Origin of the sequence: Methylococcus sp. S1M (assembly GCF_051295855.1) — a bacterium.
GTDB lineage: Bacteria > Pseudomonadota > Gammaproteobacteria > Methylococcales > Methylococcaceae > Methylococcus > Methylococcus capsulatus.
The window spans coordinates 511184-568854 of the sequence record NZ_JBPDXO010000001.1 but is presented as its reverse complement, the minus strand read 5'-3'; the positions used below and the strand labels follow the sequence as shown (position 1 = coordinate 568854).

General features: G+C 64.6%; 51 protein-coding genes (2 of these 51 running past the window's edge). 29 read left to right on the top strand and 22 right to left on the bottom strand.

Translation table 11 applies throughout. The features are described from left to right. The 6 genes in view from ACSHWJ_RS02555 to ACSHWJ_RS02530 are tightly spaced (at most 14 nt apart) and all read left to right on the top strand, a layout consistent with a single transcriptional unit that may run on beyond the window. A protein-coding gene (locus ACSHWJ_RS02555) for an ABC transporter substrate-binding protein (protein WP_010960547.1) crosses the window boundary here: on the top strand, positions 1-188 show its 3' end. Its footprint begins 1978 nt before the window's first position; the window shows 188 of its 2166 coding nt (coding positions 1979-2166); its start codon lies off the left edge, out of view; it ends in the stop codon at positions 186-188. Then, entirely contained in the window at positions 185-1162 is a 978-nt protein-coding gene (locus tag ACSHWJ_RS02550; protein WP_017365842.1) for an ABC transporter permease, read from the top strand. Before ACSHWJ_RS02555 ends, ACSHWJ_RS02550 begins: the two co-directional genes overlap by 4 nt. Continuing rightward, entirely contained in the window at positions 1162-2550 is a 1389-nt protein-coding gene (locus ACSHWJ_RS02545) for an ABC transporter permease (RefSeq protein WP_432539245.1), read from the top strand. Before ACSHWJ_RS02550 ends, ACSHWJ_RS02545 begins: the two co-directional genes overlap by 1 nt. Before the next feature lie 12 nt (positions 2551-2562). Continuing rightward, the gene (gene serB / locus ACSHWJ_RS02540; RefSeq protein ID WP_432539244.1) at positions 2563-3405 is read left to right on the top strand and encodes a phosphoserine phosphatase SerB; all 843 of its coding nucleotides are present in this window, start codon (positions 2563-2565) and stop codon (positions 3403-3405) included. After that, complete coding sequence (locus ACSHWJ_RS02535; RefSeq protein WP_432539243.1) at positions 3402-5024, top strand: ABC transporter ATP-binding protein; 1623 nt, start codon at positions 3402-3404, stop codon at positions 5022-5024. The genes serB and ACSHWJ_RS02535 overlap by 4 nt, the downstream gene beginning before the upstream one ends. A 14-nt stretch (positions 5025-5038) precedes the next feature. Next, on the top strand, positions 5039-5437 hold the full coding sequence (locus ACSHWJ_RS02530; RefSeq protein WP_010960552.1) for a YkvA family protein: 399 nt from the start codon (positions 5039-5041) through the stop codon (positions 5435-5437). Between the two features lie 199 nt (positions 5438-5636). Here ACSHWJ_RS02530 and sufT read toward each other — a convergent pair whose 3' ends face one another. Genes sufT through ACSHWJ_RS02510 form a run of 4 tightly spaced genes read right to left on the bottom strand, consistent with a single transcriptional unit; the run spans position 5637 to position 8979 of the window. Then, positions 5637-6185, bottom strand: coding sequence for a putative Fe-S cluster assembly protein SufT (gene sufT / locus ACSHWJ_RS02525; protein ID WP_017365847.1), 549 nt, complete (start codon positions 6183-6185; stop codon positions 5637-5639). Further along, a complete protein-coding gene (locus ACSHWJ_RS02520; protein WP_010960554.1) occupies positions 6172-6939 on the bottom strand; it encodes an SDR family NAD(P)-dependent oxidoreductase in 768 nt (255 codons plus the stop codon). The genes sufT and ACSHWJ_RS02520 overlap by 14 nt, the downstream gene beginning before the upstream one ends. Continuing rightward, entirely contained in the window at positions 6936-7649 is a 714-nt protein-coding gene (gene ubiG / locus ACSHWJ_RS02515; protein WP_010960555.1) for a bifunctional 2-polyprenyl-6-hydroxyphenol methylase/3-demethylubiquinol 3-O-methyltransferase UbiG, read from the bottom strand. The genes ACSHWJ_RS02520 and ubiG overlap by 4 nt, the downstream gene beginning before the upstream one ends. Before the next feature lie 13 nt (positions 7650-7662). After that, the gene (locus ACSHWJ_RS02510) at positions 7663-8979 is read right to left on the bottom strand and encodes a TRZ/ATZ family hydrolase (protein ID WP_010960556.1); all 1317 of its coding nucleotides are present in this window, start codon (positions 8977-8979) and stop codon (positions 7663-7665) included. A 159-nt stretch (positions 8980-9138) separates the two neighbouring features. Here ACSHWJ_RS02510 and ACSHWJ_RS02505 point away from each other — a divergent pair, with 159 nt between their 5' ends. The 4 genes from ACSHWJ_RS02505 to murI all read left to right on the top strand — a co-directional run bounded on the left by ACSHWJ_RS02505 (position 9139) and on the right by murI (position 11859). Beyond that, positions 9139-9360, top strand: a complete 222-nt coding sequence (locus ACSHWJ_RS02505; protein WP_143708486.1) for a hypothetical protein — start codon at positions 9139-9141, stop codon at positions 9358-9360. A 334-nt stretch (positions 9361-9694) separates the two neighbouring features. Next, a complete protein-coding gene (locus ACSHWJ_RS02500; protein ID WP_143708487.1) occupies positions 9695-9934 on the top strand; it encodes a hypothetical protein in 240 nt (79 codons plus the stop codon). Between the two features lie 24 nt (positions 9935-9958). Beyond that, entirely contained in the window at positions 9959-11023 is a 1065-nt protein-coding gene (locus ACSHWJ_RS02495) for an AI-2E family transporter (protein ID WP_017365850.1), read from the top strand. Between the two features lie 2 nt (positions 11024-11025). After that, complete coding sequence (gene murI, locus ACSHWJ_RS02490) at positions 11026-11859, top strand: glutamate racemase (protein WP_256993200.1); 834 nt, start codon at positions 11026-11028, stop codon at positions 11857-11859. 41 nt (positions 11860-11900) lie between these two features. Here the strand turns inward: murI and ACSHWJ_RS02485 are convergent, their stop codons facing one another. Then, positions 11901-13340 (bottom strand): TolC family outer membrane protein, encoded by a 1440-nt coding sequence (locus ACSHWJ_RS02485; RefSeq protein ID WP_432539242.1) that lies wholly within the window; start codon positions 13338-13340, stop codon positions 11901-11903. 192 nt (positions 13341-13532) lie between these two features. Between ACSHWJ_RS02485 and ACSHWJ_RS02480 the strand changes: the two genes are divergently transcribed. From ACSHWJ_RS02480 to dnaE, 9 genes are all read left to right on the top strand, one after another. Beyond that, positions 13533-14795 (top strand): ABC transporter substrate-binding protein, encoded by a 1263-nt coding sequence (locus ACSHWJ_RS02480; RefSeq protein WP_432539241.1) that lies wholly within the window; start codon positions 13533-13535, stop codon positions 14793-14795. Then, positions 14761-15750, top strand: a complete 990-nt coding sequence (locus tag ACSHWJ_RS02475; protein ID WP_432539240.1) for a YVTN family beta-propeller repeat protein — start codon at positions 14761-14763, stop codon at positions 15748-15750. The genes ACSHWJ_RS02480 and ACSHWJ_RS02475 overlap by 35 nt, the downstream gene beginning before the upstream one ends. Further along, complete coding sequence (locus tag ACSHWJ_RS02470; protein ID WP_010960562.1) at positions 15747-16490, top strand: ABC transporter ATP-binding protein; 744 nt, start codon at positions 15747-15749, stop codon at positions 16488-16490. The genes ACSHWJ_RS02475 and ACSHWJ_RS02470 overlap by 4 nt, the downstream gene beginning before the upstream one ends. Continuing rightward, complete coding sequence (locus ACSHWJ_RS02465) at positions 16487-17290, top strand: ABC transporter permease (protein WP_010960563.1); 804 nt, start codon at positions 16487-16489, stop codon at positions 17288-17290. The genes ACSHWJ_RS02470 and ACSHWJ_RS02465 overlap by 4 nt, the downstream gene beginning before the upstream one ends. Before the next feature lie 5 nt (positions 17291-17295). Next, complete coding sequence (rfbB, locus tag ACSHWJ_RS02460; RefSeq protein ID WP_010960564.1) at positions 17296-18369, top strand: dTDP-glucose 4,6-dehydratase; 1074 nt, start codon at positions 17296-17298, stop codon at positions 18367-18369. Beyond that, positions 18366-19253 carry a glucose-1-phosphate thymidylyltransferase RfbA gene (gene rfbA, locus ACSHWJ_RS02455; RefSeq protein WP_010960565.1) on the top strand — a complete coding sequence of 296 codons (888 nt, stop codon included), beginning with the start codon at positions 18366-18368 and terminating at the stop codon, positions 19251-19253. Before rfbB ends, rfbA begins: the two co-directional genes overlap by 4 nt. Beyond that, complete coding sequence (gene rfbC, locus ACSHWJ_RS02450; protein WP_010960566.1) at positions 19250-19807, top strand: dTDP-4-dehydrorhamnose 3,5-epimerase; 558 nt, start codon at positions 19250-19252, stop codon at positions 19805-19807. Before rfbA ends, rfbC begins: the two co-directional genes overlap by 4 nt. Further along, on the top strand, positions 19804-20709 hold the full coding sequence (gene rfbD / locus ACSHWJ_RS02445) for a dTDP-4-dehydrorhamnose reductase (protein WP_432539239.1): 906 nt from the start codon (positions 19804-19806) through the stop codon (positions 20707-20709). Before rfbC ends, rfbD begins: the two co-directional genes overlap by 4 nt. A 414-nt stretch (positions 20710-21123) precedes the next feature. Beyond that, the gene (dnaE, locus tag ACSHWJ_RS02440; protein WP_017365861.1) at positions 21124-24621 is read left to right on the top strand and encodes a DNA polymerase III subunit alpha; all 3498 of its coding nucleotides are present in this window, start codon (positions 21124-21126) and stop codon (positions 24619-24621) included. 627 nt (positions 24622-25248) lie between these two features. Here the strand turns inward: dnaE and ACSHWJ_RS02435 are convergent. From ACSHWJ_RS02435 to ACSHWJ_RS02405, 7 genes are all read right to left on the bottom strand, one after another. After that, a complete protein-coding gene (locus ACSHWJ_RS02435; protein ID WP_432539238.1) occupies positions 25249-27102 on the bottom strand; it encodes a peptidoglycan recognition protein family protein in 1854 nt (617 codons plus the stop codon). A gap of 11 nt (positions 27103-27113) precedes the next feature. After that, positions 27114-28361: a hypothetical protein gene (locus ACSHWJ_RS02430; protein ID WP_218801289.1), complete on the bottom strand. Its 1248-nt coding sequence runs from the start codon at positions 28359-28361 to the stop codon at positions 27114-27116. 172 nt (positions 28362-28533) lie between these two features. Continuing rightward, positions 28534-29010 (bottom strand): hypothetical protein, encoded by a 477-nt coding sequence (locus ACSHWJ_RS02425; protein WP_017365864.1) that lies wholly within the window; start codon positions 29008-29010, stop codon positions 28534-28536. A 68-nt stretch (positions 29011-29078) separates the two neighbouring features. Beyond that, complete coding sequence (locus ACSHWJ_RS02420; RefSeq protein ID WP_010960573.1) at positions 29079-29588, bottom strand: DUF1269 domain-containing protein; 510 nt, start codon at positions 29586-29588, stop codon at positions 29079-29081. 65 nt (positions 29589-29653) lie between these two features. Beyond that, positions 29654-30049 (bottom strand): hypothetical protein, encoded by a 396-nt coding sequence (locus tag ACSHWJ_RS02415; RefSeq protein WP_432539237.1) that lies wholly within the window; start codon positions 30047-30049, stop codon positions 29654-29656. Position 30050: 1 nt separating this feature from the next. Further along, a complete protein-coding gene (locus ACSHWJ_RS02410; RefSeq protein ID WP_432539236.1) occupies positions 30051-31064 on the bottom strand; it encodes a ribonuclease T2 family protein in 1014 nt (337 codons plus the stop codon). After that, positions 31061-32410 carry a UDP-N-acetylmuramoyl-tripeptide--D-alanyl-D-alanine ligase gene (locus tag ACSHWJ_RS02405; protein ID WP_432539235.1) on the bottom strand — a complete coding sequence of 450 codons (1350 nt, stop codon included), beginning with the start codon at positions 32408-32410 and terminating at the stop codon, positions 31061-31063. The genes ACSHWJ_RS02410 and ACSHWJ_RS02405 overlap by 4 nt, the downstream gene beginning before the upstream one ends. Before the next feature lie 186 nt (positions 32411-32596). Between ACSHWJ_RS02405 and ACSHWJ_RS02400 the strand changes: the two genes are divergently transcribed. Continuing rightward, positions 32597-32872 carry a hypothetical protein gene (locus ACSHWJ_RS02400; RefSeq protein ID WP_218801291.1) on the top strand — a complete coding sequence of 92 codons (276 nt, stop codon included), beginning with the start codon at positions 32597-32599 and terminating at the stop codon, positions 32870-32872. Between the two features lie 7 nt (positions 32873-32879). On the opposite strand, the gene ACSHWJ_RS02395 is transcribed toward ACSHWJ_RS02400, so the two are convergent. Next, complete coding sequence (locus ACSHWJ_RS02395) at positions 32880-33938, bottom strand: N-acetylmuramoyl-L-alanine amidase (protein WP_228370296.1); 1059 nt, start codon at positions 33936-33938, stop codon at positions 32880-32882. 356 nt (positions 33939-34294) lie between these two features. Between ACSHWJ_RS02395 and ACSHWJ_RS02390 the strand changes: the two genes are divergently transcribed. From ACSHWJ_RS02390 to ACSHWJ_RS02380, 3 genes are read left to right on the top strand one after another with little or no spacing between them, the layout of a single operon-like run. Beyond that, positions 34295-35506 (top strand): efflux RND transporter periplasmic adaptor subunit, encoded by a 1212-nt coding sequence (locus tag ACSHWJ_RS02390; protein ID WP_218797647.1) that lies wholly within the window; start codon positions 34295-34297, stop codon positions 35504-35506. A 3-nt stretch (positions 35507-35509) separates the two neighbouring features. After that, positions 35510-38611 (top strand): efflux RND transporter permease subunit, encoded by a 3102-nt coding sequence (locus tag ACSHWJ_RS02385; RefSeq protein ID WP_432539234.1) that lies wholly within the window; start codon positions 35510-35512, stop codon positions 38609-38611. A 37-nt stretch (positions 38612-38648) separates the two neighbouring features. Next, positions 38649-38966: a P-II family nitrogen regulator gene (locus ACSHWJ_RS02380; protein ID WP_017365872.1), complete on the top strand. Its 318-nt coding sequence runs from the start codon at positions 38649-38651 to the stop codon at positions 38964-38966. Positions 38967-38972: 6 nt separating this feature from the next. On the opposite strand, the gene tsaE is transcribed toward ACSHWJ_RS02380, so the two are convergent. Together tsaE and ACSHWJ_RS02370 are read right to left on the bottom strand one after the other, a co-directional pair. Further along, a complete protein-coding gene (tsaE, locus tag ACSHWJ_RS02375; protein ID WP_010960582.1) occupies positions 38973-39407 on the bottom strand; it encodes a tRNA (adenosine(37)-N6)-threonylcarbamoyltransferase complex ATPase subunit type 1 TsaE in 435 nt (144 codons plus the stop codon). Then, positions 39407-40891, bottom strand: a complete 1485-nt coding sequence (locus tag ACSHWJ_RS02370) for an NAD(P)H-hydrate dehydratase (protein WP_432539233.1) — start codon at positions 40889-40891, stop codon at positions 39407-39409. Before ACSHWJ_RS02370 ends, tsaE begins: the two co-directional genes overlap by 1 nt. 83 nt (positions 40892-40974) lie before the next feature. Here ACSHWJ_RS02370 and queG point away from each other — a divergent pair, with 83 nt between their 5' ends. Beyond that, on the top strand, positions 40975-42096 hold the full coding sequence (gene queG / locus ACSHWJ_RS02365) for a tRNA epoxyqueuosine(34) reductase QueG (RefSeq protein WP_432539232.1): 1122 nt from the start codon (positions 40975-40977) through the stop codon (positions 42094-42096). Here queG and ACSHWJ_RS02360 read toward each other — a convergent pair. Further along, positions 42087-42701 (bottom strand): glutathione S-transferase family protein, encoded by a 615-nt coding sequence (locus tag ACSHWJ_RS02360; RefSeq protein ID WP_432539231.1) that lies wholly within the window; start codon positions 42699-42701, stop codon positions 42087-42089. The genes queG and ACSHWJ_RS02360 overlap by 10 nt on opposite strands. Before the next feature lie 258 nt (positions 42702-42959). Here ACSHWJ_RS02360 and ACSHWJ_RS02355 point away from each other — a divergent pair, with 258 nt between their 5' ends. From ACSHWJ_RS02355 to ACSHWJ_RS02335, 5 genes are all read left to right on the top strand, one after another. After that, positions 42960-44006: a DUF2760 domain-containing protein gene (locus ACSHWJ_RS02355; RefSeq protein WP_306440580.1), complete on the top strand. Its 1047-nt coding sequence runs from the start codon at positions 42960-42962 to the stop codon at positions 44004-44006. Beyond that, on the top strand, positions 44003-45979 hold the full coding sequence (locus ACSHWJ_RS02350) for an Hsp70 family protein (RefSeq protein WP_282213387.1): 1977 nt from the start codon (positions 44003-44005) through the stop codon (positions 45977-45979). The genes ACSHWJ_RS02355 and ACSHWJ_RS02350 overlap by 4 nt, the downstream gene beginning before the upstream one ends. A gap of 58 nt (positions 45980-46037) precedes the next feature. Beyond that, entirely contained in the window at positions 46038-48791 is a 2754-nt protein-coding gene (locus ACSHWJ_RS02345; RefSeq protein ID WP_282213386.1) for an Hsp70 family protein, read from the top strand. Positions 48792-48826: 35 nt separating this feature from the next. Further along, complete coding sequence (locus ACSHWJ_RS02340) at positions 48827-49264, top strand: nucleoside deaminase (RefSeq protein WP_282213385.1); 438 nt, start codon at positions 48827-48829, stop codon at positions 49262-49264. Positions 49265-49345: 81 nt separating this feature from the next. After that, complete coding sequence (locus ACSHWJ_RS02335) at positions 49346-50023, top strand: Bax inhibitor-1/YccA family protein (protein ID WP_282213384.1); 678 nt, start codon at positions 49346-49348, stop codon at positions 50021-50023. 79 nt (positions 50024-50102) lie between these two features. Here ACSHWJ_RS02335 and pnp read toward each other — a convergent pair whose 3' ends face one another. The 6 genes from pnp to nusA form a co-directional block, all read right to left on the bottom strand. After that, positions 50103-52178 (bottom strand): polyribonucleotide nucleotidyltransferase, encoded by a 2076-nt coding sequence (gene pnp / locus ACSHWJ_RS02330; protein WP_282213383.1) that lies wholly within the window; start codon positions 52176-52178, stop codon positions 50103-50105. 31 nt (positions 52179-52209) lie between these two features. Next, complete coding sequence (gene rpsO, locus ACSHWJ_RS02325) at positions 52210-52479, bottom strand: 30S ribosomal protein S15 (protein WP_010960592.1); 270 nt, start codon at positions 52477-52479, stop codon at positions 52210-52212. 115 nt (positions 52480-52594) lie between these two features. Further along, positions 52595-53509 carry a tRNA pseudouridine(55) synthase TruB gene (gene truB / locus ACSHWJ_RS02320; RefSeq protein ID WP_282213382.1) on the bottom strand — a complete coding sequence of 305 codons (915 nt, stop codon included), beginning with the start codon at positions 53507-53509 and terminating at the stop codon, positions 52595-52597. 5 nt (positions 53510-53514) lie between these two features. Further along, on the bottom strand, positions 53515-53874 hold the full coding sequence (gene rbfA / locus ACSHWJ_RS02315) for a 30S ribosome-binding factor RbfA (RefSeq protein ID WP_432539230.1): 360 nt from the start codon (positions 53872-53874) through the stop codon (positions 53515-53517). A gap of 12 nt (positions 53875-53886) precedes the next feature. After that, a complete protein-coding gene (infB, locus tag ACSHWJ_RS02310; protein WP_432539229.1) occupies positions 53887-56493 on the bottom strand; it encodes a translation initiation factor IF-2 in 2607 nt (868 codons plus the stop codon). Between the two features lie 34 nt (positions 56494-56527). Beyond that, a protein-coding gene (gene nusA / locus ACSHWJ_RS02305) for a transcription termination factor NusA (protein ID WP_017365885.1) crosses the window boundary here: on the bottom strand, positions 56528-57671 show its 3' portion. The gene runs 356 nt beyond the window's last position; only the last 1144 of its 1500 coding nucleotides appear in the window; the start codon falls outside the window, past its right edge; it ends in the stop codon at positions 56528-56530.

Below are 57671 nucleotides of genomic sequence, written 5' to 3'. Positions count from 1 at the left end.
AGCCCAACCTGATGGCCAACAACAAACTCAAGTACCTGAAGATCGACGCGCGGCAGCGCGCGGCTCGTCGCGCCGAGTGGAACCGGCCGGTCTGGTGGCCACTGCTGGCGGGGTTGGCGCTGCTGCTCGCGGCCGTCGTTCCGGCCTATCGCAGCTACCGTCACAGGCTGAGGGCCGCGGCTTTATGACGGCCTATCTCATCCGCCGCGCGTTGTACGCACTGCCGCTCCTGCTCGGTGTCAACGTTCTCACCTTCGTGCTGTTCTTTGTGGTCAACAGTCCCGATGACATGGCGCGCATGCACCTGGGTCAGAAGCACGTGACTCAGGAGGCGATCGATCTGTGGAAGCACGAACGCGGCTATGACCTGCCCAAGCTCTGGAACGCCGGGGCCGAAGGTACCGCCAAACTGACCGAAACCATTTTTTTTCAGAAATCGGTGGGACTGTTCCTGTTCCGCTTCGGACGCTCAGACAGCGGGCGCGACATCGGGGCGGACATCGCCCAGCGGGCCTGGCCTTCGCTGGCTTTCGCCGTGCCTGCTCTGATCTTCGGGCTGCTGGTCCACATCACCCTGGCGGTGGGACTGGTGTTCTTCCGCCTGACTTACCTGGAATTCTGGGGCGTCGCGTTATGCGTGGCACTGCTGTCGATTTCCTCGCTGTTCTACATCATTGGCGGCCAGTACCTCATGGGAAAGCTTCTGTTGCTGGTGCCGATTTCCGGCTATGACGGCGGCTGGAACGCCGTGAAGTTCCTGATCCTGCCGGTGATCATCAGCGTCGTGGCGGGCACCGGTTCCGGCGTGCGCTGGTACCGGACGCTGTTCCTGGAAGAGGTCGAGCGCGACTACGTCCGGACTGCCCGCGCCAAGGGGCTCTCGGAAACCCGGGCGCTGTTCACTCACGTGTTGCGCAACGCGCTGATACCTATCCTCACCGGTGTGGTGGTCATCCTGCCTTCGCTGTTCATCGGCAGCCTCATCACCGAATCGTTCTTCGCCATTCCGGGCTTGGGCAGCTACACCATCGACGCCATCGCCCAGCAGGATTTCGCCATCGTGCGCGCCATGGTGTTCCTGGGGTCGGCGCTCTATATCCTGGGATTGGTGCTGACCGATATCTCCTATACCCTTGCCGATCCGCGCGTGCGTCTGAACTGATGCTGACTCTGTTCTGGACCGACGCCCTGTTTCTGCTGCTGCTCGCCATGCTGGGCGGACTGATCTGGCACAGCCGCCGGCATGAACACCTGCGCCGGCCCTGGCGCAAAGTCGCCCGCAGCCGCAGCGCGATGGTTTCGGCGGTGATCCTGCTGGCCTATCTCTTCATCGCCGTGCTCGATTCGATCCATTTCCTGCCGCCGGACGGCGAGGGCGGCGTCCGGTACAAGACCGAGCCGGTCAGCGTACTGGACTGGTTTTTGACGCCATTGCGGACGCGGGTGGAGAAGACCTATTCGGCACCGCTGGCGGTACAGGGCTATGCCAGGGAAACCCTGCGTCTGGCTGACGGCAGTAGCCGCTGGGATTATCCCCGCCTCGAGTTCGGCGGCGCTCATTTGAAGGACCCGGCGCGGGGCTGGCTGCGGGACGTGCTGCGGACCGGTTTCAAGGGGGCGGCCGGAGGTCTGGGCCTGGGCGTGATTCTCTGCTTCGGGACGGTGTTCTTGATCGCCAGAGTGCGGGAACTGCCGGTGTCCCTCGTGGGTGGCGAGGTGCTGTCGGGCCAGAGCGAGGTTCCCTGGCGCGCCATCCTGGGCACCGTCGTCGTGCTGTGCATCGTCGGTGGGGTCTTGGGGGAGCTGGCACTCAAATACCACGTGTTCGGTACCGACAAGGTGGGTGAGGACGTGCTCTACCAGGCGCTCAAGAGTATTCGCACCGGCATCCTGATCGGTACTCTCACCACCTTCGTGACCCTGCCGCTGTCGCTGCTCCTCGGCATTCTCGCCGGTTATTTCCGCGGCTGGGTCGACGACCTGATCCAGTACCTCTATACCACTCTGAACTCGATTCCTGGCGTCTTGCTGATCGCGGCGGTGATCCTGCTTACCCAGGTTTACATGGCCAAGCACGAGGAGGAATTCGCCAGCTTGGCCCTGCGCGCCGACCTGCGTCTGCTGTTTCTATGCCTGATCCTTGGCATCACGAGCTGGACCGGGCTGTGCCGGCTGTTGCGCGCAGAGACCCTGAAGCTGCGCGAGATGGAATACGTCCAGGCCGCGCGCGCGCTGGGGGTGCGGCAGGGGACGATCCTCCTGCGTCACATCCTGCCCAATGTGTTCCACATCGTGTTGATCTCGGTGGCGCTCGATTTCAGCTCGCTGGTGCTGGCCGAGGCCGTCCTGTCCTACGTCAATATCGGCGTCGATCCGACCACCGATTCCTGGGGCAACATGATCAACAGCGCCCGCCTGGAAATGGCCCGCGAGCCGCCGGTGTGGTGGTCTCTCACGGCGGCCTTCGTTTTCATGTTCGCCCTGGTGCTGGCGGCCAATCTGTTCGCCGACGCGGTGCGCGACGCCTTCGATCCGCGCCGTGCCGACTGAAGGAGCCTCTCGGTGTACCGAACCCTGATCCATACTGCGCGCCTTGCCGATGCCGACGCGGCAAGCATCCTGGCAGCGATTCCCGGCCGTCTCGAGCCGCGGGGTGGCCACTGGCTGCTCCGGCATGAGCGGCCGGCCGAACGCGAAACCGTCGAGGTGCTGCGGCGCTCGCTGCGCCTGGACATCAATCCGCTGCCGCCAGGCTTCGTCGGCGCTGCCGTGGGCTTGCTGGTCACCGACATGGATTCCACCCTGATCGCCATCGAGTGCATCGACGAGCTCGCCGACCGCGCCGGCCAGCGCCAGGCTGTGATGGCGATCACCGAGGCGGCGATGAACGGCAAACTGGATTTCGTCCAGGCCCTGCAGCGCCGGGTTGCCCTGCTGAGGGGGCTGCCCGTCTCGGTGCTCCAAGCGGTCTACGCCGAAAAGGTCGTGCTCAACCCCGGAGCGGAGTCGCTGGTCGCCGCCTGCCGCCGGCATGGAGTCCGCATCGGCCTGGTATCGGGCGGCTTCGATTTCTTCGTCGACCGGCTGAAGGACAGGCTCGGGCTGGACTTCGCCCTCGCCAACCGGCTGGAATCGCGCGGCGGCTTCTTGACCGGGCGCATCGAAGGGCCGATCTGCGGCGGGGCGGAGAAGGCCGGCTTTCTGCTCGCTCTGTGCGGGCAGCTGGGGCTCGTTCCGCAAAACTCCATTGGCCTGGGCGATGGCGCCAACGACGCCAAACTCCTCGGTGTCGCGGGATTGGGTGTCGGTTACCGCCCAAAGCCGGCCCTGCGGGCCGTCGCCGACGCGGTGATCGAATACGCCGATCTGGCCGCCATCGCCGACTTTCTGGAAGAAGCGCGATGAGCGGTCCCTTGCTGCAGGTCGAGAATCTCAAGGCGGGCTTCGTCCAGGGCGGGCAGATGACCAAGGCCGTCGGCGGTGTGTCCTTCACCATCGATCGGGGTGAAACCTTTGCCCTGGTCGGCGAATCCGGTTCCGGCAAGTCGGTAACGGCGCTCTCGGTGCTGCGCCTGCTGCCGCAGAACGGCAGGATCATCGACGGCAAGGTGATCCTCAGGGGTCGTAATCTGTTCGCCCTGCCCGAGGTGTCGATGAGCTCGATCCGGGGCCGGCGCATCGGCATCGTCTTCCAGGACCCGCAGAGCTCGCTCAATCCGGTCATGAGCATAGGCCAGCAGGTCGGCGAAGTGTTGCGGCTGCACAAACGGCTCAACGGTGGTGCGCTCGAGGCACGGGTGATCGAATTGCTGGGGCTGGTCGGTCTGCCCCGGCCCGAACGGCATTTCACCGAATATCCGCACCAGCTTTCCGGCGGCATGCGCCAGCGCGTGATGATCGCCATCGCCCTGGCGGGCGAGCCGGACCTTCTGATCGCCGACGAACCGACCACGGCGCTGGACGTCACGGTACAGGCGCAGATCCTCGGGCTGCTCAAGCGCCTGCAGCGGGAGACCGGCATGGCGCTGTGGCTGATCACCCACGATCTCGGCATCGTCCACGACCTGGCAGACCGCATCGCAGTGATGCGCAACGGCCTGATCGTCGAAGAGGCCCGCCGGGACGAATTCTTCAGACAGCCCAGTCATCCTTACAGCCGCCAGTTGCTCGATGCCCTGCCCAGGCTGAGCGATTGCATCGGGCGCGAGCCGGTGGCGCAAGCGGGACGTCCCTTGCTGGAGGTCAGCGATTTCAAGGTGCACTACCCGGTCCGGAAGGGTCTGTTCCGGCGTGTGGTCGATCATGTGCGGGCGGTGGACGGCGTGTCCTTCAGCCTGTGGGCGGGGGAAACTCTGGCCCTGGTGGGCGAATCCGGTTGCGGCAAGACCACGCTGGGCAAGGGCATCCTCAACCTGATCGAGTCCTCCGGCGGCCGGGTGACATTCGACGGCGCCGACGTCACCGCCGCCCGCGGCGGGCAGCGCCGGGCGCTGTGTCGGGCCATGCAGATCGTGTTCCAGGATCCGCATGCCGCGATGAATCCGCGCATGATCGTGGGCGACATCATCGAAGAAGGAATGAAGGCAGTGATGCCGGAAATGAGTGCCGTTCAGCGCCGCAAGCGGATGGAGTTCCTGCTGGAATCGGTCGGTTTGAGCCCGGAAAGCCGGCTGCGCTATCCCCACGAATTTTCCGGCGGCCAGCGCCAGCGCATCTGCATTGCCAGAGCGCTGGCGGTCGAGCCGCGCCTCATCGTTTGCGATGAGCCGACCAGCGCGCTGGACGTTTCGGTCCAGGTGCAGATCCTGGGCTTGCTCAAGGATCTGCAGAAGAGGGAGAAGCTCGGTTTTCTGTTCATCACTCACGACCTCGGCGTCGTTGCCGATATCGCCCACCGGGTTGCCGTCATGTGCAGCGGCCGGATCGTCGAAACCGGGCCGACCGAACAGGTGTTGCTGCGGCCACAGCACCCCTACACCCGGACTTTGCTCGAGGCATTACCCGGGCTGCGGAAAGTCTCTTAGCGCGGTTCTCATCCATGTTGGCCAGCCTCAAATCCCGAGCCCGCCGTCTCAAGGCGGAAACCCTTGCGCTCTTTCTGGCCGCGCGCCATCCGGCGACTCCGTGGTACGCGAAGCTGCTGGTCGCGGGTATCGTAGCCTATGCCTTCAGCCCGATCGACCTGATCCCGGACTTCGTTCCCGTCCTCGGCTATCTGGACGACCTGGTGCTGATCCCTTTGGGCATCCTGCTGGCCCTCAGGCTCATACCGCCGCTGGTGCTGGCGGAATGCCGGGCCAAGGCGGCGGAGATGGCGGCGACCGTCCGCCCGGTGAGCCGGGCCGCCGGCTTCGTGATCATGGGCATCTGGGTGGCGCTCGTGGTATTGGGGCTGCTGTGGGCGTACGAGACGGTTTCGTCGCTTTCGGACCGGTGAATCGGTACGAGATTTGCGCCCCCGTTCGTGGCATCGATGGGACAGTTTCACCCGCCGTCAGCATAAGGGGGTCGCCGTGGCGGACGTTCCCTTGGATTCTGCCCGGAGAACGGCTGTCCCTTGTTCCAGCGCTTTTCCTGCCAGGGCGCAGTCCTTACAGGGGGAGGAAAGGCAAGCCCGTCCGGAGTGCGCTGAACGCTCACAGCATCCCAAGCTGCAGCTTCGCGGCTTCGGACATCATGTCGCGGCCCCAGGGCGGGTCGAACACGACGCTGACTTCGACGGCGGTCACGGCGGGGAGGTTCTTCACCAGGTATTCCACGTCGCTTTGCAACACGGGCCCCATGCCGCAGCCGGGCGCGGTGAGGGTCATGACGATTTCGACCTTGAAGCCGTCCGCGCCGTCCGGGATGACGCGGCAGGCATAGACCAGCCCGAGATCGACGATGTTGACCGGAATCTCCGGGTCGTACACGGTACGCAGGACTTCCCATACGTTCTTTTCCACCGACTCGGCATCCGCGTCGGGGCTGATGCCGGGCATGACGGGCGGTTCCTTGCCCAGCGCGTCGGCATCGGCGCCGGCGATCCGGGCCATGTAGCCGCGCTCGGTGGTGACCGTGAAGTTGCCGCCCAGGGATTGGAACAGGCTGACGACCTGGCCTTGCGGCAGCACACAAGGGGTGCCGTCGGGAATCTGGACAGCATTGACATCCCGCCGCAGGACGATGTCTTCACGTCCGTACATGCTGAATTTCCTCCTCGATGACGGATGGGGTGACCGCGGCGGCAATCCGTTCGCCGTTGGCGTAGGGGCTGTCGCTGCGCATCAGGTCGACGAAACGGGCGGCGAGCGCCCCGGGTTCCGGCGCGGTTTCCGTGGGAAATGCCTTGCGCCGCAGGCGGGTGCGGATCGCGCCGGGCGTGAGCAGGTTGACCCTGAGCGTGCCGGCGCTTTCATATTCATCCGCGAGAATCCGGGCGAAGGCTTCCAGTCCGGCCTTGGCGACGGCATAGGGTCCCCAGTAGCTGCGCCGCCGCTCGGCTTCGCTGTCACTGACGAAGACCGCGGCGGCGGCTTCCGAGCGCGTCAGCAGGGGCAACAGAGTCCGTGTCAGGCGGAACGCGCCGGTCAGGTTGACGTCGAGCGTATCGCGCCACTGGGCGTCGCCGACATCCCGCAAAGGGCCCAGGTAATCCATGTGCGCGGCGCAATGGATCAGCCCATGCAATGCGCCGAGCCGGGATTCGATCGAGCCGGCGATGGCCGACAATTCTTCGAGCGTGGCGGTGGCCAGGTCCAGCGGCGCCAGGAGTGGTTCGGAGCCGCCGTGCCGGACGATGCGGTCGTAAGTGGCTTCCAGCCGTCCGAGGGTACGGCCCAGGAGGATCACCGTGGCGCCGGCACCGGCACAGGCCTCGGCGGCGACGGCGCCGAGATCGCCCCCGGCGCCGGTGATCAAGACGGTGCGGCCGTGGAGTGCAGGGTTTGCAGGGCTCATCCGGCTGCGGCGGGTTTGCGGAACGCGGCCAGGTAATTGACGCCGATGTCGGACGTCAAGTGGAACTGGCCGGTGATGGGGTTGTAGCCGATGCCTTCCATGCCGGCGAGGTCGAGGCCACCGTCGCGCGCCCAGCGGCTGAGCTCGGAGGGACGGATGAAGCTGGCGAAGTCATGGGTACCGCGGGGGATCATGCGCAGCAGGTACTCCGCGCCGACGATGGCCAGGAGATAGGCCTTGAGGCTGCGGTTCAGGGTCGAAAAGAACACGGTGCCGCCGGGTTTGGCCAACCGCGTGCAGGCGGCGACGACCGACGCCGGGTCCGGCACGTGCTCCAGCATTTCCATGCAGGTCACCACGTCGAATTCACCGGGCTGCGAGTCCGCCAGCGCTTCGGCGCTAATCTGCCGGTAGGCCACGGTCAGGCCGGATTCCCGGCAGTGTTCTTCTGCGGTACCCAGAAGGTCTTCGCTGAGGTCGATGCCCAAGGCGTCGGCGCCAGCCTTGGCGAGCGCTTCGGTGAGGATGCCGCCGCCGCATCCCACGTCGACCGCCTTGCGGCCGGCCAGTGAAGTGTGCGCCTGGATGAACTGCATCCGCAGGGGATTGACGGCGTGCAGGGTCTTCAGTTCGCCGTCCGGGTCCCACCAGCGGTGGGCGTGGGAGCCGAATTTCTCGATTTCGCCGATGTGGACGTTGTCGGTTGCCATGGATCTCGACCGGTCAGGAATGATGGATCAGTTTGTCGCGCCAGATCAGGGTCTTTTCGCGGATTTCCGTGGCATCCAGCGTCAGCAGCTCGCGCTTTTTCAGCAGTTGACGCCCTGCCACCCAGACGTCGGTGACCTGCTGGCGGCCAGCCGCGTAGACCAGGTCGGACACCGGGTTGTAGATCGGCAGCGATTCGATGTGCTCCAGCCCGATGGCGACCACGTCGGCGGATTTGCCGACTACAAGCGAGCCGGTTTCCGCTCCCAGTCCCAAGGCCGCCGCGCCGTTCAGGGTCGCCATCCGCAGCGCCTGGTGGGCGGGGAGGGCGGCGGCGTCGTTGGCTACCGCCTTGGCCAGCAGGGCCGCGGTGCGGGTTTCACCGAGCAGGTCCAGGTCGTTGTTGCTGGCCGCGCCATCGGTGCCGAGCGCGACGTTGACGCCCGCCGCCAGCAGCTTGACGGCGGGGCAGAAGCCGCTGGCCAGCTTCAGGTTGGATTCGGGGCAGTGCACTACGCTGGCGCCGGTTTCGGCCAGGCGTGCGATCTCGCCGTCTTCCAGTTGTGTCATGTGAACGCCGATCAGGTGCGGTCCGACCAGGCCGAGCTGGTCCAGGCGTTTGAGCGGACGCATGCCGTACTGCCGTCCGCTCCGGTGGATTTCGTCGGCGGTCTCGTGGAGATGGATGTGCACGGGGCAGTCCAGCTCTTCCGACCAGGTGCGGATGCGGACCAGCGGCTCGTCGCTCACGGTGTAGGGTGCGTGCGGTGCGAATACCGTGGCGATCAGCGGTTCGTGGCGGTAGTCGTCGCGGAGGGCCAGGCCTTTGCGGAGATAGTCATCCGCGTCGGTGGCCCAGGCGGTGGGGAAGTCCACCACGATCATGCCCACCGCCGCCCGCATGCCGGCCCGCACCGCTTCGCGCGCCACCACTTCGGGAAAGAAGTACATGTCGTTGAAGCAGGTGACGCCGCCCCGGATCATTTCCGCCATGGCCAGCTGCACGCCGTCGCGGACGAACGCTTCGCCGATCCATTTCTGCTCCAGCGGCCAGATGTGTTCCTGCAGCCATTGCATCAGCGGCAGGTCGTCGGCGACGCCGCGCAGCAGCGTCATGGCGGCATGGGTGTGGGCGTTGACCAGGCCGGGGATCAGGGCGTGGTGCTCCAGCCGTTCGATCCGCCGCGGCTGGTATCTGACCAGCGCTTCGGTGGTGGGGAGGAGGTCGGTGATGCGGCCGCGGTCGATGGCCAGGGCATGGTGTTCGAGCGTCACCCCGTCGGGCTCGACCGGGATGATCCAGCGCGCGGTGATCAAAGTGTCGATAATCATCGGATAATTCTGACCATTTCGCTTGGCTTTGTCACGTCGTATCGCCGGCGGAGTGGCGTGCCGGCAAGGCGTGGGGAGACGTCAGTGGCTCACGGCGTGAGCGTAAATATGCCGCGGGGCGCTAAAATGGGAAGGTTTTTTCGGTTCGACGGCCGTTCCATGACGAAAACCCGTAAGCGGGCGGGGACCTGCGGTGCAGGCGCCGATCGTTCCGGTCATCGCCGCGAAGATCCGTGCGCACCCGGGCTCGTTTCGGCGGGGCAGGACGTGGCCTCGCAGGTGCCGCCGCAGCGGGTGCTGGAGCGGATGCAGGCATTCGGCGAGAGGCCGCAACAGCGCCGCTATGATCCGGCGGAAGGGCTTCCGGGTTTGGGGGGCTGATGCCGGAAAGCTCGAACGGGAGAACGGCATTTCCCTCGTCGGCCGGCCGGTACTGGTGACGGCGGGCGCCGACACGGGATTTCTGAACGCGCCGTTTGCCATCGCCGATGCGGGCGACGAGATCATCCTGCCGAGTTCCTGCTGTTTCAACCAGAGAAATGGCCGCGCTCGAGGTTCGGGACACCAACCTGATCCGCGCGCCGCTGGTTTGCCGACACGCGGCGGTCGGGGTCTTGGAAACCGACTCGGCCCACTGCCGGGAAAAGCCGGCGGCGACTGCCCGGGTGCTGCTTATCGTGCCCGACGCGCGTCCGGACCGGGGGAATGCTGCCATGTGCGGGATGCCCGAGGCGCTTTCCACGTCCTCGTCCGTGTCGAAGGGGGCGGCGATGCCTCGGCTCTGGCCGGACGGCCGAACCGCGAATTCGGCGCGGCGGTGATCCCCGGAACCGTCTTCGGCCTCGATGGCGGATGTTGCCGCCGGCTCGCCCACGGCGCGCTCGGACCCACGACCGCGGAGGAAGGAGTAGGCCGCCTGGTGCACGGCCTGCGGACGATCATGGACGGTCGATGACAATACATAATAAATCTGACCACGATGAGTGCTTCCCATTTCCTGACGATCATCAAACCGGCCAGTCTGGCGGTGCTGCTGCTCCTGGCGGCGGGCTTTTGGGTGCTTCACGGTTTCATCATGCCCATCGCCTGGGCGGTGGTGCTGGCTTTTACCGTCTGGCCGTGGTACGAGCATGTATACCAGAGGGCGCCTTGCTGGATGCGCGGGGGCTGGCTGCCGCTGGCCATGACCCTGCTGATGATGGTCTTGCTGATGGTACCTGCGACCTTCGGTGTCTTGGTGCTCGGCCATGAGGTGCAGATGCTCCACCGGCTGCTGATCAAGGTGCAGAGTTCCGGCATCGGTGCGCCGGACTGGCTGATTCAGTTACCCTGGGTCGGAGGTTGGATAAAGGAAACCTGGAGCGAGACTTTCGGCAACCCGGAAACGATCAAGAATGCGCTCAACGCGCTGGGGATGGGTACGGTGTTCAGCTATACCCGCGATCTGGCGGCGCAGGTGTTGCACCGCTTCATGTCCGGCTTCGTCACGCTGCTCGCGCTGTTTTTCATATTCCGCGACGGACACGGGCTGGGGCGGCAGATCCTCGACCGTTCCGTGAGGCTGTTCGGTTCCGCCGGCGCCCGCTATGCACGGCACGCCGTCACCGCGGTGCGTGGTACGGTCAACGGCATGCTGTTGGTCGGGATTGGCAAGGGGGTCGTGCTGGGCCTCGGCTACTGGGCGGTCGGTCTGAGCCAGCCGGTCCTGCTCGGCACGCTGACGGCGGTCGTCGCGTTGGTGCCTTTCGCCGCCAAGCTGGTGTTCGGCGCCGCCTCGATCTACCTGATCGTGCAAGGCCACGCCGTGGCCGGCATCGTGCTAGTGGTGTATGGCTTCATCATCACCCTCATCGCGGACAACTACGTGCGTCCGACGCTGATCGGCGGTGCCGCCAACATTCCCTTCCTGCCCACCCTGCTGGGCATCTTCGGCGGCGTCGAGGCCATGGGGTTCGTCGGCCTGTTCATCGGACCGACCGTGATGGCCATTCTCATTTCACTGTGGCGCGACTGGAACGACGAGACGCGCCTGCCATCGGCCTGACTGTGAAGCGTGTCCCAGGCTTGACCGGCAACGAGCATCCCATCGGTGTCTTCGACTCGGGCGTGGGCGGACTCTCCGTCCTGCGGGAAATACGTGCCGTCCTTCCGCATGAGAACTTGCTGTATGTCGCCGATTCGGGCCATTTGCCCTACGGCAACAAGCCCGCGGAATACATCGAGCAGCGGGCGCTGACGGTCGGACGTTTTCTGTTGAGCCGCGGCGCGAAAGCCATCGTCGTGGCCTGCAACACCGCCACGGCGGCGGCGATTACGGTCATGCGTGCGGAATTCCGCGTCCCCGTCATCGGCATGGAGCCCGGTCTCAAGCCTGCGGTCGCGTTGTCGAAATCGCTCGTCGTCGGCGTGCTGGCGACCGAGGGTACTTTGAAGAGCGCCAAGTTCCGCGACCTGGTGGGACGTACCACCGAAAAGGTGGAAGTGATCGCCCAGGCGTGTCCCGGCTGGGTCGAGCAGGTGGAGCGTGGAGACCTGGGAAGTCCGGCGACGCGCGACCTCGTCCGCCGTTACACCGAGCCGGCGTTGGAACGCGGGGCCGATACCCTGGTGTTGGGCTGCACCCACTATCCCTTCCTGGCCGGCCTCATCGCCGACGTCGCCGGGCCCGACGTGCATATCGTCGAAACCGGTTCTGCGGTGGCGCGCCATCTCAGGCGTCGTCTCGAAGCCGATGGGCTGCTGACACGGCGGATGGCGCCGGGTGTGGAACTGTTCTGGAGCAGTGGTCCGGCGGAGGTCGCGGGCCGTTCGCTGGCGGTATTGTGGCCAGGCGTGCATCGGGTGCGGCCGCTGCCGGCCGGTTTCGCCGCCGGGGATTAGAGCGGCGCGTGTCCGGCCACGATTCATTACGGAAGGTCTGTTCAGCGGTGAAGATTCGGAGCGCTTGGCGCCGGGGCGCCTCGGCCGGCCTTGCGGACCGGCCCGGATCCCGGTTGCATGGGCGCGGCTCCGGTCCCGTCCTTCGCCGGCGCTGCGGGCGGGGCCTGTAGCCAGCCGTTGATCCGGTCCAGGTCCTCGCGCTGCATGACGCTGGCGGCTTCCTTCAGCGCGACGCTGTTGACGATGTAGTCGCGCAGGGCCAGGGCGAAGTCGCGTTTGTTCTGGTAATACTGGCGCTGTACGAACAGCACGTCCGTCATGGTGCGGGTGCCGACCTCCATGCCGGCGATGGCGGCCTCCAGTGCGCTTTCCGACGATTTGATCGCGGTTTTGAAGGCCTTGGCCTGGCCGATGGCGGAGCGGATGGCCCGATAGGCATTCTTCACCCTGGTGCGTACCGCGCGGCGCTCCTGGTCCAGCTGCTGGATGGCGGCTTCGAAGCCGAAGCGCGCCTGCCGGACCCGGGAATTGACCCCGCCGCCCGCGAACAGCGGCACGTTGATCTGCATGCCCACGTCCTGCTGCTGGTAGCGGTTGGGGCGGGGCGGCCGGTCATTGTCATAGAACTGGGCATCGGCGATCAGGTTGATCGAAGGATAGTGCCCGGCGAACTGCACCTCGATTTCCTGTTTGGCCCGGTCTGCCCGGTTGGTCGCGGCGATGATGGTCAGCGCACTCTGCTGGGCGGTGTCGTTCCAGCGCTCGATGTCGTCCGGCATTGGATCTTCCAACGGCACTTCGAGCTTCAGCGGTTCCAGCTCGCCCGGATCGTCACCCACGATCTGGCGCAGATACTCCCGGGCGTTGTTCAGCTCGTTTTCGGCGATGATGACGCCCGCCCGCGCCCTGTCCGCCGCCGCCTGCGCCTCGTTCACGTCGGTCACCGCCGACAGGCCGACCTCGAAGCGGGCATTGGCCTGCTCCAGCTCCCGATTGATCGACTCCAGTTCGGCCCTGGCGAAGTCCAGCGACGCTTCCTTGTACAGGACCTCGAAATAGGTCTGGGTCACCCGTAGCATCACGCTCTGCAGTTCCGCCGCGTAGAGGGCTTCGGCTTCGGCCACCGCATTGTCGGCCTGGGCCAGCCGCACCCACAGGTCGTGCTGGTAGATAGGCTGCACCAGCTGCACGATGCCGGTCGCCAGCCAGAAACCGACGTTCTTTTTGGCGTTGAACACCAGGATGGGCGAGTCACCGGTCTGGACCATCTGTCGGGTCAGTCCGGTGGTGGCGGACACCGTCGGCAGCAGCCGGGCCACGGCCTGCGGCTTGTTCTCGAGCGCCGCGTCGCGCTGGGCCTGCGCCGCATGCAGACGGGGATCGTATTGCAGTGCGAGATCGAATACGCCGAGCAGATCGACGGCGGAAGCGGCTGGCGCCAAAAGTGACAGCAATAAAGCGGCAAACGCGGGCTTATTCATGCAGCGTGAGTAAGGGCGACGGGAAGGCGCGGCCTGTGATCGGACGGTCGGGTCATCGGGCCGGCACGATCTGCGAGTGTCCAGCGATTATCCATCATCTCGCCGCCTCATGGTGCGTTCCTTACAAATCCCATAAAATTCCGCCCTTACCCCGGTTTGGGGAGCTGCTCGGCTTTGACACCGGCCTTTGCATTGAAACTTTTGATCCGCTTCAACCGACTCAGTGCCTGCGCGGGTCGGGTCCTGCTCAGGTCCGGCATCGTCGCACTGGCACTTTTTCAGGCCGCTGCGCTCGGAGGTCCTGCGCCCGTTCGGCGACAGACCCCGGCGCCGGTGGCGGCAGCGCGGGAGGTGGAACGGTTGACGCTGGCCTATCTGGGCCAGCTGGCGGAAGCGGCTGCGGTCCGGCCGTATTTCGAACCCGTGGTGACCGACCGCGGCGTTCAGGGGGCGCGGCTCGGGCTGGTGGATGACAATACCACCGGGCGCTTCACCCGCCAGGAATTCGCCCTTGCCGAAACCTGGCTCGCCCCGGGGGACGATGCGGAGGCGGTGTTTAAGCGGCTGGTCGCGGACGGCCGCCGTTTCATCCTGGTCGATCTGAAACCGGAGGTTCTGCGGCGACTGGCCGCCTTGCCACAGGCACATGACGTCCTGCTGCTGGACGTTTCCAGCCGCGACGATGCCCTGCGGGGCGAGGACTGCGCGTCCAACGTGCTGCATCTGCTGCCGAGCCGGGCCATGCGGACGGATGCCTTGTCCCAGTACCTGGCGAAGAAGAAGTGGACGCGCTGGTTCCTTGCCGTGGGGCCGGCGCCGGAGGACCGTTTGTTTGCCGACGCGCTGAAGCGCTCGGCCAAGCGCTTCGGCATGAAGATCGTCGCCGAGAAGACCTGGACGCACAGCTTTGACGACCGGAAGACGCCGGAATCGGAAGTGCCGGTGTTCACTCAGGGCAGCGATTACGACCTCGTCCTCGTGGCCGACGAGGCCGGTTCGTTCGGAGACATTCTGTCATACCGGACCTGGCTGCCGCGGCCGGTCGCCGGTACCCAGGGGTTGGTACCCAGCGCCTGGCATCACACCCTGGAGGCCTGGGGGGCGATTCAATTGCAGAACCGTTTCCGGCAGCAGGCGGGGCGGTGGATGACCGAGGCCGATTACGGCGCATGGCTGGCGGTGCGGGCGATCGGCGAGGCCGCGACCCGGACCCGGTCGCTGGAGTTCGAGGCGATCCGGTCCTATCTGCTGAGTGACGGCTTCGCATTGGCCGGATTCAAGGGCGTACCGCTGTCGTTCCGGCGCTGGGACGGCCAGCTTCGGCAGCCGGTACTGCTGGTACAAGAGCGCTCCCTGGTCGCCGTGGCTCCGGTGGAGGGGTTCGCCCATCCGAAGAATGAATTGGACAGTCTGGGATACGATGAACCGGAGACTTCGTGCCATGCCAAGCCATGACCGCCGCCTGATCGGCGCCGTCCTCGTCCTGCTCTGCGGTGTGGCGGCCGCGGATACCGTCTACGTCACCTTGGAGAAGGACGACGCCATCGCCGTCATCGACGGCGCAACCGGCATTCGGACCAGGACGGCCAGAATCGGCAAGCGCCCGCGTGGTATCGCGCTGGCGAAGGATGGCAACAGTCTCTATGTTGCCGCCAGCGACAGTGACGCCATCCAGGTGATCGATGCCGGGACGCTGAACGTCACCGGGACGCTGCCTGCCGGCAAGGATCCGGAGACCTTCGCCATGGATCCGGACGACCGGTTCCTGTACGTCTCCAACGAGGACGACGGCCGGGTGACGGTGATCGACATCGCCTCCCGCAAAGCGGTCAAAGAGATCCCCGTGGGTATCGAGCCGGAAGGCATCGCGGTCAGCCCGGACGGGCGCTGGGTGGTGAGTACCAGCGAGACCACCAACATGGCGCACTGGATCGACCGGGCCAAGCTGGAAGTCGTGGACAACACCCTCGTCGACCCGCGCCCACGCGCCGCGACTTTCACCGCCGACAGCCGGCAGCTGTGGGTCAGTTCCGAGATCGCCGGCACCGTCACGGTGATCGATACGGAAACCCGCCAGCCTCTCAAGACGATTTCTTTCAAGATCGCCGGAGTGACTCCGGAGAAGGTCCAGCCGGTTGGCATCCGCATTGATCCCGACCGGCGCTACGCCTATGTGGCGCTGGGGCCGGCCAACCGCGTCGCGGTGGTCGACGCGCAGAAGCTGGAAGTGAAGGATTACCTGCTGGTCGGCCAGCGGGTGTGGAATCTGGAGTTTTCGCCGGACTTCGGGCGGCTGTATACCACCAACGGTCTGAGCAACGATGTTTCCATCATCGACCTGGCCTCACACAAGGTGACCAAATCGGTGGCGGTGGGCTCCCACCCCTGGGGGGTCGCCGTTCGGCCATGAGCGTCACGGTTCCAGTGCTCGAGGTCGAACGTCTGTCGTTCGCCTACGGGCCGTGCAAGGCGCTGGACGACGTGGCCTTCCAGGTCCAGCCGGGCGAGTGTGCGATCCTGCTGGGCCCGAACGGGGCGGGCAAGAGTACACTGTTCTCGCTGGTCACCCGGCTTTACGAAGCCCCCGCCGGGCAGATCCGCATCGCCGGCCGGTCTTTGCGCCAGGAGTCCTGTGCCGCGCTGTCCCGGCTTGGTGTCGTGTTCCAGCAGCCGACCTTGGACCTGGATCTGAGCGTCGCCCAGAACCTGCGCTACCACGCGGCCTTGCACGGTCTGAGCCGCAGGGAGGCAGAGCTTCGTATCCGGGAAGAGCTGGAGCGGCAGGGCATGTACGGCCGGCGCGACGAGAAGGTCCGCCAGCTCAATGGCGGCCACCGTCGGCGGGTGGAGATCGCCCGCGCTCTCCTGCACCGGCCGGCCCTGCTGCTGCTGGACGAGCCCAGCGTGGGGCTGGACGTACCCAGCCGTAGAGCATTGGTCGACCACATTCATGCGCTGTGTCGCTCCCAAGGTCTGGCAGTGCTATGGGCGACCCATCTGATCGACGAGATCGGCGCGGACGACAGCCTGATCGTACTGCACAAGGGGCGGGTCCGGGCATGGGGCCCCGTGCGCGAGGTGCTGGCCAGTCAGGGTGCGGCAACCGTGAGCGCGGCGTTCCACCGTCTGACGGCGGAGGGCGAGGGATGAGGCCGCTGCACTATCTGCGAGCGTTGCGCGGCATCGTCGCGCGCGAGCTGTACCGTTTCGTTCATCAGCGGGAGCGCTTCATCTCCGCCCTGGTGCGGCCCCTCGTCTGGCTGTTCGTGTTCGCCGCGGGATTCCGCTCGACCTTGGGTTTGGCGATCAGTCCGCCGTATGAGACATACATCCTCTATGAGGTCTACATCACACCGGGACTCCTGGGGATGATCCAGTTGTTCAACGGCATGCAAAGTTCGCTGTCAATGGTGTACGACCGTGAAATGGGCAGCATGCGGACCTTGCTGGTCAGTCCCCTGCCGCGCTGGTTTCTGCTGACCGCCAAGCTGGTCGCGGGCGTCGCCGTGTCGATCCTGCAGGCGTATGTATTCCTGGGTGTCGCCTGGGCTTACGGTATCGAGGCACCGGTCGAGGGGTATTTGGCGGTGCTGCCGGCGCTCTTGCTCTCCGGTGTGATGCTGGGGGCGCTCGGCCTGCTATTATCATCGTTCATCCGCCAGTTGGAGAATTTCGCCGGCGTGATGAATTTCGTAATATTCCCCATGTTTTTCATGTCCACGGCGCTGTACCCGCTCTGGAAGATCCAGGAGTCCAGCGAGCTGCTGTATTGGCTGGCCCAATGGAACCCTTTCTCACAGGCGGTGGAACTGATCCGCTTCGCGTTGTATGGACGGTTCAACGGGGTGGCATGCGGCTACACGGCCGGGGCCACGGCGCTGTTTCTCGCCGCGGCGATCGTCGGCTACAACCCTTCCAAAGGCATGATGCAGCGTAAAGGCGGCGCTTGAACCCAGTGAAAACTCTACTCGTCACCGGCGGAGCCGGATTCATCGGCGGCAATTTCGTACTCAGACAGCTGCGGCGGGGTGGCGTCGAGGTCGTCAACCTGGATGCCCTGACCTATTCCGGTAATCTGCGGACCCTGGCTGAAGTCGAGGACAATCCGAACCACGACTTCGTACTGGGTTCGATCGGCGACCGCGAACTGGTCGAATACCTGCTGGAACGCTACCAGCCCGATGCGGTCGTCAATTTCGCCGCGGAGACCCATGTCGACCGTTCGATCGACGGCCCCGACGCTTTCGTTCACACCAACGTCATTGGCACTTTCGAGCTGCTGGAAGCCACCCGTTGGTACTGGCGCCAGCTGGACGGTGAGCGTCGTAAGGCATTCCGGTTTCTGCACGTCTCGACCGACGAGGTGTATGGAACGCTGGGTGCGACCGGCAAATTCACCGAAGAGACACCGTACCGGCCCAATTCGCCGTATTCGGCGTCCAAAGCCGGTTCCGACCACCTGGTGAGGGCGTATTTCCATACTTACGGTCTGCCGGTGCTGACCACCAACTGCTCGAACAATTACGGGCCGTACCAGTTTCCGGAGAAATTGATTCCGTTGATGATCGACCATGCGCTCCAGGGCCTGCCGCTGCCGGTGTACGGCGCGGGTACCAACGTCCGTGACTGGCTCTACGTGGAGGACCACTGCCGCGCCATCGAAACCGTTTTGGCCCGAGGCAGGCCGGGCGAGGTTTACAACGTCGGCGGCAACAACGAAAAGACCAACATCGAGGTGGTCGAGACGATCTGTGCTCTGCTCGATGAATTTCTACCCGATTCGCCCCACCGACCGCACCGCCAGCTGATCCGGTTCGTGCAGGATCGGCCGGGCCACGATCTGCGCTACGCCATCGATGCAGGCAAGATCGGCCGGGAGCTGGGCTGGCAACCGGAGGAGACTTTCGAAACCGGCCTGCGCAAGACGGTGCGCTGGTATCTCGCCAACCGCGACTGGGTGGAGCACGTCAAGTCCGGCAACTACGGCGGCGAGCGCCTCGGCGTCGGCGGCATCGAGGCGCAGGCATGAGAGGAATCCGCGGCATCATCCTGGCCGGCGGTTCCGGTACCCGGCTGTATCCTTTGACACACGTGGTCAGCAAGCAACTGCTGCCGGTCTATGACAAGCCGATGATCTACTATCCCTTGTCGGTGTTGATGCTGGCCGGCATCCGGGACATCCTGGTCATAACGACGCCGCACGACGCCGCGCTGTTCCAGGCTTTGCTCGGCGACGGCGGGCAGTGGGGCATCAGCATCAGTTACGCCGCCCAGCCGAAGCCGGAAGGTCTCGCCCAGGCCTTTGTCATCGGCCGTCATTTCGTGGAAGGCCGACGCAGTTGCCTGATCCTCGGCGACAACATTTTTTACGGTCACGATTTCCAAGCATTTTTGGCTGGCGCCACGGCGCGCGAAAATGGGGCTACGGTGTTCGGGTACTGGGTGCGTGATCCGGAGCGCTACGGTGTCGCCGAATTCGACGAGGCCGGCCGAGTGATCGGAGTCGAGGAAAAGCCCGTCCGCCCCAGGTCGAACTATGCCATCACCGGACTTTACTTCTACGACGAACAGGTCGTGGACATGGCGGTCACGCTCAAACCCTCCGCGCGAGGAGAACTGGAAATCACCGACATCAACAGGCTTTATCTGGATCAGGGTCAGTTGCACATCCAAAAGATGGGGCGCGGGGTGGCCTGGCTGGATACCGGTACCCACGACTCGCTTTTGCAGGCGTCCAATTTCATCCAGACCATCGAAGAGCGGCAGGGCCTCAAAATCTGCTGTCCAGAGGAAATCGCGTTGAACAAGGGCTGGATCGACGCGGAAGAAGTTGCACGCTTGGCCGACGGTCTGGGCAAGAGCGGCTACGGCGCCTATCTGCGCCGGCTGATCGAAGGAGGGATGCCGGTATGAACGTCGAACAGACGGATTTGCCCGGTGTACTGCTGATCTCGCCCAAGGTGTTCGGCGACGCCCGTGGGTATTTCAAAGAGACCTGGAGCCGGCAGCGCTACCAGGACGCCGGGCTGCCCGGCGACTTCGTGCAGGACAATCTGTCCTATTCGCGTAAGGGCATCCTGCGCGGCCTGCATTTCCAGAATCCCCGTCCCCAGGGCAAGCTGGTGCAGGTGCTGCAGGGCGAGGTGTTCGACGTAGCGGTGGACATCCGGTACGGGTCGCCGCACTTCGGCCGTTGGTTCGGTACCGTGTTGTCGGCGGAGAACCATCTGCAGATGTACGTGCCGGAAGGTTTCGCCCATGGTTTCTGCGTGTTGACTGAAGCCGCTCTGTTTGCCTACAAGTGCACCGAGTATTACGAGCCTTCCTCTGAATTCTCGCTGCGCTGGGACGATCCGGACATCGGGATCGCCTGGCCGCTGGATTCCGCGCCCGAACTCTCGGCCAAAGACAGGGATGCCCCGCGGCTCCGGGATTTGCCGCAACACCGGCTGCCGGTCTATCCATGAAGATCCTCGTCGTCGGCAGGAGCGGGCAACTGGCCTGGGAACTGCGGCGCACGCTGGCCTGTTTCGGCGAGGTCGTCGCGCTCGATCGCCAGTCGGAACCGGCGATCGATCTGGCCGAGCCCGGTGCCGTTGCCGCATCGGTGCGCGCCGTCCGGCCCGATCTGATCGTCAACGCGGCAGCCTATACCGCGGTCGATCGGGCCGAGCAGGAGCCGGATTTGGCCTGGAAGGTGAACGCCGAGGCGCCGGCTGTGCTGGCAGCGGAAGCGACGCGTCTGGGCATAGGCCTGATCCATTATTCGACCGACTACGTTTTTCCCGGTGACGGCGCTGTGCCGTACCGGGAGGACGACCCGGTTGGTCCGCGGAACGTGTACGGCCGCAGCAAACTGGCCGGGGAGCAGGCCATCGCTGCATCCGGCGCCGCTCACCTCGTTCTCCGCACCGCCTGGGTCTATGGGGTGCGCGGCCAGAACTTCCTGAGGACCATGTTGCGGCTCATGGCCGAGCGCGAGGTGGTGCGGGTCATCGACGATCAGTTCGGAGCTCCCACCTGGGTTCGGATGATCGCCGAGGCGACGGCGATTCTGGTGGCGAGCTCACTGCGTTCCGGCACAGCCGATCTGGCGGGGGCGAGCGGTGTCTACCATCTCACCTGCAGCGGCCAGACCAGCTGGTACGGCTTCGCCTGCGCCATCCGGGAGCAGGCCGTGGCCGCCGGATTGCTCCCCGACACTGCGGCCCGGGTCGAGGCCATCCCGACTTCGGAATATCCCACTCCGGCCGAGCGGCCGGCTCATTCGGTGCTGGATTTGGGCAAGCTCGAGGCGCGCTTCGGCATCGTGCTCCCCGTTTGGGACCAGGCGCTGGAGCTTTGTTTGGCCGATCTGGCTGGTCGGTGAGAGCTGTCTTCAGGCGGGCGCTGTGCCTGGATTGATCGGTTTTGCAGGGAGCGAACGGGGCCATACGTAGTGCGCCCGTAGGGTTGGCGGCAGGAAAGTCACGAAACAGCGTAACCAAAGAAAAACCGTCCGGAGGCCGCGAGATCCCTTGCGCAATTACGAAAACCGTCCCCGGTTTTCGTCTCATGGGCAGTCTTCGGCTGCTCAACTTTGCTCCCGGCAAAGTTGTCGCTTTCGGCGAAGGTCCATCGAGGGGCTCCTGCTTCTCGATCGACGGGCGGCATCCCAGCGGCTTCCCTTCGGGCTGGTCTCGGCGAAAGCTCCGATGGCGCAGCCTGACGGGGAAGAGATCAAGAGCGGAAACGGCCTCGCTGTGCGCGGCCTTTGACTATGAATTGGCATTAACGGGCGCTCATGGAGCCTAAGTTCGTCCATCTCCGGATTCACACCGAATATTCCCTGGTCGACGGGATAGTCCGGATCAAGCCGCTGGTCAAGCGGCTGTCCGAATTTGGCATGCCGGCGGTCGCGGTCACTGACCAGTGCAACTTGTTTGCATTGGTCAAGTTTTACAAAGCGGCCATGGGTGCCGGTATCAAGCCGATCGCGGGGGCCGACGTCTGGCTGCAGAACCCGCAGGACGTAAGTTCCCCTCACCGGCTCACCCTGCTGGTCCAGAACCAGGAGGGTTATCTCGCGCTGACCGAACTGATTTCGCGTAGCTACCAGGAAAACCAGCACCAGGGTGTTCCCATGCTGATGCCGGAATGGCTGGCGGACTGTAACGCCGGCCTGATCGCCCTCTCGGGCGGCCGCGATGGTGCCATCGGCCATGCCCTGCTCGCCGGCAGCGGTGCGGAAGCGACGCGGTTGGCCGAGTACTGGGGAGGGATGTTCCGGGATCGTTTCTATCTCGAAGTGTGCCGGACGGGGCGCGCCAACGAGGAGCGTTACATCGATGCGGCGGTGGAATTGGCCGCCCGTCTGGACCTGCCGGTGGTCGCCACCAATGACGTCCGCTTCCTGTCCGCGAAGGAGTTCGAGGCCCACGAAGCGCGGGTCTGCATCCACCAGGGGCGGGTGCTGGACGACCCGCGCCGGCCGCGGGACTACAGCGAGCAGCAGTATCTACGCAGCGAGGAGGAGATGCTGTCGCTGTTCGCCGATTTGCCGGAGGCGCTGGAGAACAGCGTCGAGATCGCCCGCCGCTGCAACCTCGGCCTGACGCTGGGCAAGAATTTCCTGCCGGATTTTCCGGTGCCGGCGGGCATGACGCCCGACGATTTCTTCTCGGAGCAGTCGCGCCAAGGGCTGAAGGAACGTCTGGCCGTACGACCGCCTTCCGGAGCCGGGACCCTGGAAGAGCGGACCCAGCGTTACTGGTGTCGGCTCGAATTGGAGTTGTCGGTGATCCGGGAGATGGGCTTTCCAGGCTACTTCCTCATCGTCGCCGACTTCATTCAGTGGGCCAAGAGCCAGGGTATCCCGGTGGGGCCGGGACGCGGCTCCGGTGCCGGTTCTCTGGTGGCCTATGCGCTCAAGATCACTGACCTCGATCCGATCGAATTCGATCTGCTGTTCGAGCGCTTCCTCAATCCCGAACGCGTCTCCATGCCCGACTTCGACGTCGACTTCTGCATGGAACGGCGCGACGAGGTGATCGACTACGTCGCCCGCAAATACGGCCGCGACAAGGTGTCCCAGATCATCACCTACGGCAGCATGGCCGCCAAGGCCGTGGTGCGCGATGTCGGCCGGGTGCTGGGCCACCCTTACGGTTTTGTCGACCGTATCGCCAAGCTGATTCCGTTCGAGCTCGGTATCACCTTGAGCAAGGCGCTGGAGGACAGCGAAGAGCTGCGCAAGTCGTACGAGGAAGACGAGGAGGTCAGGGCGCTTCTCGATCTGGCCCAGTCGCTCGAAGGCATCACCCGCAATCCGGGCAAACATGCCGGGGGGGTGGTGATCGCGCCTTCGCGGCTGATCGATTTCAGTCCGTTGTACTGCGAGCCCGGCGGTGGCAACCTGGTGACCCAGTTCGACAAAGACGACGTGGAAGCGGTCGGCCTGGTCAAGTTCGACTTTCTGGGACTCAGGACTCTGACGATCATCGACTGGGCGTTGGCCGACATCAACGCCAAACGCCGGGCGGCGGGGGAGGAGCCGGTCGACATCAACCGGATTCCCCTGGACGATCCCAAGACCTATGAGCTGCTCGGGAGGTGCGCGACCACCGCGGTGTTCCAGCTCGAATCGCGCGGCATGAAGGACCTGATCAAGCGCCTCAAGCCGGACTGCTTCGAGGACATCATCGCCCTGGTCGCATTGTTCCGCCCCGGCCCGCTGCAGTCCGGGATGGTGGATGATTACATCAACGTCAAGCACGGCCGGACCAAGGCGGAATATCCCCATCCGGTGCTGGAGCCCATCCTCAAACCGACCAACGGCGTCATCCTGTACCAGGAACAGGTGATGCAGATCGCCCGTGACATGGCCGGCTATACCCTGGGCGGAGCCGACCTGCTGCGGCGCGCCATGGGCAAGAAGAAGCCGGAGGAGATGGCGAAGCAAAGGGAAATCTTCATTGCCGGTGCCACCAGACAAGGCATAGATCCGAGCATCTCCTCCCACATCTTCGATTTGATGGAGAAGTTCGCCGGCTATGGGTTCAACAAGTCGCACTCCGCCGCCTATGCCCTGGTGTCGTACCAGACCGCCTGGCTCAAGGCTCACTATCCGGCCGAGTTCATGGCGGCGGTGCTGTCGGCCGACATGGACAATACCGACAAGGTCGTCGTGCTGATCGACGAGTGCCGTGAGATGAAGCTGTCCATCCTGCCGCCCGACATCAATCTCTCGGAATACCGGTTTACCGTCCGGGGCCGGCGGGAAATCCTCTACGGCTTGGGGGCGGTCAAGGGCGTGGGCCAGACCGCGATCGACGACATTCTGCAGGAGCGGAAGAACAATGGACCGTTCACCGACCTGCTCGACCTGTGCCGGCGCATCGACCTCCGCAAGGCCAACCGGCGGGTGCTGGAGGCGATGATCCGGGCGGGCGTGTTCGATTGTTTCGACCGGAACCGGGCCGCCTTGTTCGCCGCCCTGCCGGACGTGGTGAAGGCGGCGGAGCAGCAGGGTGCCATGAGCGCCGCCGGTCAGGACGACCTGTTCGGCGGCTTTACCGCTGAGAGCCCCGCGGCCTCCAGCGCAGGTCTGGTGGCGACGGAGGTCGAACCCTGGGCCGAAGCGGAACGGCTGGCCCAGGAAAAAGCCACGCTGGGCTTGTATCTCACCGGCCATCCGATCACACCGCACGAGCGCGAACTCGAGCAGATCGTCACGAGCCGGCTCGGTCCTCTCATGGGAGAGGGTGAAGGTGGTAGGGGAGACACGCGGGTGGTGGTGGCGGGCCTCATCGTCGACATCCGCACTCGGCTCACTCGCAGCGGCCAGAAAATGGGCTTCCTGTCGCTGGACGACCGTACCGGGCGCATGGAGATCGCGGTCTATACGGAGACCTTCCAGCGTGACGGCCACCATCTTGCCAAGGATGGCCTCATCGTGGTCGAGGGAACGTTGGGATACGACGAATATGCCGGCCAAACCCGCATCACCGCCGAAAGAATATTGAGCATCGAGGATGCGAGGGCGCACTTCGCCCGCTGTCTCCGGATCGAATGGCCCGGAGCCGTGGCCGACGGCGTTCCCCCGTCATTTCTGGCGGAATTCAAGAAACTGCTCGACCGGTTCGCGGGAGGGGGGTGTCCGGTCCATGTCGCCTACCGGGGGCGGAGAGCGCAGACCGTGCTCCGTCTGGGTGATGGCTGGCGGGTCCATCCACGGGACGAGTTGCTCGGGTGTCTGCGGAAATGGATAGGCAGTTCCCGGGTTCAGGTAGTGTACCGCTGATCCGGCGGGAAAAACCCTCGAGTCACCCGATTTGCCGGCTCGTCTTCCTCCGATGCCGGTAACAGACTTAACCTATTGAATTATAAAAGTAAAGTTGAAAGGTAAAGAGGTTGTTTCAAGTTTGTAAAAAACTCTGGACACCGGGAACTTTTCCGCTATACTTTGCCCAGCCGTCAGGGATGGGGCCTCAGAGAGAGTCGTCAATGAGGAGGAGAGCCCCTCGGGGCAATTGATAATTACAACAATAACGCGACTACCGATGCGCTTCGCAGGTAAACTCGGCGATAGCGTTGAAACAAAAATAATAACAAAAAACGCTAAAAAAGCCCGCCTCTGGCGGGCTTTCTTGTGTCCGCCAGGGAGGGAGAATGAGGCGACCTCCAAAAGCCGCCCAGGAGGAGGAGAACAAAAACCGCGCAACAACCGTCACGTCACTGGTTGGACTGCACCGCATCGTCCCTTCGAACTTGGATAAATTATACCGTATTCAACGCGCTCGAGTATCAGAGTTTTTTATGATGTCCATGCTTGACGTTTATTACTGGTAAACAAAACGGTGCTCACCACCCTTTCTGTATCGCAGGAAGCACGAACCGACGGTTCGGGCGTCTTGGGGCGGGTTCGGGATCAAGATCCATCCCGTTGTAAAACTCGTCCGACGGACGGAGTTTCGGTCGAGCTCCAGTCATCCATGTCGATGGCCTCGTCCGACAGTCTGGCTGTGTGGAGGAAGTCGTCGCGTCTGGACCGCACGCCCTGTTTGAATTTGTCCGGCATGCGTTCCACACTCTCATCGGCGATGGCTTCGAGAAGCTCCATTTCGGCCATACCCTCCCGGTGAACCGCCAGATAGAGCTTTTTGAGGCCGCCGTCACCGAATTGGTTGGCCACATCCAGCATGAAGGCGATGCCACGTTCCGTGTGGAGGTCCTGCGCGTAGCTCCGTATCTTTCCGAGAGAGTGACAGAACGCGGCAGCGGCGGTCTGTACCTGGGCCCGTTGAAAGGGTAAGTGGAGGGTGGCTTTTTCGAAGCGGCCGGTCCAGGGAGCACGGACGAGGTCGAATGCCGGGTCGAGCGCGACACCGGTTCGGGCGTCGACACCGCCGTTGGGCCTGCTCGTACAGGTGATGAGACCGTCGGCGATGCGAGCGTCTCCGCCACCGAAGATTTCGATGTAATGCTCCCGGTCGGCGACGGAAAACGCCCGCAGCAGTTCCGGCAGGCGGCCTGGACGCTGTGCCCACTGGATGATGCCGTAGGACAGTCCGGCGGCATCGGTGTTGAGATTGATCGCCCCGAATTTACCGACCCCCTCCATCTGCGCAACGATGCTCAGAATCTTGTACAGTCCTCGATAGGGCAAACCCAGGACCAGCTCCAGATAGACCTGGGAGATCCGGGGTTTGGCGGCGGGCGTTCTCACCAGTGCCCGCAGGGTCGCGACATCGACTTCGCCCGAAGCGGAAAGCCCCTGTCCGGTCTGGAAGTCTTGCACCGCCGCTGCGGTCTTGCTTCCAAACCTTCCATAGGCGGCGGAGAGGAGGCAGGGCAGGCCGATGTGGCCGTGTCCCGAAAGCAGGTCCTGGATGGCGCCGACCGCATCGCCCATCGGCTCGCGGACGCCGATGGCAGCGCCGCCGTGCCCCCGGAACAGGGCGTCGATCTTGGGTATCCCGCACTCCACGGCGGTTTCCGGTAAGGAGACCACCGCTGCGGCCGGTGTCCATGGCGCCGGGGCCAGTGGCTGCGGCGCATCGGTGGCACCCGCCCAGAGAAAGGCGTTTTCTGGAGTTTCGTACCAGATGGCGTTTCCTTCGATCCGCTCGCCGCGGTCGGTGAAGCCCGTGACCGCCACGTCGGTACCCGCCGGCAGGGTGCAAAGGATGCGGGCGCGGGTGCTGGGTCCGTCTTCGCGGAGATGGGCCGCACCGAGGAGCCGTACGAAGCGTCGTTCCAGATCCTTGACGAATGGTGCCGAACCGGGCGCAGGCCTGGATGCCATCCGCTTCAGCAGTTCCGCGCGCTCGAACCCACGACCGGTACAGTCGCGCGAAGCCCGTATCTCGGCGTGCAGCACGATATGTTCCGCGTCCGGCGGGAATCCCCAGTACGCTGCTATTTCCCCTATCAGCTCCGCCGCGGCATCGTACATTTCTCCGGACCAGTGTTCGCCCGGTCCGACGGCGGCGGCGACACCTATCGTCATCAGGTTGGGATTGATGCCCCGGCGATACAGTCCCCAGCTCGGGTTGATGACCAGGCCGGCGTGATAGGCCGTGTCCGTTTCGTCGACGTACTGGCGGATCCGGCCGCCGGCGGCTATGAGGTAGTGGCAGGATTCGCTGGACCTGGGGTTGGCGAACACTGTCTCGGCGGTTTCCAGGCTCGGGTAGGCGTGGATGACGACCGCCAGCGGCTTGAGGCCGCGTCGGCCTTGGGTGAAGTTGGTGGCGGGGCAGCCGATCCACTGTTTGAGCATGGCAGGTTTTTCTATCCCAGTATGCCGCGCTCACCGGTGACTGGCAGTCCGGCCGGAGTACCGCCGGCTGGCCGTTCCGCTGACGTTTGCGGGCTCTGCCGCTCTCGCCGCTGCGCATCATCCTTGACCGCCAGGACGCCGCGCAGTTTGAGCAGATTCTGCAGCGCCGCGTACCAGAAAGGCGCGCCGAGGCTGAGGAGAAACACCGAGAGAATGAGGCCGATCGGATTGACCTCATGCCATCGCTTCAGCCATCCCTTGCTGCTGCCCAGGAGGTTGATGAGACCGAGGTCTTGCAGGTATTCCAGGTCGGTTCCGACATCAGACCGCCCTTTGTCGGCGGGCGAGATGGAAGCCAGGGGCGGTGCCGCCGCCGCTGCCAGTACGCCCGGCGCGGCCGCCGGTTTGCCTTTGGGTTCGTCAGATCGGCCTGGCATCGCTGTCGTACCATCGGAAGCTTTCATGTGCAGAGGGGCATCGATAGACGGCGGCGGAGTTTTCGGCCGGGAGACCGCACTGGCCTTTTCGGGAGCGCCGGTGTCGCGCGGTCGCTGGTCCAGCGCGAAAGCCTTTTGGACCAGCGCGTTTCTGAGCCCTTCGTCGACGGACAGCCGGTTGATGATGTCGATGGTGTCGAGCTGGACCGCGACGACCACGACGGTCGAGCAGGTCACCGTGATCAGCCGGGTGGTGGCGGTAAAACGTTCGGAAACCCGGTCGATGGTCTGGTCGAACCAGCCGTTGATCTTGGCCACCAGACGGCTGTTGGCCTCCTGTAACAGCGCGATGTTGTGGCGCACGTTGGTCGCGAGTTCCGGATGGCTCAACTCGAGCTGCAAGGCGTAGGCACGGACGTTTTCGAGCGTTGTCGCCGGGTCCTCGATGCCGTTTTTTTCCAGCATCTTGGCGAGAATTTGTCTGGCGGAGTCGGACAGGCGGTTCTTGTCGTCTCTCGGTGTCTGGCCGCTAGCGATGTCCAGCAGCAGCTTGGTGAATTCCTCCCGGTGTATCGTGGCGCCGAGTCGCTGTCCCACGTGGCTGATCATGGGATGGGTGAGCAGGGCGCGGGATACTTGCTCCGCCATTTCGCGGCTCAGGCTGGGATCGATCTGCCGCAGCAGGTCGCCCAGTCCGCGTGCGAGATGTTTTCCCCGGGTGTTCGCCACATCGGTGATGAGCTGCGTCAATACGGTCACCGCCATGCTGGCGATGAGCATGACGACGGAAATCCCCAGCAGGATGTCGATGGTTTTCAGCATTGCCGAATCCTCCGATGGGCGGAAACCGCGGAAACCGGCGGCAAGGCCGGACCGTCCCTGGTTGTCGAACCGCTTTCCGAACGGGTGGCATCGCAGTTTAGCCGAAAATGCGTTCGCGGCGGCATTCCGATGCGTTTACTTCGCTCGAGCCCGATGCGAGGAGGCAGGAGGGCTAACCTCCCCGAAACTCGCGAAAGAAACGCTTGACGGTCTCCTTGAAGGCCAGTACCGCCCGGTAGAGCCGCGACTCCCGGACCAGCGCGTGCGCCCAGCGCAACAGCCGCATGATCCATTCGTAAAGCAGGGCGAACCAAGCGAACGACATGAGGGCCGGCCGCGTCAGTCTGAAGACCCGGGCGACCAGTAGCGTGCCCAGCAGCTTGGCGGCAAGTTCCAGCAGGATGCCGGCGGTCACGGCGCCGTGCACCATCAGTACCACCGCGCCGACGTTGAGGGGTGTGACCAGGGCCAGCGGGAGGACGAGGGCGACCAGTGCCGATTTCGGCGGGGCCTGCGAAAGCCAGGCATCGAAACGTTCCAGATGCAACAGGCGGGAGATCCATTGGCCGAAGACGGTCAGGAGATCCCAAAGCCATTCTTCGAACAGGACCAAAATGGCCAGAACGGACAGAAAAAACTGCTTTATCAAGGTCGGTCGATGATTGCGGTATGGACAGAAGGGGGCGGGCGGGCACGGATCCGCCCGCCCCCGGCGGTTCAGGCGGACAGGTTGGCCGAGCGGTGTTCGGCGAGGAGCTTCTGCAACGCTTCCTCGCTTTCCTTCGGCAGGCTGGTATAGAGGATCTCGCCACCGAACCGGGCCAGTTCGGGCTCGACCTTGTCCCGCGTGATGTTACGCAGCGCCATGAAGATGGCGGAGGTACCGGGCCGCATTTTCTCACTGATGTTCTTGATGAAACCGTCGTCGATCCCATAGTCGCTCAAGGAGCCGCCGATCGCGCCCGCCGCGGCCCCTACCGCCATGCCCGCCAGCGGCGACAGGAAAATGAGTCCGATCAGCGCCCCCCACAGAGCGCCGGACGTGGCGCCGATGGCGGTGAGATCCACCGCCTGATGGAGCTTGATCTTGCCGGATTCCTTGTCGCGCACCACGACGCAGGCGTCTTCGAGATCGACCAGGTAGCCGCGCTGCAGGCGTTTGAGCGTGGCCATGACTTCGGCGGCACGGAATTCGTCAGGGTAGACAATCGAGATCAGTTCAGCCATTCGTGGACTCCTTGATGGTTGATGGTCGAAGGGATGGAGCGAAGCCTCGGGACCTGCATCGGCCGCTATCGTAGCCCGATCTGCCCAGTCAGCGTGGCGGAAACGAGAAAGATTCCGAAGGCGAGGGCGATGAGCCCCCACAGACGGATGACGATGTCCGGCTGCCGGGCCCACCATTCGATGATCTTCGCGAGCCGGACGTGGCCGAGAAGGACGACGATCACGGCACCGGCCAGGGACAGGTAGCCGAACGCTGCGAGCGCCCGGGGGCAGGCCGAATCGGCGGCGGCCAGGAGCAGGGCGGCGCCGAGTGCCAGACGCAGGGCGGCAGCGTAGTGCACGCCTTTCGGCGTGGCCCAGAAATTCCTGGCGAGCTTGACGAAATCGGGGGGCCTGATCAACCCGAAAGCCCCGAAGGAGGCGATCAACAGGCCGAACATTGCAACGACCAGATGCATCATGTCACTCTCCTGCGCCGGTTCGGGTGGAAGGCGGTTGTCCCATCGGATCCAGTCGGAAACGGCTGCCGCAGTTCGAACCGCCGCTCTTGCCGGCCAGCGGCAACAGGGATCCAAGTCTGGCACCGGGTTCGAGTCCCGGAGGCAGGTTGACCCGGATCTCGACCAGCATGCCGTGCTCGCAGTCCAGCGAAATACGGTCACGGGCCCCTTTGCCCAAGGCTGCATCCAGTCTGGCAAGAAACTCTTCCGTGCGTATCGTCCGTCCGATTCGGTCTGCGATGAAATCCGCGATGTCGGAGCCGTTGAACTGGCGGGTCAGGTCGGCGGCCAGGGCGAAATAGGCATCGCTCGACATCGCGGTCTGGCAGGTGCCGTGCTTGTGCCATTCGTGACGTTCCAGGCACGAAGCGGTTCCCGGCATGACCTCGGCCAGAGCGGTTTTTCCGGCCGGATCGAGAGTGATCGGGGGGTAGTCGCAGAAATCGCGTCTGGGCCGTTTCACCTCTCCGCAGAAGCCGTAATCCGTGCCACAGCCGGACTTGTTCGGCCACAGGCCGTGGAGGCTGAAGTGGCGAGCGGGATAGGCCGCCGGATCGGTATGGCGGCATTCCGCCTTGTCGGGTTTGAGTTCGCAGAAAGCCGGCTCCCAGCTCAGCGCCAGCACGTAGGCGTCCACCGGGCCGGCAACATCGCATCGTTCAGCGGGCGGTTCGGCTGCCGCGCCCGGTTCCAGCCGGCCGCAGTCCCGGCTCACCCAGCGTTCGGGCGGATTGGCCGCGGGCAGCCGGAGCCGGTACCAGCGGGCGTCCTCCGGTCTGTCGGCCTCGAACACGGGATAGGCCTCACCTGCCGTGATACGGGCAGCGTCCGGGTTGGTCTGTTTGTTTTTCGAGACATAGGCCGGACAGTCCCGCAGAGCGGTGAACGTGCCCCCGGCCGGCACGGCCATCGCTGCGGACGGGTTTCCCAGCCACAGAAGCAGGCACAGGAACGCCTTGAAACCGGACGGCGTCATTCCGGTTTCGCCAGAGCCTTGACGGCGCGCTCCATCTGCATGAAGCGCGAGCCCTTGACCAGCAGCGTGGCCTCCGGACGGTCGGCGGACGCCAGGGCCGCGATGAGCTGGTCCATGGTGCCGAAGTGGTGGCCGCTGGTGCCGAAGGTCCGGACCGTTTCGGAGGACAGTTCGCCCAGAGCGAGCAGGGTGTCGATGTCGCGCTCGCGCGCATAGCGGCCGATTTCACGGTGAAATTCCGGGCCATGGACACCGACTTCCCCCATGTCGCCCAGCGCCAGGATGCGCGGCTGCGGAAAGCCGGCGAGCACGTCGATCGCCGCCCGGACGGAATCGGGGTTGGCATTGTAGGTGTCGTCGATCAGTCTCGCGCCGGTTCGCGTGCGCAGCTGGACGCCGCGGCCGGCGACGGGGCGAAAGGATTCCAGACCTCGCCGTATGGCCTCGGGAGGCACGCCAGCCGCCAGCGCAGCCGCCGTTGCAGCCAGCGCGTTGTGGACGTTGTGTTCACCGGCAAGCGGGAGATTGGCTTGCCAGCAGCCGGCGGGAGTCGTGATCGAAACTTCGGCGAAACCTGCGCTGGTCCGGAATGTCCCGCTGACCGTCGCTGTTCCGCGGCGTGCGAAATCGATTACCCGGCGCGTTCCCGCCAGTTTCCGCCAGATGCCGGCACAGGGGTCATCCGCGGGGAACACGGCGGTACCATCGGTCGGCAATGCCGCGATCACCGATCCGTTCTCGTGGGCCGTGGCTTCCACGCTGGCCATGAATTCCTGGTGTTCGCGCTGGGCGTTGGTCACCAGCGCCACGGTGGGTCGGGCAAGATTCGCGAGGTAGGCGATTTCGCCCGGATGATTCATGCCGAGTTCGAGTACGGCGATGCGGTGGCCGGCTTTCAGTTCGAACAGCATCAAGGGCAGCCCGACGTCATTGTTGAGATTGCCACGGGTCGCCAGGCGGCGCTCCTCGCCGAATGCGGCCGCCAGAATGGCGGCGATCATCTGGGTGACGGTGGTCTTGCCGTTGCTGCCGGCGACCGCGATCAGCGGCACGTCGAACTGAGCGCGCCAGGCGGCTGCGGCGGCACCCAGCGCTCTGCGACCATCGGGGACGATGATCTGCGGCAGGAGGGTGTCGATCCGCCGCTCCACGACCAGCGCCGCAGCCCCTCCACCCACTGCATCGGCGATGAAGTCATGGGCATCGAAGCGGTCTCCCCGCAGGGCAAAGAACAGCGAGCCGGGGCGGATGGCACGGGTGTCGGTCGAGACGCCGTCGAAGCTGGTTTCGGCATCGCCGCTCAGTTTGGCGCCGGGAACATGCTTTGCGAGTTCGCCTAAATTCATCGGAAGGTTTCATCCAGGGCGGAAAAAAAATGGCTTACCTCGTCGTGGCGGGTATTTTCACGACGTGGCGATTATCGCACGGCGTCGGGGCGGATATTGGCGGGCGAGGGAGACCCGCGGGATTCAAACCGATGCAATATAGTGCCGATAGACTGGCCGGCACAACAACATCGGAGGGGGTGTGTCATGCTCAGTCTCTTGGTTGCGCTCGGCGTCGGTGCATGGTTCTTTCACCGGGCCATGGTCCGCGGGCGGAATCCCGCCACGGCGGCGATCACCGGGATCGCGGCTTACTATTCCATCTATATGTTCGTCGACTGGAGTGTACGCCTGATTTACGGGGGTACCGTACATCCTTACGAGCGCCATGCCGATGGGACGGTCGAAGCGGTCGCCATAGTCGCGGGTGCGGTGGCCGCGATCGCGCTGGGGCTGGTCGTCGTCCAGGCCGAGGAGACCTGAACCCGGGCTATTTGACCACCTTGTCGGTCACCGATGCCGCCACCTCCTGGCGGACCGGCGGGCTGATGGGTGCGACCGTGGCCGGACGGGTCCGCTTCAAGTAGCTGCGAATCCCTTCGGCGAGCGCCGCGGCGATTTGGTCCTGGTAAGCGGGAGAACGCAGTTTCAGCTCTTCCTCCGGGTTCGAGATGAAGGCGGTTTCCACCAGGACCGAGGGCACGTCCGGCGACTTCAACACCACGAACCCCGCTTTCTGTATACCCGGCTGATGGATCGCATGGCTTTTCTGCAGCGCCTGGAGAATGCTGGCCGCGGCGCGGTCGCTGGCCTCCAGCGTGGCATTCTGAGTCAGGTCCAGCAGCACCGAGGCCAGAACTTCGTCCTTGTCTTGCAGCGCCACACCGCCGATCCGGTCCGCGGCGTTTTCACGGTCGGCCAGGCGGCGGGCGGCTTCGCTGGTGGCGCCGTGCTCGGAAAGCGTGAATACCGAAGCACCCTTGGCGTGCGGATCGTTGTAGGCATCGGCATGCAGTGACACGAACAGATCGGCGTGTTCTTTGCGGGCACGTTCCATGCGCTGCCGCAGGTCGATGAACTCGTCGTTCTGGCGGATCATGACGGGACGGATGCCGGGTTCGGCGTTCAACAGGGCTTCCAGCTTGCGGGCGATGGCCAGGACGATGTCTTTTTCCTGGCTGCCTCCGGCCCCCAGCGCTCCGGTGTCCTTTCCGCCGTGACCAGCGTCCAGGGCGACCACGAAGCGTTTGCGATGCGGTCCGTCTGCTGCTTTGGCCACGGGGGCCTGTGGCGGCCGGGACGCCGTTGCCCTGGCTGCCGTCACGTCCACGGTCAGGCTGGGGTTCCCCGCGTCGGTCACCGACAGCAGGGTCCGGTACTCTGCGGCGGGCCGCAGCTCCACGATCAGATCGAGTCTGCCGTTGGCCTTGCTGCGGGTATGCAGGGCGGCGACATGACGGTCCCCCGCCGGGTTGGGCAGTCCCGGCAGCGCTTCTACACCCTCCATCGCGACGATCAGTTGATCTGCCCGTCCAGCCTGCGGTTTCAAGCTGGCTCCTTTGGGTACCGTGAGCAGCAAGCGTGTTACGTTTGTCCCGGATTTCAGACTCACCGTGGCCTTCGCCGCCGGGTCCGCCCATCCGGCCGGCGACAGCAGCATGAGGAGGGCGAACAGGAAAGCAGCCGGAAAAGGATGTCGCATGGGTGGAAGGCGTCGGAACGGGCGCGGTAACGATACTCCGCGTGCCTGGGCTCCGCAACAACAGGTTCGGTATGGGGTGAACCGCGGGATCGAAGCGCGTATCGCAACCCGCTGCCGGGACACCCTCGCCGGCACGGATATAATGGGTCATGGCACGCTGGCTGCAATTCATTTTTTCCCGGATTTCTTGAGGAGTTGGCGATATGAGGTTTGCGTCGGTCGGGGGGGTGCGGGTGGCGCAGCTTGCCGGGACCGCGGTTTTTCTGTGGGCCTGTCAAGGCGAACCCGAACCGGAACCGGAACGTTCCGAACGGGTGCAGACAGACGTTGCGGCCACGGCGGCTCCGCGGGAAGCCGCGGAACCGGACGGGACGGTGGTGACGGCTCCTCCGGATCTGATGAAGCAGTTGCGGATCGCCGTGGTGTCCGAAGGTGAACTGCACGAGCCATTGCGGGTGCCGGGGCGGGTCGGGATCGAAGAATTCAGGCGCCTGGCCCGTATCGGTGCGACGGTGACCGGACGCATCACCCATATCGATGCCTCCGTGGGCCAGCGGGTGACGCGGGGGCAGAAGCTCGCAGTGTTGAACAGCACCGAGTTTTCCGATACCCAGCGGGCCTTCCTGAAGGCGCTTGCCCAGAAACAGTTGCACAGTGTGATCGTCGAGCGGGCACGCAAGCTCTACGAATCCGGCGTGATCAGCGAGATGGAATTCCAGCGCCGCGCCAGCGAGCTGTCACAGGCCGAAACCGAGTACAACGCCATGGCCGATCAGTTGCAGGTGCTCGGCATGTCGAGCGAGTCTCTGGCATTGCTGGAAAAGACCCGGGTGATCCAGCCGCTGGTGCCGGTCGTCTCCTCCATCGACGGTATCGTGATGGAGCGTCATGTCAGTCAGGGCCTGGTGGTCCAGCCGGCGGACGTCCTCTTCGTGGTCGCCGATCTGTCCCAGCTCTGGATCGTGGCGGAAGTGCCCGAACAGCAGGCCGAGTGGGCACGGCTCGGACAGCAGGTGGAGGCGGAGATCCCGGCGCTGTCGGACCGGCGGGTCAAAGGCCATCTGGTCTACATCGCTCCGACCGTCGATCCCGAGACACGCACCGTCACGGTGCGCATGGAAGTCGCCAACCCGGACGGCTCGCTCAAACCGGAGATGCTGGCGACCATGCTGATTTCGGGCAAGGTGAGCCGCTTGCCCATGGTGCCGGCGGAAGCCGTGGTCCGGGATGGTGACCGGGATGCTGTATTCGTGCCGGCGGGAGCGGACCGGTTCCGCCTGGTGCCGGTGAAGCTGGGCAAGGAGGTCGGCGGCCAGCGGCCGGTGCTGTCGGGTCTCTCGGCGGGCGATGAGGTGGTGACCGAAGGTTCGTTCCATCTCAACAACGAACGCCTCCGCAGGGAGCTGGAGCAGTAATCGGTGATCGAGGCTCTGTTGCGGGCCGCGCTCAAGCAGCGGCTGATCGTGCTGGTCGTGGCGCTGGCTCTTTTGGGCTTCGGTTTGGACGCGGCGCGCAAACTGTCGGTCGACGCCTTTCCGGACGTCACCAATGTCCAGGTGCAGATCGCCGCCGAAGCCCCCGGCCGCTCGCCGGAAGAGGTCGAGCGCTTCATCACGGTGCCGATCGAGGTCGCCATGACCGGCCTGCCCAGCCTCACCGAGTTGCGCTCGCTGAACAAAAACGGCCTGTCCATCGTGACCCTGGTGTTCACCGATGCCACCGACGTCTACTTCGCCCGCCAGCTGGTGATGGAACGGCTGATCGAAGTGGCTTCGCGCATGCCGGAGGGTGTCACGCCGGTGCTGGGGCCGGTGTCGACGGCGCTGGGCGAGGTCTACCAGTACACACTGGAGCGTCCGGACGACGGCCGGCGAGCGCTGACCTACGAGGAGCTGCTGGAGCGCCGCACGGTGCAGGACTGGGTGGTGCGGCCCTTACTCCGGACCATTCCCGGTGTCGCCGAGATCAATTCCCAGGGCGGCTTCGTCAAGCAATACCAGGTGTTGGCCAACCCGGATCGGCTGCGCCACTACCAGATCGGTTTGCGTGAGGTCTACGAGTCCCTGGCCCGGAACAACGCCAACAGCGGCGGCGGCATTCTTCCCCATTTCGCCCAGCAGTACCTGATCCGCGGCGTGGCTTTGATTTCGAGCCTGGAAGACATCCGCAGCATCGTGCTCAAGGAGATCAGCGGGGTGCCGGTGCATGTGGGCGACGTGGCGGAAGTCCGGTTCGGGCACGAGGTGCGAACCGGCGCCATCGTCAAGAACGGCTACACCGAGTCGGTGGCCGGGGTGGTGATGATGGTGCGGGGCGGCAACGCCAAGGAAACCGTGGCGCGGGTCAAGGCGCGGGTCAAGGAGATCAACGACAAGGGGATGCTGCCGGGCGGGCTCGAGATCGTGCCGTTCTACGACCGGACCGATCTGGTCGACGCGGCTTTGAACACCGTTACCAAGGCACTGACCGAAGGCGTCTTGCTGGTGATCGGAGTCCTGTTCCTGTTCATGGGCGAAATCCGTTCCAGCCTGATCGTGGTTTCCACCCTGGTCTTGACGCCCCTCCTGACTTTCCTGGTCATGAACCATTACGGCATCTCCGCCAATCTGATGACGCTCGGCGGCCTCGCCATCGCCATCGGTATGATGGTCGACGGCTCGGTGGTGGTGGTGGAGAACGCGGTGAGTCAGTTGAGCGAACGCCGCGACACCGGCGAAAGCCGAGTCCGCATCGTATTCGAGGCGACTCTGGAAGTCGGCATCCCGGTAATCTTCGGCGTCGGCATCATCGTGCTGGTGTTCCTGCCACTGCTCATGCTGGAAGGTATGGAGGGCAAGCTTTTCGCTCCCCTGGCTCTGACCATCGCCATTGCCCTGGCGATTTCGCTTGTGTCAGGGATGGTGCTGGTGCCGGTGCTCTCGTCCTATCTGCTCGAGCCCCAGGCGCATGCCGAGACCCGGATCATCGCCTGGCTCAAGCGCCCCTACGCCAGGCTTTTGCACTGGCTGATGCCGCGCGGGGTCCTGGTCTGCGTCGTGATGGGGATATTGCTGGCCGCGGCGCTGGCATTGTTTCCCTTTCTCGGCACTTCGTTCATCCCGACGCTCGACGAGGGGACGATCTCGCCCGGCATCACCCGGGTGCCCAGCATCGCCTTCGACGAATCGTTGCGAATGGAAATGGAGGCCATGCAGCGGGTCATGGAAGTTCCGGGTGTCAAGATGGCGGTGTCCAAGCTGGGCCGGGGCGAGAGCCCGGCCGACCCGGGCGGACCGAACGAGGCCGATCCGGTGGTGACGCTGGTGCCGGACAGCGACATGCCGGAGGGTTGGGACAAAGCTCGCATCGAGGACGAGATCCGCCGCAAGCTCGATGTGCTGCCGGGCATCCAGCTGGTGATGAGCCAGCCCATCGCCGACCGGCTCGACGAAATGGTGTCGGGCGTCCGCTCCCAGGTTGCCATCAAGCTGTTCGGCGACGACCTGTCCGTACTGAAGGAAAAAGGCGACGAAATCGCCAGGATTCTCAGGGACATCGAGGGCACCCGGGATTTACGGGTGGAGCGCGTGACCGGCCAGCAGTATCTCACCATAGAGGTGGACCGCGCCGCCATCGCCCGCCACGGCATCAATGCCTCGGACATCCACGACATCATCGAGACCGCCGTGGGCGGCAAGAAGGCCACAGAAATCTACGAAGGCCAGCGGCGTTTCGATGCCGTGGTGCGTTATCCGGAGAACTTCCGCAACAGCGTCGAGCGTATCCGCACGATCGCCCTGCTGTCTCCGAACGGTGCGGTGGTCCCGCTGGACGACGTGGCCCGTATCCGGCTGCAGGACGGTCCGGCCCAGATCAGCCGCGAGATGGGGCGTCGGCGCATCGTGATCGGGGCCAATCTGGAGGGCCGGGACGTAGGCGGCTATGTCGCGGAAGCCCAGGAAAAGATCGCCCGGCTGGTCGACTTGCCGGAAGGCTATTTCCTGGACTGGGGCGGTCAGTTCGAGAACATGCGGCGGGCCATGGCCCGGCTGGGCATCACCGTGCCGGTCACCATCGCGATGATCTTTTTCCTGCTGTTCGTGCTGTTCAACTCGCTGCGCTATGCGGCGCTGATCCTGCTGGAACTGCCGTTTTCCTGCATCGGCGGGATCTTCGGTCTGTTCGCGACCGGCGAGTACCTGTCGGTGCCGGCCTCGGTGGGGTTCATCGCCCTGTTCGGGGTTGCGGTACTGAACGGCGTGGTGTTGGTTTCCTGCATCATCGACCTGCGCAAGAATGGCTACGGTCAGTACGATGCATGTGTACAGGCCTGCATGCAGCGTTTGCGGCCGGTGCTGATGACGGCGTCGGCCGCATTGCTCGGCCTGATCCCCATGCTGTTCGGCACCGGTCCGGGTTCGGAGATCCAGCGGCCCCTGGCGATCGTGGTGATCAGCGGGCTGGTGTTCTCCACGGCATTGACCCTGCTGGTCCTGCCCACCGTCTATCGCTGGTTCGAGGAAAAGCGAATCGAGGCCTGAGCGCGAACCATAAAATCAGGAAACTTCGGGTGATGATGTGAAAGAGATCAAGGCTGTCATCCAGCCCTACCGATTGAGAACCCTGCGCAACGCTTTCCGCCGCATGGCCGGCTTTCCCGGCATGAGCGTGTGGCGGGTCGAAGGTTGCAGCTCGCACGAAGGCGAGGAGGTCCACGACAGCCTGCGCTGCGAACTGACCGATTTCTCGCACAAGGTCCGGATCGAGATACTCGCGGAAGAGAACCAGGTCGAGGAAATCATCCGGATCATCTACGAGAACACCCATTCCGGCCGGCTGGGGGATGGCGTCGTGTGGGTGACGCCGGTCGAGCAGGCCAGGCGGCTGAGCGAATGATCCTGCTCAGGTCGCTGTGCGCATGCCCTTTGCGGAGACGATCCGGACCGACCGGCCTCCGTCTTCCGGTTCCAGGTAAATCTCCAGATCGGGCAAGGGGAGGATGCCCTCGCCTTTTTCGGGCCATTCCAGGAAGCACAGGCTGTCCGGTCGGAAATAGTCGCGGATGCCCATCCACTCGAGTTCTTCGGGGTCGTTCAGGCGGTACAGGTCGAAGTGGTAGACCGTGCGGTCGCTCAGAGCATATTCCTCGACCAGCGTGTAGGTCGGACTCTTGACCGTGCCCAGGTAGCCGGCGGCGCGCAGATAACCGCGTACCAGCGTGGTCTTGCCGGCCCCCAGATTACCGTGGAGGAACACGACGCAGCCAGGGGCCAGGGTCGTCTGCAGGCGGGCGGCGAAGGCCAGTGTCGCCGCCTCGTCGGGAAGGTAGAGCAGCATCAGTTGATACAGGCGCGCAAGGCATCGATGAGGTCGCCGGCGAGGAGACCCCGCTCGCCGGCCGAGGCGGCCAGGTCGCCCGCCTGGCCATGTATACGAACCCCCAGACAGGCGGATTCGAACGGGGGGACGTGCTGCGCCCGCAGTCCTGCGATCACGCCGGTGAGCACGTCGCCCATGCCGCCGCTGGCCATGCCGGGATTGCCCCAGCGGGCGACGTGCGGGACACCATCCGGTCCGGCGATCAGCGTACCCGCTCCCTTGAGCACGGCGACGCCGCCGTAACGCCGCTGCAAGGCGGACACGGCGGCGAAGCGATCGCGCTGGACATCCGCAACGGCTACCCCGAGCAGGCGGGCGGCCTCGCCGGGATGCGGCGTCAGTATCCAGTGTTCGCATCGGCGCGGCAGCTTCGCCAGGAGATTCAGCGCATCGGCGTCGATCACCGCCGGTTTGCCGCAGTCGAGGGCTGCGTCGAACAACGCCTTCGCCCATTCGCCCTGCCCAAGCCCCGGACCGAGTGCCAGCACCGATGCGCGCTGCAGCAATGGCCCGAGCTCGCCGCCGGATTCGGCACCGTGCACCATCAGCTCCGGCCGGCCCACGTTCAGGAGGGGCGCGTGGGATGTCCGCGTGGCGATGCTGACCAGTCCCGCCCCTGTACGCGCCGCCGCCTCGGCCGCCATCCGTGCCGCCCCGCTGTAGCCGCATTCGCCGCCGATCACCAATACATGCCCGTAGTGGCCTTTGTGGGCATCCCGGCGCCGGGGCGGGAGGGTGAAGTCATTGCTCCGCAGCAAGCGAGAGGAAGGCGTTTGGGCCAGACGGATTTCCGGCGGCGTGTCCAGGTCGTCGAAGACGATCTCGCCGCAGTGCGCTGGGCCGGCACCGGTGAACAGCCCCTGCTTGAGACCGATGAAGCTGACCGTCAGGTCGGCACGGACCGCGTTTCCCATCACCGCCCCGGTATCGGCGTTGAGTCCGGAGGGGATGTCCATGGCGACCACCTTACCGGGAAAATCGTTGACGGCGTCGATGACGGCGGCGTATTCGTCGGTCACGTCCCGGTCCAGGCCGGTGCCGAGCAGGGCGTCGACCAGGATCTCGGCGCCTTCGAAGCCGGGTGGAATGAAGTTCAGCAGCGGCCCATCGGCGTTGCGGTACTCCGCGAACGCGGCGGCGCCGTCTCCCCGCAGCCGCTCGACCGGGCCGACAGGATAGGCGCGAACGTCGAAGCCCGCCGCCAGCGCCAGCCGGGCGATCACATAGCCGTCGCCGCCGTTGTTGCCGGGACCGCACACCACGGACAAGGTCTTCGCCTCGGGCCAGCGCCGGCGCAGTGCCTCGAAGGCCGCGGCCCCGGCCCGGTGCATCAGCTCCAGTCCCGGAATCCCCAGCCTGTCGATGGCATGGCGGTCCATGGCCCGTACCTGGGCGGCGGTGAAAAGTGCGGTGGGAAGGCTGTCGTACGAATGGGACGGCATCGGCTGGGTGAAGGCGTGTCGTGCGGAAGGTTGGGAAAGGCGCTATTCTGGCCGACTCCCGCGACTACGCCAAGGAATCTTGAGTGCTTCGTGCCGCCATTTCATCCCCAGACCTCGCCGAGCTGAAGGATCGCATCCGTGAATGGGGCAGGGCGCAGGGCTTTCAGCAGATCGGCTTCGCAGGCATCGACCTGGGCGGCCACGAAGCTCGGCTGCTCGACTGGCTGGCGGCAGGGTTTCACGGAGAAATGGACTACATGGCCCGGCATGGCTTGAAGCGCAGCCGTCCGGCCGAGCTGGAGCCCGGTACGCTATCGGTCATCAGCGTGCGGATGGACTATCTGCCCGAACCCATGCAGGACATGAAAGAGACACTGGCCGACCCGGCCGCTGCCTATGTGTCGCGCTATGCCGTGGGCCGGGATTATCACAAGCTGATGCGCCGCCGCCTGCAGAGGCTGGCAGCCACCATCGCCCGGTATGCCGGACCGTTCGGCTACCGGGTCTATACCGACAGCGCGCCGGTGCTGGAGAAGGCGCTGGCGGAGAATGCCGGGCTCGGCTGGATCGGCAAGCATACCAATCTCGTCAACCGCGAGGCCGGCTCCTGGTTCTTCCTCGGCGAAATCTACACAGACCTGCCGCTACCTCCGGACCAGCCGGCCACCAATCATTGCGGCCAATGCCGGGCCTGCATCGATGTCTGTCCGACCCAGGCCATCGTCGCCCCTTACCGGCTCGACGCCCGCCGCTGCGTCTCGTATCTGACCATCGAACTCAAAGGATCGATTCCGGTGGCGCTGCGCCCCGGCATCGGTAACCGCATCTACGGCTGCGACGATTGCCAGATGGTCTGTCCGTGGAACCGCTTCGCCCGGATGACGGAGGAAGCCGACTTTCTGCCGCGGCGGGGTCTCGACCGTGGCTTGCTGCTGGAGTTCTTCGGCTGGGACGAGGCCGAATTTCTGCGCTGCACGGAAGGCTCGGCCATTCGCCGCATCGGCCATGAGCGCTGGCTGCGCAACCTGGCGGTGGCCATCGGCAATGCACCGCCCCATCCGGACCTCGCCGAAACCCTGCGGCGACGGCTCGACGATGCATCTCCGCTGGTGCGCGAGCATGTGGCCTGGGGCTTGGAAAGACAAACGGAGACGGCTCCGGCCCTTCCTACCGGCGGCGACGGGGCAGTGCCGCTTCAGCGGTAGCCCTCCTCCCGCAGCACCCGCTGTACTGCCGGGCGCTCGAGCATTCGCCGGTAGTGCGCCAGGCAGTGCCCGGGCAGATCCAGCCCGAGCTTGTCCGCCCAGAATTCGGTGTAGAACAGCGCTGCATCGGCGATCGAGAAGGTGCCGGCCACGTAGTCCTTCCCCGCCAGGGTTTCATTCACGATCGCGAATCCCCGCTCGGCGATCTCCCGGCCCCGGGCTCGTACGGCCTCGCGCTCCGCTTCGTTGGAGGTGAAGCTCTCGGTGGTGAATATCCGGGCGAAGCCCTGCCCGTGCAGGGTGCCGACCACATAGGCCAGCATTTCGATGACTCTGGCCGCGCCTTCGGGATCTTCGGGCAGGAGCCTGGCTTTGGGGTAGGTACGCGCCAACCAATAGGCGATGGCCTGGAACTCGGTCAGCGCCGAACCGTCGTCGCGCACCAGCGCCGGTATCGTGGACTTGGGGTTGATAGCGAGGTACTCCGGCTTGCGGTGGTCGCCCGCCGGCAGATTCACGAGGTAGACCTCGAAGGGGATGCCCAGTTCTTCCAGCAGGATGTGAATGCCGGTCGAGTAGGAGCCGGGAGTCATGTAGAGTTTCATCGGTCGCGGTTCGCCAGGCAGGACTTCCCGAAGCCTAACCGACACCGTCTCCAGGACAAACTCCCAGGGAGGAAATGGCCTGTTCGCCAAATCGCCGACGGTTTCGCCGGTACGCTTGTAATGCCGGCGCGGCAGCCTCATATCGGCTCAAGGCATGAGAAGCGTGTCGACATGGCGTAAAATCGCACCCCCGCCGTTGCCAATGACAGAAGAACATTGAGTACCGAACGTTTGCATAGCCGGTGTGTGGCAGGCGCCATGCTCCTGGCAGCGCTGGGAGCGCCGGCGCTCCTCCGGGCGGAGGGCGAGTGGCAGCCCTCCACGCTCTCCGAGGCGACCTTGGCCAAGGTGCACGAGGCGGCCAAGGCCTACCAGGATTGTCTGAACGAAGCATTCCGTACCCATGTCGGCGAAGACGTCGATTCCCGCGTTCAGACCGACCGGATTTTACATGCTTGCGAAAACCGGCTGACTCCGATGAAGGCTGCGTTCGATGCCGAACGAGTGCCCGATTCGATCAGTGAGCGCTACATGCGCTCATACCGCACGCGTGGCGCCCGGGACCTCGTCCGGCTGCTGATGTCGGCTCAGGCCGCACGCGCGGCGGCGGCCGAGTCGGCGTCGGAGCTCTCGGCGACGGCCGATACACCTTCTCCCCATCCTTACCCCTCAGAAGGGAAACCCATGGAAATCGATCTGAATCTGATCCCCGCGAAATTGGACGCGGTGCATGTCGGCCTGGCCGCCGTGGTGGTGGTCCTGTTGCTGGTGCAAATCATCCTGCTGTCGGTGGCGGTGATCGCCCTGTTGCGTCGCAGACCCGAACCTGCCGTGACCTTTCAATCCTCGCCAGCGGTATCGGCAGCCGAGCCCGTGAAAGCGCTCGAGCCTGTCATGAAAAAAGAAACCGTGGTACTGAAGGAAACGACGCCCGACGCGGCCCTGCAGCTCCTGGCTCTGTTGCAGAAGGAGGCGCGTTTCATCGACTTCGTGCAGGAAAACATCGCCCACTACTCCGATGCAGAGATCGGCGCGGCGGCACGGGTGGTGCATGAGGGTTGCCGCAAGGTGATCGGCCAGGTCTTCGATCTGGCGCCGGTGCGCAGCGAGACCGAGGGCAGTCGTCTGACCCTGCCCAAGGGTTTCGACGCCGCCAGTGTGCGGTTGTCCGGCAACATCGTGGGCGAGCCGCCGTTCACCGGCACGCTGGTACACCGCGGCTGGAGGGTGGAAAACATCCGCCTGCCCAAGGTCGCGGAAGGCCATGATGTCCGCATTCTCGCCCAGGCCGAGGTGGAACTGTGAGTGAGACCCGCTATTCGGTCGGTATCGACCTCGGCACCACCAACAGCGTGGTGGCCTATGTGGACTTGAGTGGCTGCGACGGCGAAAAAGCGCCGCTGGAAATCCTCGAAATCCCCCAGCTCACCGCACCGGGCACGATCGGCGACAGGAAGCAGTTGCCATCGTTCATGTATCAGGCCCATGAAGCCGAACTGGCGCCGGGCGACATCGTCCTCCCCTGGGATGAGCGTCCCGAAGCCATCACCGGTGAGCTGGCCCGCCAACTCGGCGCCAAGACCCCGATCCGGCTGGTCGCCAGCGCCAAGAGTTGGTTGTGCCACAGTGGCGTAGACTGCCGCGCGCCCATCCTTCCAGTCCAGGCGCCGAAAGAGGTCAAACGGGTTTCACCTCTCCAGGCCTCGATCGCTTATCTGCGCCACATGCGCGACGCCTGGAATGCCCGCCATCCCGAACATCCCTTGAGCGAACAGGATCTGACCATCACGGTGCCGGCTTCGTTCGACCCGGCGGCGCGCGAGCTGACGGTGGAGGCGGCCCATGCGCTGGGTCTGCGCCAGGCGATCCTGCTGGAGGAACCGCAATCGGCGCTGTACAGCTGGATTCAAGCCAGCGGCGGTGGCTGGCGCGAACAGGTCAAGCCGGGCGACGTCATCCTGGTGGTCGACGTGGGCGGCGGCACCACCGACCTGTCGCTGATCGCGGTCACCGAAGCCGATGGCAACCTGGAACTCAACCGTATCGCCATCGGGGACCACATCCTGCTCGGCGGCGACAACATGGATCTGGCGCTGGCCTATGGTCTCAAGCTGAAGCTGGAAGCCGAGGGCAAGAAACTCGAGTCCTGGCAGGTGCAGGCCCTGATGCACGGCTGCCGGGATGCCAAAGAATCGCTGCTGTCCGATCCGGAGGTTTCCGAGGTGGCGGTGGTGGTGCCCAGCCGCGGTTCCTCGCTCATCGGCGGAACGCTGCGTACCGCGCTGACCAAGGACGAAGTGAACCAGACCCTGGTCGAGGGTTTTTTCCCTCAGGTGTCGATCGACGAGAAGCCTTTGGTCCAGGCCCGCACCGGCTTGACGACCCTTGGCCTGCCTTACGCCAAGGATGCCCGCATCACCTGTCATCTGGCGGCATTCCTGAGCAGACAGGTGAGTGCGGCCGCCGAACTGGAAGGTTTCGCGCCGGCCGAGGGCTCGCGCTTCATCCATCCCACCGCGCTGCTCTTGAACGGCGGTGTGTTCAAGGCCGAGGCCTTGGAACGGCGGCTGCTGGATGTGCTCAACGACTGGCTGCGGGCCGATGGTGCTCCGGAGGCGCGGTTGTTGCATGGCGCCGATCTGGATCTGGCCGTGGCCCGCGGCGCGGCCTATTACGGCTATGTCCGCAAGGGCAAGGGGGTACGCATCCGGGGCGGGACGGCGGCGGCCTATTACGTGGGTGTCGAAAGCGCCATGCCGGCCGTGCCCGGTTTCCCGGCCCCGCTGCAGGTGCTGTGCATCGCTCCGTTCGGCATGGAAGAAGGCACCGAAGCGGAGCTGCCGCCCGAGGAGTTCGGGCTGGTCGTGGGCGAGCCGGTGCGCTTCCGTTTCTTCGCCTCGACGCTGCGTCGCGAGGATCTGGTCGGCACGCGGCTGGAGGACTGGCGCGAGGACGAGATCGAAGAACTGCATGAAATCGAGGTGACCTTGCCGGTCGAAGGGAACCGAGCCGGCGAGGTGGTGCCGGTACGGCTGGCGGCGCGGGCGACCGAGGTCGGCACGCTTCAGCTTGAAGCCGTGGCGCGGGACAGCGGTGAGCGCTGGAAGGTCGAATTCGAGGTGCGCAGCGGCGAGAAACCGGTGCCAGCCTTCGATGAGGTGATTCCCGAAGCGCCTTATCTCGGTACCCTCGAAGCGCCCGCCGAATCGGTGGTGGAGGGGGATGCCGGCGGAGATGAACCGGCCGGGAAGAAGCCCTTCTGGTCCTTCAACAAATGAGTATCGATCGAACGGGACGGCGGCCGGGTTCGTCCCGCTTCGGTGGCCGATTTCACGCATGTCTTCCGCTGTGCCCCGCTACATCGTAGGCATCGACCTCGGTACCACGCACACCGTCGTCGCTTACGCCGATGGCGGTGATCCGTCGCGGATCGAACCGTTGTTCCTGGAACAGCTCGTCGCGCCGGGACAGGTCGCCGGTCGACCGCTGCTGCCTTCGGTACGCTATCACCCGGCGACGGGCGAACTCGCCGAAGCCGACACCGCCTTGCCCTGGCCGGTGGAGGAAACGGCACCGGGCTGCCGCCCGGTGATCGGTGAATTCGCCCGCCAGCTCGGGAGTCGCAGCCGTGGTCGGCTGGTCGCCAGCGCCAAGAGCTGGCTGTGCCACACGGGCGTCGACCGGACGGCCGACATCCTGCCGTGGGGCGCACCGGACGAGGTGCCCAAGGTGTCGCCGGTCGAGGCATCGGCGAGTTTCCTCAGGCACGTGCGGTGTGCCTGGAACCACCGTTTCCCGGCGCATCCGCTGGAAACGCAGGATGTCATTGTCACCATTCCCGCATCGTTCGACGACGCGGCCCGCGCCTTGACGGTGGAGGCGGCACGGCGGGCGGGCTTTGCGAATGTCCGTTTGCTCGAAGAACCGCAGGCAGCCTGCTACGACTTCCTGTGGACCCACCGCGGTCGGCTGGCCGAGACCCTGGAGGGTGTAAACCTCCTGCTGGTCTGTGACGTCGGCGGCGGCACCACCGATTTCACGCTCATACGCGTCGATGCCGGCGGGTCGGAGCCCGAGCTCGAGCGCATCGCCGTCGGCAATCATCTGATGTTGGGTGGGGACAACATCGACCTCACCCTGGCGCACCGGCTGGAGCCGCGGCTGACCGGGGCCGAGCGCAGCCTGTCCGCCACCGATCTGATCCTCCTGGCCGAACAGTGCCGGCGGGCCAAGGAGACGCTGCTGGCGGAGCAGGGACCGGAATCCGTGACCGTCACCCTGCTTGGCAAAGGCGGCGGCCTGATCGGCGGTGCCCGTTCCGTCGAGCTGAGCCGCCACGAAGTGTTGGAAGTCGTCCTCGACGGATTCTTTCCGCGGGTCGGGGCGGATGCAGTGCCGGAACGGCGTAGCGGCGTGGTCGAGTTCGGTCTGCCCTATGCGGCCGACCCGGCGATCACCCGCCATGCCGCGGCATTCCTGATCCGTCACCGGAACGATGCCGGCGGTGCCGCGCCGGACGCACTGTTACTGAACGGGGGCGTATTCCACAGTCCGGTGATCGCTGGGCGGATGGCAGAGGTCGTCGGCTCCTGGTGCGGGCGGACACCGGTGATGCTACGGAACCCGCGTCCCGACCAGGCAGTCGCCTTCGGTGCCGTGGCCTTCGGGCTGTCGCGGCGGGGGCTCGCCGTGCGGAGGATCGGCGGCGGTTCGGCCCGGGCCTATTATCTGCTGGTCGGCGATGCCAACGAACGGAGCCGCCGCGGCGTCTGCATCCTGCCGCGGGGCGCCGCGGAGGGCCAGGAGTGGACCGTCGAGCGGCGGAATTTCCTGCTGAGCGTTGGCCGGCCCGTGCGGTTTCACGTGTTTTCTTCCACCGTTGACTCGGGTCACGCGCCAGGCGACCTGGCGGTATTGGACGAGGCCGGATTCGGCGAGCTGCCGCCGCTGGCGGTGGCGCTCCAGGCCCGGGAGCAGGGTGACGTCGAGGTGCGCCTGGCCGCGCGGCTGACGGCGATCGGTACGCTGCAGCTGCAATGCGTAGCGGTCGGCGATCCGGAGCAGCGCTGGGACCTCGAGTTGCAGTTGCGCGGGGGAGGCCCCAGGCCGACGGCGTCCGCGAGTCTGCATCCGCGCGCGGCGGAAGCGCAGGAGCACATCGGGTTGATCTTCGGCAAGAAGACCCGCCAGTTCGGTCCCAAGGCCGTCAAGACCTTGCGCAACGATCTCGAAAAGATCTTGGGCAAACGGGAGGACTGGGACACCGCATTGTGCCGTGAACTGTACGCGGCCCTGCTCGAAGGCGCCCCGCATCGCCGCCGGTCGGCCGATCACGAGCGGCTCTGGCTGAGCCTGGCCGGTTATTGCCTGCGGCCCGGTTTCGGCGCGCCGCTGGACGATTGGCGGGTGGGGCAGGTTTGGAATCTTTATCCGCAGGGACTGCAGTTCGTGAACGAGGCGCAGAACTGGTCCGAATGGTGGATAGTGTGGCGGCGCATCGCCGGGGGACTGAGAGCCGAGGCACAGCAACGCCTGTTCGCCGATGTCGCTGGTTTCATCGATCCGGTGCGGGCACGGCGGGGCAATGCCGAAGCTCTGGCCAAGAAGCGCGGCTTCGAGGACATGGTGCGGCTGGCGGCTTCGCTGGAGCGTTTGTCGGCAGGCGATAAGACCATGCTGGGCGGATGGCTCGTCCAGCGACTGGACAAGGCGCCGGATTCGGCGGAGCTCTGGTGGGCTCTGGGCCGTGTCGGCGCGCGCGCGCCGTTCCACGGCAGCGCCCACAATCTCGTCGCCCGCGAAGTCGTCGAAGACTGGGTGGAACTGGCCCTGCAGCGGGACTGGAAAAGGCAGGGTTTCGTCGCTTTCGCCGCGACCCTGCTGGCGCGCCTGACCGGAGACCGCGAACGCGACCTGGACGCCATCCTGCGGAACCGGGTCGCGGAAAAACTGGCGGCCTCCAGCGCACCGGAAATCTGGCTGGAATTGGTGACCGAGGTCCGGGGATTGGACGCGTCGGATGAAAAGCGTATTTTCGGCGAGGGTCTGCCACCCGGTTTGCGCCTGGTCGACTCGGCGTGGGGCGCGTAGGGCAGTCGAGGAATTCGCGTTTCTGGGGAGATTCCATGGACATCTACCTGCAAGCCGCCATCGCCGAGGCCCGCAAAGGGCTGGAAGAAGGCGGCATTCCGATCGGCTCGGTCCTGGTGATCGATGGCGAGATCGTAGGGCGGGGCCGCAACCGGCGGGTGCAGAAAGGCAGTGCGATCCTGCATGCGGAAATGGATTGCCTGGAAAATGCCGGACGCCTGAGGGCCGCGGAATACCGCCGGGCGACGCTCTACAGTACCCTATCGCCTTGCGACATGTGCAGCGGCGCGATCCTGCTCTACGGTATTCCCCGCGTCGTCGCCGGGGAGAACCGGACATTCCATGGCCCCGAGACCTATCTCCGCTCGCGTAACGTGGAATTGCTGGTGCTGGACGACCCGGAGTGCGCCGCGCTGATGAAGGATTTCATTGCAGCCCATCCGGCGCTCTGGAACGAGGACATCGGGGCGTGAAGGCGCATCCCGTTGCAGTGAAAGTCCGTTAATATAAACGGTCCAAGTGGTCTTGTGTGAAATAACTTGAGGAGCTATCGAATGAGTATTCCCCGTGAACAGGTCTTGAGCCGCGGCGCTTATGCCGTCGTGCCTCGCCATAAGGTTCTGACCAACACCTATGCGCTGCTGTCGCTGACGCTGCTGTTCAGTGCGTTCACCGCTGGCGTGTCCATGGTGCTGGCGCTGCCCCACCCCGGCATCATCGTCACCCTGGTGGGCTATTTCGGCCTGCTGTGGCTGACCAACAAGTATGCCAACAGCGCGCTCGGCCTCCTGTGGGTGTTTGCTCTGACCGGCTTCATGGGCTATACGCTGGGCCCGATTCTGAACGCCTACATCACGCACTTCGCCAACGGCACCCAGCTGGTCATGATGGCCATGGGCGGTACGGGCGCAGTGTTCCTCGGCCTCTCGGCCTACGCGCTGACGACCCGCAGGGACTTCAGTGTCCTCGGCGGCCTGCTGGGCGCAGGTGTGCTGGTCGCCTTCCTGGCCGGTCTGGTCGCCGTCTTCGTGCCCGGCCTGATGGGGCTCAGCCTCGCCGTGTCGGCGATGTTCGTGGTTCTGATGGCCGGAATGATCCTGTTCCAGACCAGCGCGATCATCCACGGCGGCGAAACCAACTACATCCTCGCCACGGTGTCGCTGTACGTGACGATCTTCAACCTGTTTACCAGCCTCCTGCAGTTGCTCGGCGTGTTCGGCAGCGACGATTGAGCTTTCCTCATCTTTTAGGGACACGAAAAACCCGGCCTCGGCCGGGTTTTTCGTGGGTGGACGGAAAGGGGACCGATGCTTATTCGACGGCCTTCATGCTCAAGCGCACCCGGCCCTGGCGGTCGATCTCCAGCACCTTGACTTTGACCATGTCCCCCTCCGCCAGCTTGTCGCTGACTTTCTCGACGTGCTCGTCGGAGATCTGGGAGATGTGCACCAGGCCATCCTTCCCCGGCAGGATGGTGACGAAGGCGCCGAAGTCCATCAGCCTCGCGACCTTGCCCTCGTAGACTTTACCGACCTCGACCTCCGCCGTGATGTCCTCGATACGGCGGCGGGCCTCCAGACCAGCCTGTTTGTCGACCGAGGCGATCTTGACGACACCATCGTCGGTGATGTCGATGCTGGTGCCGGTTTCTTCGGTGATGGCGCGGATGGTCGCACCGCCTTTGCCAATCACTTCCCGGATCTTGCTGGGGTCGATGGTGAAGCTGGTGATGCGCGGCGCGTAATCGGACATTTCGCTGCGCGGGGCCGGCAGCGCCTGCGCCATCTTGTCCAGGATGTGCAGCCGTCCCTCGCGGGCCTGATGCAACGCTTGGCGCATGATTTCCGGCGTGATGCCGTCGATCTTGATGTCCATCTGCAGCGCGGTGACACCGTCGCGGGTGCCGGCGACCTTGAAGTCCATGTCGCCCAGGTGGTCCTCGTCACCCATGATGTCCGACAGGACGGCGAATTCTTCGCCTTCGAGGATCAACCCCATGGCGATACCGGCCACGGCGCCTTTGGTCGGCACCCCCGCATCCATCAACGCCAGGCTGCTGCCGCAGACCGATGCCATGGAGCTGGAGCCATTGGATTCGGTGATCTCCGAGACGATGCGGATGACATAGGGGAATTCGTCCATCGTCGGCATGATCGCCTGCACGCCGCGCTTGGCCAGGCGCCCGTGGCCGATTTCGCGCCTTTTGGGCGAGCCGATGGCGCCGGTCTCTCCCACACAATAGGGGGGAAAGTTGTAGTGCAGCATGAAATTCTCTTTGTACTCGCCTTCCAGGGCGTCGATGAGCTGCGCATCGCGGCCCGTGCCCAGCGTTGCGACCACCAGAGCCTGAGTTTCGCCGCGGGTGAACAGGGCGGAGCCGTGGGTACGGGGCAGGACGCCGGTGCGGATCGTGATGGGGCGCACCGTGGAAAGGTCACGCCCGTCGATCCGTTTTCCGTGGTGGAGGATGTTGCTCCGGACGATTTCCTCTTCCAGTTTCTCGATCTGTCGCTTGACCGCGTTTTCGTCGTGAGCGCCTTCGGCGGTGAGGGCGTCGATCACGGCCTTCCGGACTTCTTTGAGCTTCTGCTGACGGAGCTGCTTGTCGGCGATGTTGTAGCCTTCGCCCAGTCCCGCCCGGGCCAGTTCGTCGACCGCGGCGACCAGGGCGGCGTCGACGGCCGGCGGTTCCCACGGCCAGGGGGTCACGCCGACTTCCTCCGCCAGCTCGTTGATGGCACGGATGGCCGTCTGCATCTGTTCATGGCCGAACACGACCGCCCCCAGCATCACTTCCTCGGGCAGGATTTTCGCCTCCGATTCGACCATGAGCACCGCGTTGGCGGTTCCCGCGACCACCAGGTCGAGCTCCGATCCCTCCACGACCGAGCCGTCCGGATTCAGGACGTAGGCACCATTCACGAATCCCACCCGGGCGGCACCGATCGGACCTTTGAAAGGCAGGCCCGATAGCGTCAGTGCCGCTGAGGCGCCCAGCATCGACGGGATATCGGGGTCGACTTCCGGATTCAGCGACATGACGGTGGCAACGACCTGGACTTCGTGGGTGAAGCCGTCCGGGAACAGCGGTCGGATGGGCCGGTCGATCAGTCGTGCGGTCAGCGTTTCTTTTTCGCTGGGACGTCCCTCCCGCTTGAAGAATCCGCCCGGAATGCGTCCGGCAGCGTAGGCCTTTTCCTGGTAATTGACGGTAAGGGGAAAGAAATCGCCGTGCGGGGAGGCATCCTTGCGCCCCACCACGGTGACCAGCACCACGGTGCCTGCCATGTCCACCATGACCGCGGCATCGGCCTGACGGGCGATCTCGCCGGTTTCGAACGAAACGGTATGAGCGCCGTACTGAAATTGCTTCCGGATCGGGTTCACGGGTTCTCCTTGGGCTGTCGGCGGGCGAGGGTTATTTGCGGAGACCCAGCCGCTCGATGAGCGTGCGGTAGCGTTCGTTGTCCGTGTTCTTCAGATAGTCCAGCAGCTTGCGGCGCTGGTTGACCAGACGGAGCAGGCCGCGGCGGGAATGGAAGTCCTTTTTGTGCTTGACGAAATGAGGGGTCAGATAGTTGATGCGGTTGGTCAGCAGGGCCACCTGGACCTCGGGGGAACCGGTATCGCCCGGGGCCCGCTGGAATTCCTGCACGATGACACTCTTTTCTGCTGCTGTGAAAGCCATGGGATAATCTCCAAAAAACTCGTTGAAAACCTTTTGAATAATCGCTAATTGTACCGTCTGGCAGGGGATGACGACAAGGTTTCCCGCGAGCATGCCCGGCTCAGGGGGACCTCGGTCATGCGTCGTCGCTCCAGGGGACGACTACCCGCCTGGGGGCTATCCGGCCTTTGCCGTCGCTGCAGCCTATGCCGAGAAACACTCCTCCGCCGCCATATACCCGGACCAGTTCGCCAACAGGGAAATCGCCCCCCTCGACGGCCTGTCCGTGCCGGAACAGCCGGGCTGTTCCGGCGTCGAGCCATGCCGCGGGCCAGTGCTGTACCATCGAGTCCATCGGCCGCAGGCAATCAAGCCGGTCGGCCGGTGCCATCGCCTCCAGTTGCTCGAGGGTCACGGCCTGAGCGACGGAAAACCCGGCGACGGTCGTGCGCCGCAACACTTCGACATGGGCGCCGCAGCCGAGGGCATGGCCGATGTCCTCCACCAGCGTTCGGATATAGGTGCCCTTGGAGCAGTGGACGTCCAGTTCCAGATAATCCGCGCCCCTTCCGGCCAGTTCGATGTCGAAGACCGTCACCGGCCGTGGCGGCCGTTCGACTTCCACGCCTTTGCGAGCCAGCTCGTAGAGCCGCTTTCCCCGGTGCTTCAAGGCGGAAAACATCGGCGGCACCTGTAAGATGGGGCCGGTGAATCCTGCCAGCAGGGTGAGGAGGGCCGGTTCGTCGAGCGCAGGGACGGGCGTCCGTGACCGGACTTCGCCGTCGGCGTCGCCGGTATCGGTAGTAACGCCGAGCCTGGCCAAGACGCGGTAGCGCTTGTCCGAATCCAGCAGGTAGCTGGAAAGCTTGGTCGCCTCGTTGAAGCATAGCGGCAGAATGCCGCTGGCCAAGGGATCCAGGCTGCCGGTGTGGCCAGCCTTCCGCATATCGAGCAGTTTCCGGGCGCGCTGCAAGGCGCTGTTCGAAGTCATGCCGCTGCCTTTGTCGAGCAGCAGGACTCCGGACAGCGTCGCTGTCGAAATGGCCCCCATGTCTTTCAGAGATCGCCGTCCTTGTTCAGAGACCGCAGCACTTCGTCCATGTGCAGGCCGCGCTCGAGGGAGTCGTCATAGGCGAAGCGGATTTCCGGGATGATGCGCATGCGCATTCGCCGCCCCAGCACCTGACGCAGCCGAGGGGCGAACTCGCCCAGCCGTTTCACGGCCGCTCTGGTTTCCAGCCTTGCGCCGAGGAAAGTCACGAATACCTTGGCCACGGCGAGGTCGCGGCTGACATCGACGTCGCTGACGGTGACCATGCCGAGCTCCGGCGCATCGATTCCGGTGCGCAAAAATTCGGCGATTTCCCGCTGCATCTGGGCGGAGACACGGTCGCTGCGACTGAATTCTCTGGGCATGTTTCCGGATCGTCAGTGAGGTGCAACCTGGACCTTCTCGAACACCTCGATCTGGTCGCCTTCGCGCACGTCGTTGTAGTTCCGGACCGCGATACCGCATTCCATGCCGGACTTGACCTCGTTGACGTCGTCCTTGAATCGGCGCAGCGACTCGAGCTGGCCCTCGAAGATGACCACGTTGTCGCGGAGCACGCGGATCGGCAGGTTGCGGCGGACATGGCCTTCCACGACCAGACAGCCGGCAACGGTGCCGAACTTGGACGAACGGAAAACCTCCCTCACCTGGGCGATGCCGATGATCTGCTCCTTGAACTCGGGTTCCAGCATGCCGTTGATGGACTTCTTGACCTCGTCGATGGCGTTGTAGATCACGCTGTAGTAATGCAGATCGATGCCCCGTTCCTCGATCAGTTTGCGGGCGCTGCCGTCGGCGCGGACGTTGAAGCCGATCAGGATGGCATTGGAGGCCAGAGCCAGGTTGGCATCGGTTTCGGAAATGCCGCCGACGCCGCCGCCGATCACCCTCACCTTGACCTTGTCGGTGGACAGTTCGGTCAGCGCGCTCCGCAACGCCTCCAGGCTGCCCTGGACATCGGCCTTGATGACCAGGTTGAGGTCGATGGTCTCTTCACTGCCCATGAGCGAAAACACGTCCTCCAGCTTGGCGGCCTGCTGCGCGGCCAGCTTGGTGCTGCGCAGCTTTTCTTCGCGGTGCAGGGCGATTTCGCGCGCCTTGCGCTCGTCGGCCACCACGATGAACTCATCGCCCGCTTCCGGCGCGCCCGAAAGCCCCAGTACCTCGATGGGTGCCGAGGGGCCGGCTTCCTTCAGTGGTTTGCCATTTTCGTTGAACATGGCACGGACACGGCCGATTTCCTTGCCGCAGAGCAGGAAGTCGCCTTTCTTCAGAGTGCCGCGCTGGATCAGGATGTCGGCCACCGGGCCGCGTCCCTTTTCCAGCTTCGATTCCAGCACCACACCGGCGGCCGGGATAGCCACGGGCGCCTTGAGTTCGAGCACTTCCGCCTGGACCAGGATGGCATCCAGCAAGGTGTCGATGCCTGCGCCGGTTTTGGCGGATACCGGAACGAACTGTACGTCGCCCCCCCATTCTTCGGGGACCACGTTGAGTCCGACCAGCTCCTGCTTGACCCGGTCGGGATCGGCATCGGCCTTGTCCATCTTGTTCATGGCGACCACCAGGGGCACACCGGCCGCGCGGGAGTGCTCCACGGCCTCCCGGGTCTGCGGCATCACGCCGTCGTCGGCTGCAACGACCAGTACCACGATGTCGGTGACTTTGGCGCCGCGGGCCCGCATCGCGGTGAACGCGGCATGGCCGGGCGTGTCGAGGAATGTGATGGAGCCGTGGTCGGTCTTGACCTGGTAGGCGCCGATGTGCTGGGTGATGCCGCCGGCTTCGCCGGCGGCGACCCGCGATTTGCGGATATAGTCCAGCAGCGAGGTCTTGCCGTGGTCGACGTGGCCCATGATGGTGACCACTGGCGGACGCGGCAGCTGCGGGGCTTCGGCCTCGGCGGCGAGATTGGCCATGATTTCCGCTTCCAGGTCGTCTTCCTTCTGTGCGATAGCCTTGTGGCCCATTTCCTCGACCACCAGAATCGCGGTTTCCTGGTCCAGCACTTGGTTGATGGTCGCCATCACCCCCATCTTCATCAGGGCTTTGATGACCTCGACGCCCTTGACCGACATACGCTGGGCCAAATCCGAGACCGTGATGGATTCTGGAACGGCGACTTCATAAACGATAGGGGCGGTCGGCTTCTCGAAACCGTGCTTCTGCTCGGGCATGAGCATCGGCCTGCCGGTTTTTGGTTTTTTCCTTTTACCGCCGCCTTTGCGGAAATCGTCACCCTGCAGTTCGCGGTATTCGTCTTTCCGGCTCAGGCCCGCGCTACGCTTGTCGCCCCGCGCTTCCGTCTCGCGTTCGGCCGGATGAGCGCGAGGTGCCTCGGCCTTGGGTTTGCCAGCTGATGGGCGAGCAGGGGGACGCGGTTCAGGCGCCGGGCGCGGAATCGGAGGAGCGGCGACGGGTGCCGGTTTAGCTGCCACCGTTTCGCGCTCGGCGGTGGCTTGACGTTCTTCCTCATCCCGGCGCCGGCGCTCTTCGGCGGTGCGAGCGGCTTCTTCCTGCCTGCGGCGCTCTTCTTCGGCCGCCTGCTCGCGGAGCATCTCTTCCTGCTGCCGGCGCGCCTCCTGTTCGGCCAGTTCGCGTTGCTGCTGTTCCTCGAGTGCCCGCCGCGCCTGTTCGGCTTCGGAAAGGCGGTCGCTGGTCTCGGGCAGTTCGCTGCGCTTGACGTAAGTGCGCTTCTTGCGCACTTCCACGCTGATCGTTTTCGCCCCCTTGCCCGGCACCGTGCCCTGTTTCAGCTCGGTGACGGAGCGCCGCTGGAGCGTGACCCTTTTGGGCTCGGTCACACTTTCCTGCACCTTGCCATGACTCTGGCGCAGGTGATTGAGCAGTTTCATCTTTTCAGCATCGCTCAGTACGTCGTCCGCGTCGGAGATCTGAAGACCCGCATCTCCAAGCTGATGGAGCAGCCGGTCGAGAGGAATGCCCACGATCCCGGCCAGTTGTCTCACTGTTACGTCACTCATGATTCAGCCCCTATCGGTAATCGTCCTTGCGTCTTCAGGAAAACCACGAGGCGCGCGCCTTCATGATGAGTTCAGCGGCCTTTTCCTCTTCCATGTCTTCGATGTCCAAAAGATCCGGGACGGCCTGGTCGGCCAAGTCTTCCAGCGTGCGAATGCCGTGGCGCGCGAGGCGGTAGGCCAATTCGCGATCCATGCCTTCGAGCTCCAGCAGCTCCTGGCTGGGCTCGACCTCTTCGAGTTTCTCCTCGGATGCGATGGCCTTGATGAGCAGCGCGTCCCGTGCCCGGTTACGCAATTCTTCCACGATATCCTCGTCGAATTCCTCGATTTCGAGCAATTCCTTGGTCGGTACGTAGGCGAGTTCTTCCACGCTGGAGAAGCCTTCCCGGACGAGGATTTCCGCGACCTCCCCATCGACGCCGAGTTGTTCGACGAAGGTTTGGATCAGACGCCGGGTCTCTTCCTGGGTCTTGGCGTCGGCCTGGGTGGAACTCATGACGTTAAGCGTCCAGCCGGTAAGCTCGGACGCCAGCCGCACGTTCTGGCCGCCGCGGCCGATGGCCTGAGACAGGTTTTCGTCGGCGACGGCGATATCCATGCTGTGGCGGTCTTCGTCCACGACGATGGAAACGATTTCGGCTGGCGACATGGCGTTGACCACGAACTGGGCCTCGTTCTCGTTCCACAGGATGATGTCGATGCGTTCTCCCGCCAGTTCGTTGGACACGGCTTGGACCCGCGAGCCGCGCATGCCGACGCAGGCGCCGACCGGGTCGAGGCGGGGGTCGTTGCTCTTGACCGCCACTTTGGCGCGTACTCCGGGATCGCGGGCTGCTCCCTTGATTTCGATGAGGTTTTCACTGACCTCGGGGACTTCCAGCCGGAACAGCGCGATCAGGAGTTCCGGCGCGGTGCGGCTGACGAAAAGCTGCGGCCCCCTGGCATCCGGCCGGACCGCGCTGAGGATGCCGCGCAGGCGGTCCCCGGAACGGACGGATTCGCGCGGGATCATCTCGTCACGAGGGATGAAGGCCTCGACGTTGCCGCCGAGGTCGAGGAAGACATTGCCCCGCTCGATGCGCTTGATGACGCCGGTGACCAGCTCGCCGACGCGGCTCTGATAGGCGTCCGCGATCTTGCGCCGTTCGGCCTCGCGCACTTTCTGCACGATCACCTGC

Coding starts and splice junctions, on each gene's coding strand:
- ACSHWJ_RS02475 (WP_432539240.1), top strand. CDS start 14,761: ATGAACCGGAGACTTCGTGCCATGCCAAGCCATGACCGCCGCCTGATC.
- rfbD (WP_432539239.1), top strand. CDS start 19,804: ATGAAGATCCTCGTCGTCGGCAGGAGCGGGCAACTGGCCTGGGAACTG.
- ACSHWJ_RS02345 (WP_282213386.1), top strand. CDS start 46,038: ATGTCTTCCGCTGTGCCCCGCTACATCGTAGGCATCGACCTCGGTACC.
- infB (WP_432539229.1), bottom strand. CDS start 56,493: ATGAGTGACGTAACAGTGAGACAACTGGCCGGGATCGTGGGCATTCCT.
- ACSHWJ_RS02550 (WP_017365842.1), top strand. CDS start 185: ATGACGGCCTATCTCATCCGCCGCGCGTTGTACGCACTGCCGCTCCTG.
- ACSHWJ_RS02405 (WP_432539235.1), bottom strand. CDS start 32,410: ATGAATTTAGGCGAACTCGCAAAGCATGTTCCCGGCGCCAAACTGAGC.
- truB (WP_282213382.1), bottom strand. CDS start 53,509: ATGGGGGCCATTTCGACAGCGACGCTGTCCGGAGTCCTGCTGCTCGAC.
- ACSHWJ_RS02340 (WP_282213385.1), top strand. CDS start 48,827: ATGGACATCTACCTGCAAGCCGCCATCGCCGAGGCCCGCAAAGGGCTG.
- ACSHWJ_RS02410 (WP_432539236.1), bottom strand. CDS start 31,064: ATGACGCCGTCCGGTTTCAAGGCGTTCCTGTGCCTGCTTCTGTGGCTG.
- sufT (WP_017365847.1), bottom strand. CDS start 6,185: ATGTACGGACGTGAAGACATCGTCCTGCGGCGGGATGTCAATGCTGTC.
- ACSHWJ_RS02535 (WP_432539243.1), top strand. CDS start 3,402: ATGAGCGGTCCCTTGCTGCAGGTCGAGAATCTCAAGGCGGGCTTCGTC.
- ACSHWJ_RS02530 (WP_010960552.1), top strand. CDS start 5,039: ATGTTGGCCAGCCTCAAATCCCGAGCCCGCCGTCTCAAGGCGGAAACC.
- rbfA (WP_432539230.1), bottom strand. CDS start 53,874: ATGCCCAGAGAATTCAGTCGCAGCGACCGTGTCTCCGCCCAGATGCAG.
- ACSHWJ_RS02495 (WP_017365850.1), top strand. CDS start 9,959: ATGAGTGCTTCCCATTTCCTGACGATCATCAAACCGGCCAGTCTGGCG.
- ACSHWJ_RS02390 (WP_218797647.1), top strand. CDS start 34,295: ATGAGGTTTGCGTCGGTCGGGGGGGTGCGGGTGGCGCAGCTTGCCGGG.
- ACSHWJ_RS02360 (WP_432539231.1), bottom strand. CDS start 42,701: ATGAAACTCTACATGACTCCCGGCTCCTACTCGACCGGCATTCACATC.
- ACSHWJ_RS02520 (WP_010960554.1), bottom strand. CDS start 6,939: ATGAGCCCTGCAAACCCTGCACTCCACGGCCGCACCGTCTTGATCACC.
- rfbC (WP_010960566.1), top strand. CDS start 19,250: ATGAACGTCGAACAGACGGATTTGCCCGGTGTACTGCTGATCTCGCCC.
- rpsO (WP_010960592.1), bottom strand. CDS start 52,479: ATGGCTTTCACAGCAGCAGAAAAGAGTGTCATCGTGCAGGAATTCCAG.
- ubiG (WP_010960555.1), bottom strand. CDS start 7,649: ATGGCAACCGACAACGTCCACATCGGCGAAATCGAGAAATTCGGCTCC.
- ACSHWJ_RS02470 (WP_010960562.1), top strand. CDS start 15,747: ATGAGCGTCACGGTTCCAGTGCTCGAGGTCGAACGTCTGTCGTTCGCC.
- ACSHWJ_RS02370 (WP_432539233.1), bottom strand. CDS start 40,891: ATGCCGTCCCATTCGTACGACAGCCTTCCCACCGCACTTTTCACCGCC.
- ACSHWJ_RS02430 (WP_218801289.1), bottom strand. CDS start 28,361: ATGCTGAAAACCATCGACATCCTGCTGGGGATTTCCGTCGTCATGCTC.
- ACSHWJ_RS02400 (WP_218801291.1), top strand. CDS start 32,597: ATGCTCAGTCTCTTGGTTGCGCTCGGCGTCGGTGCATGGTTCTTTCAC.
- ACSHWJ_RS02435 (WP_432539238.1), bottom strand. CDS start 27,102: ATGCTCAAACAGTGGATCGGCTGCCCCGCCACCAACTTCACCCAAGGC.
- ACSHWJ_RS02510 (WP_010960556.1), bottom strand. CDS start 8,979: ATGATTATCGACACTTTGATCACCGCGCGCTGGATCATCCCGGTCGAG.
- ACSHWJ_RS02505 (WP_143708486.1), top strand. CDS start 9,139: ATGACGAAAACCCGTAAGCGGGCGGGGACCTGCGGTGCAGGCGCCGAT.
- ACSHWJ_RS02335 (WP_282213384.1), top strand. CDS start 49,346: ATGAGTATTCCCCGTGAACAGGTCTTGAGCCGCGGCGCTTATGCCGTC.
- rfbA (WP_010960565.1), top strand. CDS start 18,366: ATGAGAGGAATCCGCGGCATCATCCTGGCCGGCGGTTCCGGTACCCGG.
- ACSHWJ_RS02465 (WP_010960563.1), top strand. CDS start 16,487: ATGAGGCCGCTGCACTATCTGCGAGCGTTGCGCGGCATCGTCGCGCGC.
- tsaE (WP_010960582.1), bottom strand. CDS start 39,407: ATGCTGCTCTACCTTCCCGACGAGGCGGCGACACTGGCCTTCGCCGCC.
- dnaE (WP_017365861.1), top strand. CDS start 21,124: ATGGAGCCTAAGTTCGTCCATCTCCGGATTCACACCGAATATTCCCTG.
- ACSHWJ_RS02485 (WP_432539242.1), bottom strand. CDS start 13,340: ATGAATAAGCCCGCGTTTGCCGCTTTATTGCTGTCACTTTTGGCGCCA.
- ACSHWJ_RS02545 (WP_432539245.1), top strand. CDS start 1,162: ATGCTGACTCTGTTCTGGACCGACGCCCTGTTTCTGCTGCTGCTCGCC.
- ACSHWJ_RS02420 (WP_010960573.1), bottom strand. CDS start 29,588: ATGGCTGAACTGATCTCGATTGTCTACCCTGACGAATTCCGTGCCGCC.
- ACSHWJ_RS02355 (WP_306440580.1), top strand. CDS start 42,960: ATGCTCCTGGCAGCGCTGGGAGCGCCGGCGCTCCTCCGGGCGGAGGGC.
- ACSHWJ_RS02415 (WP_432539237.1), bottom strand. CDS start 30,049: ATGATGCATCTGGTCGTTGCAATGTTCGGCCTGTTGATCGCCTCCTTC.